The organism is Leptodesmis sp. (genome assembly GCF_052746595.1).
The window spans coordinates 1-55,787 of the sequence record NZ_JBRAGO010000013.1 but is presented as its reverse complement, the minus strand read 5'-3'; the positions used below and the strand labels follow the sequence as shown (position 1 = coordinate 55,787).

Here is a 55,787-nt window from a genome sequence, read left to right as displayed (position 1 = left end):
AAAGGAGAACTTCAGAAGATCATTTAATCGGGGATCGGCAAAGTTGGGAATGACTAGAGTAGCCCCTAGCTTGTAAAGCACATCTGGTGGGTGGGTAGATGCAATCCCCACCGTTAGAATTCCAGCCGCAACAGCAGAACGGACTCCTGACGGGGAGTCTTCAAAGGCGATCGCGCCTGCTGCAGGTAGCCCCAATCGCTCCAATGCCACCTGATAAGGCAGGGGATCAGGCTTACCTCGTGCCAATGCTTCTGCCAGAATCACAGTTTCAAACTGGTTCCTGAGTCCTAAAACATCTAGCATAAATTCAGCATTTTCAGCAGGAGCATTAGTGACAACAGCCTGTTTCAAGTGCTGTTCTGTTGCCCAGGTGAGCAGGTCTGACAAACCTGCCATCGGTTTCAGTTCTCCCACTGCTCGTCTGCGAAATTCTGCTTCCTTCTGCCAACTGAGTTGCTCGCCGGCCTCTGGAGATAACTCAGGTAGCAAATCCCCGACGATCACCGCATTTAATCGACCGCTGAAGTGCTGCTCATAGAAGGCACGATCGATGTTCAGGCCGTACTGTTGCAGGATATCTTTCCAGGTGCGGAAATGGATTGGGTCAGTATCAGCCAGCGTGCCATCCAGGTCAAATAACAGTGCAGTCAGCATGACATCTTCCAGGTACGTTTGAGTCCACTTTAGCAGGGAGCATGAAGAAATGTAACTATCCTTTTACGCCACTGCTTGCTTCAGTCGGTACTACATACCGCTGCATGAGCACGAAAAACAACAGGATGGGGGCGATCGAAATCACCGATCCTGCTGCGATCAACCGCCAGTCCAGGGAGAAGGTGCCCGCTAAGGTAGCGACTCCTAAGGGTAAGGTGTAGTATTCAGGCCGATCCAGAATAATTAGAGGCCAGAGAAAATCGCTCCAGGAGCCAATAAAGACGAAGATGGCTAAGGTTACGAGTGCCGGACGAATGGAAGGAAGCATGACATACCACCAGATGCCTAATTCAGTACAGCCATCAATTCGGGCGGCTTCTTCCAACTCTTTGGGAACTCCCTGAAACGCCTGTCGTAATAGGAAGATCCCAAAGGCAGACGCGATCGCGGGGAAAATCAGCCCCAGATAGGTATTCCGCAATCCCAGTTGTACTGCCAGGATGTAGAGCGGAATCATGACAATCTGAAACGGAATCATGATTGTCGCCACAATCGCTGTAAAGATCGCATCTTTACCCTTGAAATCTAATCGGGCCAGCGGATAGGCGGCCAGGGAACAGAACAGCAGATTCAGCACAACGGTCAATACAGACACAATCACACTGTTCACCAGATAACGCCCAAAGGGATGCGTCTTCCAAACCGTGGCAAAGTTCTGCAGTGTGGGCTGACTAGGCAGGAACTGGGGCGGAAACTGAAAAATGTCTTCCGCTGGCGATTTCAGCGAGGTGCTGATCAGCCAGACTAGCGGAATGAGCATCGCAACAGCGATCGCTCCCAGCAGGGCATAGGTCCACACTTTACGCCAGACGGGGGACAGGGATTTGTGCTGCATAGAACAAGGCAATACAGATGCTAGGATTCTTGCATATTTCTTAATCTCGATCGCCTCGCCTGTAATATTTTAGACGGCGTTTTAAAAGTATCTGGCGGTTGTTAAAACCGCGACTACACTCACCAAATCTGCCGACGCAGACTCAGTAAAATCAAGCTTTTCAGTAACCTGCGTCGGCAGGTTTTCTCCGGATAGCCGCGACTGCGGTCGCCAGGGTGATTAGAAACCCTGGTAATACAAGCTTACCAAACTGAGAAAATTTCCAGGCTGAAGTGGGGCCTATTCTGGGACTACCCTCTTGCTGTCCCTGGCTTGTTTCAGCAAATCATTATTCCCGTGGCTAAGGTGATGGAAGAGCGATAAATTGAGAACAAACAACCACGGCTGGATTTATGAAATCCTCTGCTATTCCCACATTGACTCAACGGGTTACTCAACCTGTTCAGGAAACGCCTGCCCTGACTTTATCTCTGACGGCTGAAGAGCGGACACGATCACGCCATCGGTTTGAAACTGCCGAGGGGCAACCTGTTTACCTGCATCTGCCCCGGGGAACGGTATTGCAGAACGGGGATTGGTTGCGTCGGACGATGGAATAACTGTGCGGGTCGTGGCTAAACCTGAACCTGTGTTGACCGTTACGGCTGACTCCCCACTCGCCCTACTACAAGCGGCTTATCATCTCGGTAATCGCCACGTTTCCCTGGAGATTGCATCTACCTATTTGCGGCTTGCTCACGATCCCGTCTTACAGCATTTGTTAGAACATCGCGGCTTGCAGGTGATTGCAGAAATTCAGCCATTTCAGCCCGAAATCGGAGCCTATGGACATTCTCATTAAAAGTTGTTGGTCATTCATTGATGGAGGTCTGAGATTATCTCAACCAACTACCTGTTCATCCTCTCTCTTGTAAAGGATGCATAGTGGATGACAAATGACGAATGACCCACTTCCCTTCATCCCATGACCAATCCTTCAGCACTCCTCCACCTGTTACAACTAGCCAGTCCAGCTTTACCTGTAGGAGCTTATAGCTATTCAGAGGGGTTGGAATCACTAGTAGACAGGGGGCAGGTCAACAATCTGGCAGCTTTAGAGCACTGGCTGATCCAGGAATTGAGATGTGGAGCGATTCGCTTGGAAGCGGCTGTGATGGTACGGGCATATCAGACTGTAACAACCCAAGATCGGGCTGCTTTAAGAACCTGGAACCAATGGCTATCAGCCGTACGAGAGACTGAAGAGTTACGTCTGCAAAGTTGGCAAATGGGCCGATCGCTGCTGCGTTTGCTTTGCGATTTAGAGCCATCTCTTCAATTTGATCCCGACTACCAGCGATTGCTACAAGAGGAGGGCTGCAATTTTGCGATCGCCTATGCGATCGGGGCGGCCACCTGGCAAATTGATATGCAGTCCGCCTTACTGGGTTATCTCCACAGTTGGGCCAGTAATTTAGTCAGTGCCGGAGTGAAGCTCATTCCATTAGGGCAAACGGCTGGGCAACAGCTGCTGTTGACTTTACAAGTTCCCTTACAAGCGGCGATCGACGACATTTTACGGCTGCCAGATGATGAATTAGACTCGTGTGGTTGGGGTTTGGCGCTGGCTAGTATGGCGCATGAATGCCAATACAGTCGCCTATTCCGGAGCTAGCATAGAACTGTTTAAGAAAACTAATCTGTTTGATTAGCTAAGATTAACGAAAGAAAAAGTTAAGAAAATCTAACTTGCCTTTACATTGCTTTACCTTGTGAAAGTGGATTTTGTCATTGGGCTAATAGGTAACGCTCTGGCTGTAACTAAACAGTACTGAAAACTATTGACAGTAACCGTAGATTACTGTCAGTCTTTTGTAAATTCCTTTTTAAGATTAAAACTGAATACCTATAAATTTGTCAGGATGCAGAGATTAAGTCCGGAAGAAATTATTAGTCAATATCAAGCAGGAAAACGGGATTTTAGAGGGGTAGACCTGAGTGGCGGGTATTTATTTGAAGCCAATCTGGCCCAGGCGGATTTAGCGAATAGCGATCTATCCAATAGCCACTTACCCTACGCCAATTTAAGTCAGGTCGATTTTCAATCCGCTATCTTACACAATGCTGAATTGAGTGATTGTGAGTTATATCAGGTGAATTTATCCAAAGCGGATCTTCAAGGAGCAAATCTATCCAGGGCAAACTTACGCTTTGCCAATCTTTCGGGGGCTGACCTGACCAATGCTAATTTGCAAGGCGCAGATCTGTGTTATGCCAACCTTGCCTGTTGCGATCTACACCGTGCCAACCTGAACAGAGCGAATTTGGAAGGAGCGAATTTAGCCGAAGCTGAATTAGAGGGAGCAAGCTTTTTTCGAGCGCAGAATGTTAACCTCACAGGGGCTCGAGTCAGCCAGACAACAGTTCTTCCAGACGGATATCGCCACGACGGTGAGCAACCCTAAAACCCTAAAACTTATACCTATTTTTCTTCGTCTCTATAAAATCTGACTTATCGTAATGGATATGAGGTATTAGTTCTATCAAGGCCAATGAGTCTTGTCTGAAGTGCTCTTACCGAACTGAAACCCAAACTATCTTGAATATGAACAGGAGGGGGGAGCCATGAAAACTGCGAATCCCACGGTCAAGAACCTGATCAAAATCTTGATCGGAGCAGCCTGGATTGATGGCAAGATTCAACCGGAGGAACGAGAGTATTTACACCGGATTGCGAAAGGAAAAGGGGTAGACCAGGAACCAGATATTTATCCCTTGCTGTATGAATTGAAAGGGGTTTCCCAAGCCGAATGCTATGCCTGGTTAAAAGATTATTTGGGCGATCGGCCTACATCTGAAGCCTGTCAGCAGCTATTGGAAGCCATCAGTGCCTTAATTTATAGCGATGGCTGCGTAGACAGCGAGGAAGCTAAACTGTTGCAAACCCTGCAGATGATCGATCCTGCTAACAAAAACCCTGAACAGGCCAGTAACACGATGATCACAGCCATTCGCAATCTCTACCAGCGCTGGGTTTCTAAACTGGAATAGCCTGATCAGGCCATCACCTTAAAACCCCTCCCCGTTTCGGAGAGGGGATCTCATCGAAGCCTGTTTGCCTACCAGTGCAGGGAGGCGGGGAAGGGCTGATCTCACATCCAGGAAACTACCCCAATGACCAGGGACAGCCCCATCCAAGGGTTACTGTTACCGATTGACTTCCCTATACACCAGGATTCTTTCCATCCACCTCTGGAATGAAGTCGGGGCGTTTTTTATCTTCCCAACCTACAGGCCGTTTGGAGTTGTACCAGGCGATCGAGCCGATACTGACCGCTGCAATAAAGCCGATCACATAAACTGCCGTAAATGCATAGGGAAAATGGGGGCCTGTAGATTCAGTCACTGCCATGAGTAGGTTCATTACGCAACTCCTTCAAATATTTAACTTTTTGACGAATAATGAACAGGATAGAGGGTTGAGCCAGGTGATTTCATCCGCAACGAGATGGAACCCCGACTCCTCCACCCGGAAGATAATCATCCTTTAACATCTAAACTTTCTTCAACCTATGGCCTCAACATACTCTTTTGACATTGTGAGCGATTTCGATCGTCAGGAACTGGTGAACGCTTTAGACCAGGCTCAACGGGAAATTCAAAGCCGATACGACCTGAAAGATACCAAAACCACTGTGGAATTGGGTGATAAAAGCATCATTATCAACACTGATAGTGAATTTACTTTGGATGCCGTCAATTGCCTGATTCAAACCAAGGCGGTTAAGCGCAACCTGTCCCTCAAAATTTTTGATTATGGAAAGGTAGAAACGGCCAGCGGCAACCGGGTACGTCAGGAAATTACATTACGGAAGGGAATCAGCCAGGAACTAGCCAAACAAATTACGAAGCTGATTCGAGATGAATTTAAAAAAGTGCAGGGGTCGATTCAGGGAGATGCAGTGCGGGTGACGGCAAAATCGAAAGATGATCTGCAAGCAGTGATTCAGCGTTTGAAGCAGGAAGATTATCCAGCCGCTCTGCAATTTACAAATTATCGCTGATCGGAGCGATCGCTAGAGGCAGGGGGTAGTTAGATTTCATGCCATTAGAGAAAGTCTCTTGCGATCGCAGGTTTAACAAAACTTTATTGGGGTATTGCAGGTGTCGTATACTACCCGTTGTGGTTAGCAGGAGTAAGAAATCGATGGCGGTGGCAGGGAGATCCCTGACGGCTTCAAAAGAATTGATGCGTCCTCCGGAGGAGTTTTTTAATCCCACATTGCTCATGTTTTTGGCAGCAGTGGCGATCGCAACTATCTCTACCGTCGGCTTTTTTCGCTGGCATTGGGTTGACTGGTGCTGCTTCATCATGAATGTGATTGCCCTCCACATGGTGGGGACGGTGATTCACGATGCCTGCCACAATGCGGCCCACCGCAACCGTATTATTAATGCCCTGTTGGGGCATGGTAGCGCTTTGATGTTGGGCTTCTCCTTTCCCGTCTTTACACGGGTGCATATGCAACACCATGCCAATGTTAATGATCCCAAAAACGATCCGGATCATGTGGTATCTACCTTAGGTCCGCTCTGGCTGATTAATGCCCGCTTTTTCTATCACGAAATTTTCTTTTTTCAGCGGCGTCTCTGGCGCAAATTTGAGCTGCTAGAGTGGCTTATTGGACGGGCGATCGTTGGCCTGATTGTGTATCTAGGGGCGCAGTACGGCTTTCTGGGGTATGTGTTTAACTTCTGGTTTGTGCCCCTAGCGATTGTTGGGCTGATGCTGGGCCTGTTTTTTGATTACCTGCCACATCGTCCGTTTCAGGAACGCGATCGCTGGCTCAATGCCCGCGTTTATCCCAGTCGCATCCTTAACCTGCTGATCGGTGGCCAAAATTATCACCTGATCCATCACCTGTGGCCCTCCATTCCCTGGTACAAGTACCAGGAGGCTTATTATCAGGTAAAACCCTTGCTAGATGAAAAAGGCTCCCATCAGTCCCTCGGTATTCTGAAAAGCCCAAAAGATTTTTTCGGCTTTCTCTACGATATCCTGATTGGTATTCGTTTCTCTCGCACTCAAGATTCAGAGCGCTTGTCAAAAACTGAAGAAGCTGCAGAAGCCAATCCTGGCTCTGTGGTAGGGGGGCAGTCCTCTGAAGTCATTTCCACTCAAGTTGAGTCTGACCCTTCAGAGGAGACTCTCGCTGCTTAGGAACAGGAATGCTCAAGGAATGCGTCCGTTCTCCCTGGTAAAATAGGACGGTTGTGTTGGGCGACACGAACGTTGATTGAGCGGTATACCCTGCCCGAAATGGGCGAATTGTGGACGGATACTTACAAATTGAAGACCTGGCTGCAAGTTGAAATTGCAGTCTGTGAAGCACAGGCCGAATTAGGTTATATTCCTGCTGAGGCAGTGGCAGAAATTAAGGCCAAGGCGAACTTTGACCCGCAACGGGTGCTGGAAATTGAGAAAGAAGTTAAGCACGATGTCATTGCCTTTCTCACCAATGTGAATGAATACGTGGGAGATGCGGGTCGCTATATCCATCTGGGAATGACCAGTTCAGATATGTTAGATACAGCTCTGGCGCTGCAAATGGTAGCCAGTCTGGATGTCATCATGAGTCAATTGGAAGCGCTGATTCAGGCTATTCGCTACCAGGCCCAGCAGCATCGCAATACAGTGATGATTGGCCGATCGCATGGCATTCATGCAGAACCAATTACCTTTGGCTTCAAGTTAGCAGGGTGGTTGGCGGAGGTGTTGCGGCACCGCGATCGCCTGTGTTACCTGCAACAAGAAATTGCGGTGGGCAAAATTTCTGGTGCAGTAGGAACTTACGCCAATATTGATCCTCAGATTGAGGCGATTGCCTGTCAAAAATTGGGCTTGCAGCCAGATTGTGCCTCGACTCAGGTGATTTCCCGCGATCGTCACGCCAACTTCTTTAATGGGCTGGCCCTACTGACGGCTTCGATTGAACGGTTCGCTGTCGAAATTCGCAATCTGCAACGTACCGATGTCCTGGAGGTAGAGGAATTCTTTTCTAAAGGGCAAAAAGGCTCCTCTGCCATGCCCCACAAACGCAATCCGATTCGCTCCGAGCGGTTAACTGGAATGGCCCGTCTGGTGCGAGGCTATGCCGTATCAGGAGTTGAAAACGTAGCTCTCTGGCACGAGCGTGATATTTCCCACAGTTCTGTCGAACGAGTTGCTCTGCCCGATGCCTGTATTCTTACCCACTTCATGCTGGTAGAGATTACGGATTTAGTGAAGCATCTACTGGTCTATCCCGACAATATGGCCCGCAATATGAATGTGTATGGTGGTGTGATATTCAGTCAACGAGTGATGCTAGCTCTGGTGGAAAAGGGACTGAAGCGGGAGGAGGCGTATGAGATCGTCCAATCCTGTGCTCATGCTGCCTGGAATAAAGACGATGGCAATTTCCGATCTCTGATTGAACGTGATCCTCGCGTGACTGCAAAACTCTCCCCTGAAGAAATTGCCATCTGCTTTGATCCCCAACTCCACCTGCGAAACCTCGATCAAATCTATCAACGCTTAGGGATTTAGCTGCAATGCGCTACGCAATTGTCATGGAACAGGGAAAGACGAGCTATGGTGCTTACAGTTTGTAGCCATATTAAAGCATCTTGAAGTTCTGACCATAAACTAAAACCGGGTGGACACTTAACGAAAAGTCTCCACCCTTATCACAGAGGTAGCCATTGATTCGGGATTATGCACTAAACAACACCGGAAAAGCGATCGAGTTGTTAAAATTCATAATCCTAGTGGTAACGGCAACCTTTAAGTTTTTTAAAGAATTAAGTTTAGCTATAGCGTCTCTTACGCCGAGCGACGACGGCTTTCCGTTTGCGCTTTTCCAGTGGAGTCTCAAAATGACGATGAGACCTCACATCTGCCAGGATTCCAGCTTTGGAAACCTGCCGCTTAAATCTCCGAAGGGCTGAATCAATTCCCTCGTTTTCGCCAAGAACTACCTGGGTCATCCGAAATGTTCTCTCCAATGAACTAATGGTGTTTCACTAATTTATCATTTCACTCCTGACCCCGGACAGGGGATCTGATCCTTTTGACCTTACCACTGACTGATAAATGAGAGATCAAGGGTACTAAAGTTGGTGCTTAAAGCTAAGTTTAGATGTTCCATGGCATAAATCAGCCATTGCACCGCTTCGCGCTTATAAGATTCGTAATGATTGAAGAGAATCGAGAAGCGTTTTTCTAAATGAGGCTTTACTTTACGACAAATCAGAATAATCTTCAGCAGTAGGCCAGTGGTTAAAGTTGGCCCAAGATTCGCCAGCAGATCAATAAACACGAAGTGGCTGGGTTGCTGAGAACTTTCAACGACCAAGAAGTTTAATAACTGGCTACAGGTTCTCACGAGTAAAAAATCATTCAGCTTTTGGGAGTTGCTTTCGGGTAGGGTATTTTTTAGCTGAGTATAGAGTTGATTGTTAAACTGGCGTTTTCCGTACTCTGGATCAACCGAAGCCGTGATGTATTGGTAGAGATCGTCCTTGAAGGATTGGAAAGAGGGGGTTTGAGCGCTATGAGTTAAGAAACACCTCGCTAGATCCCGATAGGTGTAAGAGCCTTGAGATTTACCTGCAAAGTGTTTCAGTGCTTTACAAAGTTCCTGATCGCTGAGGAGCGTGGGATTTTTGGCTGGTTGTAAGATGCGACTGGCAGTATCTAGAAGGTTACTCTGGGAGAGTTGCGATCGCCGCACCTGATACGTTACAAACTGCGACAGATCAATTTCGTACTTGCGTTGCGCTCGTGACTTCAGTTGCCGAATGGTTTGTTGTTGTTCATAGGTACTTCCTTCCGCCAGCAGGCAATGATCGTACAGGTAGGGATATCTGGGGATTAAGCTACTGAGCGGCTCCGTTCCGGCAGGACGATCGTTATCATGGGCTGCACTAATCACCTGTGCCAGTCGCCTCAAGGTGATGTACTGTTCAGTTTCAACAAAATCTTTGACAAGCTCTCGCAATCGTCGGGCGGACTTAGAACGGGCCAGATCCTTTACCGACCGAAAAGACGGCGTACTCTCAAATAGTTGAATCAATACTGGAATATAAGCCTGATACTGAGGACGGGCCTGCCAGCGGTTGATCAAGATATGACAACAGCGATTGAGGACAAAGCGGAACTCCTGATTGGCGGTCTTAAGCAGGACGATCGCATCAAGCGCCGCTGCAATCTCCTCATCTGGATATTCATTTCCTTCAATAAAGAGTAATCGAAAGCGATCTACCAACTGGCTGGGGGATTCAGATTGCACAAGCTGCAGCCAGTGATCGTATAGTTGCTGCTCCTCTTGTTCGATGTGTCTAGCGTAATGGGTTGTCCAAGTACTCACGGTGGTAGAAAATCCCAAAATTCAGGAATAGTAATTTTTGATACTTTGAACCTCCTGGATGTTGACCGTAAATAGCCCGGTTCCAATTCTAATAGGAAGTCAAACAATTATGAAGTGACGATGGGAGGCCTTATTTAAACTAAGGAGTGGCACTAGAAGTGCTTGAGAACTCGTACCACAAGGTAAAAATGATACTAATCAAAATCATAGTTGGCCAGGTGTGATTTTGGTCACTTACAAAAGTTGCTTTGCCGAATTTTTACTTTATTGGTTTACTGTAGAATGTATTTTTTCAGCGCCTATGTGCTTCTTCAAGGGAACCAAGATGCTTCCAGGTAATTTTCGGCTGCTTCACCAGGAAAACACATTGAAACCCTACTTGGATGACTTCACTTAACAGAAAATTTGCAGTGTTTTCCAGGACACCTTCAGTTGCCCTGCTTGTGATGCAGTTCAGGCTTGGAGAGTAATCAAACCCCTCAACCCTCAGTTTTTATAATTTCGTTGTGTCTGATAGATAATTTTTGCGATCATTTATTTTCGTTTTTTGGAGAAAAAAGGCTATTTTCAAGTTTAATATTATTACTGGATTTATTTATTGTCCTCGGTTTGAATCAAGCGACGTAAGTTGAGCACATCACTTAATTTTTTAATTTGAGTAAAGGTTCGTTCCAACTGAGCGTGATCTCGAATATCAATGCCAAGATCGATCACGGCGGTCTGATCGGGGAAGGTTCTTACTTGAGCATTGCGGATGTTGATGTTGTTGTCTGTCAGGCGGGAAAGAATATCTTTGAGAACCCCCACCCGATCGATCACTTCAATCTGAATATCAACAGGATAGGTTTGGGGACGACCCCCATCCTGAGTTTGCGGATTCCAACTGACGGGCACCAGCCGATCTCCAGGAATCTGCTCTACATTGGGGCAGCCCTGCCGATGAATGGAAATGCCGCGATTGCCTTTCGTGACTACGCCGATAATTGCTTCTCCCGGCACTGGGGTACAACAGCCGGCCAGATGGTAAAGCAACCCTTCAACTCCAGCGATCGGAGATTTGTTCGCTGGAGGTGCCAGTAACGCTTTGGCAGGGGTGGGTGGAGGAAGCAGCACTTGCGGATCGGGCGCGATCGGCTGCTGGGCTTTGACGGCTTCTCGTAGGCGGTTGACAGTAAGATTCAGCGTTACCTCGCCATATCCCAAAGCGGCCAACAAATCTTCCACGCTATGGTAATTACAGCGCTCTACTGTAGCCTGCATAGGAGCAGACTTCAGTAAGGCTTCAAACCCATTCTTGCCTAACTCTCGCTCCAGCATTTCCCGTCCGCGAGCAATATTTTCTTCTCGACACGATCGCTTATACCATTGGCGAATTCGGTTGCGGGCACCATTTGTAACTGTAAAGTTCAGCCAGTCCAAGCTGGGATGGGAGTTTTTCTGCGTCAGAATTTCAACAATGTCGCCATTCTTTAAGGGAGTGTCGAGAGTTACCATGCGGCCATTCACGCGAGCACCCGCACAGTGATTACCCACTTCAGTATGAATCCGGTAAGCAAAATCAACAGGGGTTGATCCGCGGCCTAAGGACACAACATCACCTTGAGGCGTAAAGACGTAAACCTCGCCATCAAACAGGTCATCTTTGATGCTTTCCAGGTACTCCTGAGCATCTTTCAGATCACTTTGCCAGTCCAGCAACTGCCGTAACCAGGTGAATTTTTCGTCTGTTTTGGTCAAGGGAGTGGCGGAATTTCCCGCTTCCTTATATTTCCAGTGGGCGGCAATCCCATATTCGGCAACGTGGTGCATTTCCAGGGTGCGAATTTGCACTTCCAGGGGTCTGCCCGTATTACCAAAGACGACGGTATGTAAAGACTGATAGCGGTTCGGTTTTGGCAGACCAATGTAATCTTTGAAGCGACCGGGAATGGGGCGGAACATATCATGCACGATCGCCAGCGCCCGATAACATTCCTCATTGGTCTGTACAATGATCCGGATGGCGGCGACATCATAGATTTCCTCGTACCCTTTCTGCTGCCGCTGCATTTTTTGGTAGATACCATAGAGATGCTTGGGGCGACCACTAATGTCGTTGACCTGAATCCCGACCTGTTCTAAGCGCTCCCGCATGGTGGCGACGGTGTTTTCTAACCGGGCTTCCCGATCGGCCCGTTTTTCCGCCACCAGGTCTTGAATCTCGCGGTAACTTTCCGGCTCCAGGTATTTGAAGGCAAGGTCTTCCAGTTCCCACTTAAAGCGACCAATCCCCAGACGGTTGGCCAGGGGTGCAAAAATTTCTCGAGTTTCCAGAGCAATCTGACGGCGCTTGGCATCAGGTAAATGCTCCAGGGTGCGCATATTATGCAGGCGATCGGCCAGCTTAACAACAATCACGCGAATATCCTGGGCCATTGCTAGGAACATGCGTCGGAAATTTTCGGCCTGTCGTTCTGTCTTGCTGGAAAAATTGAACTTGGAGAGTTTGGTCACCCCTTCCACCAGCAAGCGTACTTCCTTACCAAATCGCTCCTCTAATTCTTCTGGGGTAACTTCTGTGTCTTCCACCACGTCATGTAGGAGGCCTGCCGCAATCATGGCACTGCTACCGCCCAGATCTCGTAATAAGCCAGCAACGGCAACCGGATGAATAATGTAAGGTTCACCAGAAGCCCGGTATTGGCCTTGGTGAAGCTGATAAGCAAAGTCAAAGGCGCGGCAGATTAGATCTGCGTCCGCACGGAAATTTTCCGACTCACTACAGTCTGGAGATCCCAATCGGCTAGTCTGGCACTCTTGTAGCCAATCGGGGACAACAAATTCAGGAGTGGATACAGGAGCCGTGAGGTTCATGGTATTGAACGAAAAAGAAGGTGGAGGCTCTATTCGTATTATCTATTCGTATTAAAAGTATTGAAAGGTATTGGCTGATTTTACCTGTCAGGTGCTGATTTTTGATGAAGAAAATGAATATAAAGCCTGGTTAAGAAGGCGCTTACCCTGAGAAAACCGAGCTGCTAGTGTTAATTAATCTACATGGAGCCGCAAATTTGTAGCTTTGACAGTAAATTGACGTTCTCGAATCAGGCTGAATTATCCGAGAATTTCGCGAATTAACTTTTATTCGGATATCTTAGCAATACGGGCAAGCATTGCTACACCCGGCCAGGTCAATTTGGCGGTCTTATTCAATCAGGCCAGCAGGTGGAGTGATTTCAATCCGGTGCTGGGATAAGTCCACCACGGGTACGATCGCTTTGACAAAAGGAATCAAGACAGTCCTGGTTGATACTGTATCAGAGGTCTGATCCAGATTGCGTTGTACTTCCAGCAAATCATTACCTGCCGAAAGCACGTTGATCACGGTTCCAATCAGCATTTGAGAAGCCTGATCAAAGACTTCCAGGCCAATCAGATCCAGAATATAAAACTCGTCTTCTTCGAGTAAGGGGCGATCCTGTTCCGATACCAGAACTACACTGTTTCGTAATGCTTCTGCCTGATTGCGATCAGTGATGCCAGCAATCTGTACGACATACAGTCCTTTACCCTCTAGGTACCGCCCTTTCACCAGTTCGATCAGTTGGGGATCGGTAGCCCCCGGTGGTAATAGCCAGCGTTGTCCCGGTTCTAAAAAGCGCTCTGGAAAATCGGAACTGGAGTAAACTCGCACCTCCCCAGTTAATCCCTGAGCGCCGACAATTTTGCCAATTTCAATAAAGCCCGCCATCATGGTACCGTGATGTAAACTTGCTTGAGCAGGTCAGCAAGCCGTTGCATTCCGGTTTCAATCTCATTATCACTTCCGGTGAGGCTGATGCGGAGGCACTGCTGTTTGTGTGGCCAGTCTTCCCGTAATCCGGGGAAGAAGGTACTGCCCGGAACTACAATCACGCCCACCTGCTTCAGTTGCTGATACAACTCCCAATCCGGCAGGGGTAATTGATCCAGCCAGAGCCAGCAAAAGATCGATCCTTCTCCTCGATGCAAGAACCAGGGAATGTCCTTCGGCATGGCTTGATCCAACACTGACTCCACAAGTTGTACTTTCTTTTGATAGAAGGGACGAATCACGGTTTCAGCGATTTGGGCCAGGGCACCCGACGCGATCGCACGAGCTGCGATCGCCTGTCCGTAGCGGGGGGAGTGAATACAAAGGTTAGTCTGGAAGCATTCTAAAGTTTGAATCAGTTGCTCATCACCGATCGCAATCCCAATCCGTTCTCCTGGCAATCCGGCTTTGGAGAGGCTCATGCAGTGCAGAATATTGCCCCCAAACAACGGCTCCATGTCTACAAAATTGAGGGCCGGGAAGGGAGGCGCATAGGCGGAGTCAATCAATACCGGGATATCAAAGGGAGCCGCCAGATCAGCAATCTTTCTCACTTCGTCCTGGGTCAGTACATTCCCGGTTGGGTTGCAGGGACGCGAGAAGATGATACATCCCGTTTGTTCGTTAAGGTCTAGTTGACTGAAGTCGGGACGATATTTGAATCGATGAGCCGCTGCATCGATATCCAGAGTTGGCTGATAGGCAATCAAGGCCTCCGGAGTCAGGGTCACGCCACCGTAGCCTGTGTAGTCGGGACTGAGGGGCAACACAATTTTCTTTAAGTCGCCACTGGGGGTATAGCCTCCAAAGGCATTAGCGGCGTAGAAATAGAGGCTCTGGCTACCGGGAGTAATTAGGATGTTGCGATCGCTCAACTGTAACCCGTACCGCTGGTTAAAATCCTTGACGACAGCTTCAATCAGCGGTTGATAACCCTGGCTGGCTCCATAGCGGCAGACCACCTCGCTGTACTCCGGACTAGCTAACAAATTAGCCGTACAGTCTCGCCAAAGCTGCTCTACCTCTGGCAGAATCAAAGGATTACCTGCACTCAAATTGATAAAGGTTTTTCCCTGTCCTGCCCGTAAAGTTTCAATAATGTCTTTCATAATTGCCCGAACACCAGTCAGGCTAGACATATCACGGCCAATTTGACTTAGGGCAGGCTGCATAGTGTGGGGAGGATGGACTACTTCTCTAGAATGCCAAGCTTATCACGTCATCGTCTACTTGTTTGGGATCAAGGGAGGCGCATTGCAAAAGTTCTGTCCAGTAAGAACTTTTTTCATCCCTAAAGTCGCTTCAATTGAGGGCAGAGTAATTTCCTGTCCGAGCATTACAGTGATTAACTGAGCACACAGCAAGCTACACAAGCAACCTTTCAAGCAATATTTCTTTCAAGCAATATTTATGGTGAATTCCCTTTCTGCAACCCCCGCAATCCAACTGAGCAATAAGCTGCTCAGATCCTTAAAACGGTTGGTGGATCTGGCCTTTAACTATTGGTGGTGTTGGAATGCTGATCAGTCCCTGTTTGAACTGATCAATGCCGACGAGTGGCAACGCTGTGGCCATAATCCAGTGGCGCTTCTGGAAGCCGTTTCCTACGAGCGATTGACTCAGCTTGCCATCGATCCCTTCTATCTCAAACGTTTGCATCAAGTGGTGGAAGCCTTCGATCGCTACCAGGCTGGCAAAAATACCTGGGCCAGCCGTGTGGCTCCCCAACTCTCGCAAGACCAGCCCGTAGCCTACTTCTGTGCTGAATTTGGACTGCATGAATCTTTGCCTATTTACTCCGGGGGCTGGGCATTTTGGCGGGCGATCACCTTAAGTCTGCTTCTGATCTGGGTGTGCCGATGGTCGGGGTGGGGCTTTTGTATCGGCAAGGATATTTTCACCAGCGGCTCAACCGGGATGGCTGGCAGGAAGATTTTTACATCGATAATCCCTTTGAGCAGATGCCCCTGGAATTGATGAAAAATGAACAGGGTGAGCCGATCGTCATTGAAATTCTGGTCAGGCAGCGCACAGTCAAGGTGCAAATTTGGAAAGTGCAGATAGGGCGAGTGGATCTTTACCTGCTGGACACTGATCGATACGACAACGATCCTATCGATCGCTGGCTCATGGGCCACTTGTATGGCGGCAATCAGGAAACCCGGATTGCTCAAGAGGTGGTGTGCTGAGGATCGTTGGAGTACGGGCATTACAGGCATTAGGCATCGAACCCGGACTGTATCACTTAAATGAAGGTCGTGCCGCTTTTTGTTTGCTAGAAGTGGCTCGATTAGAAATTCAGAAAACGGGCCAGTCTTTCTACGACATTGAGGCTACCGTTCGCGATCGTTGCGTCTTCACCACTCACACTCCTGTCCCGGCAGGCCATGATGTCTTTTCTGCCGACTTAATGGATTCCTTCTTTGCCCACTATTGAAGACTACGATATGTACACCGCTCGTAAACTGGTGCAAGGCGTTGACATCTGGTTAAACAATCCTCGTCGTCCCCTGGAAGCGTCTGGCACCAGTGGGCAAAAGGTTTGCTTTAATGGTGGGATTAACTGCAGTGTCTTGGATGGCTGGTGGTGCGAAGGCTATCAAACGGATGCTCAGGGGAAAGGGATCAATGGCTAGGCGATCGGAGAAGATGCCCATACCAGCAATCAGGAATTGCAAGATAAAATCGATTCCAACTCTCTGTATCAACTTCTGGAAGAGGAAATTGTTCCGCTGTATTACGATCAGGACAGTGAAGGGATGCCTCACCGCTGGATCGCCATGATGAAAGCCTCGATCAAAACTAATGCTCCAGCTTTCAATACTCACCGGATGATTGCAGATTACGTCACTCGCATCTATGCGCCCGGTAGCAAGCTGGATGTTGGACGTAGTTTTGCCCAAGTACCCCTGTAAGAGGACGGGGATGGTAGATAGTGGATAGTAGATAGTTTTCTCTGTCCACTGTTCACTATCTACGATCACTCTGATGGTTGTTTGGGAAGCTGATTTTTATCGCCGTCCACTTAAGGATGAATCGGGCTATCCTTTATGGGAACTGGTGATTTGCGATGCAACGGATACTTTTCGATATTCCGCGTTTTGCCCTCAAGCTGAGGCTAGTGCTGACTGGTTGGCAGATCAATTGGGGCAACTGTTTGTCACAGGACAGCCTCAACCAACTTGTATCAAAACTTTCCGCCCAGCAACGTTGAGCTTGCTAGAAGCTGCCAGCCAGCCCTTGGGAATCTCAGTGGAAGGCACCCGATCAACTCCCACACTCAAACAGTATTTAAAGGAATTAGCTGAACAATATCCTGCCTTACCGGGTTATACCGGGCAATCCTATAACCCGATTGCCCTCGATCGCCCACCTCCACTGCCCCTCACTGAAACGTTATTGGGCCAACAATGGCGCTTTGCCTCTCTCCCTGCTGCCGATCTGGTGGATACCTTTACTGATCGCATGATTCCAGTCCTAAACATGCCTGAACCACTGTTACCCCTCAACCTAGGACTGGCTTCCACAACCCTAATTCCCGGAGTGGTAATCGATGGTGGCAGAAAATCATTGCCCCTTGCTCGCTGGATTCAAGAGGTACATCCCGTTTCCCTGAATTATGTGGCCGGCGCACCGGATGGCTTGATTTTGGAAGCGGGACTCGTCGATCGCTGGATTATCGCCACCTTTGAGGATCCGGAGGTTGCCACTGCCGCTGTTGAGTATGAGCGTCGCAAACAAGCGAGTCAAGGGCTGCACTTTCTCCTCATTCAACCCGATGATTCAGGTATGACCTACACTGGTTTCTGGCTACTAAGAAATGAAGGTGGCGTAACGGGATGATAACTGGTTAAGTGTTGAGTTTTAAGGTTTAAGTGTTGAGTTAACCCTGAACTACGAACTCAACACTTAAACCAACTCCAGCTAGAGAACGGTCGTTTTCCGATCAGAGAAACTCCGGCTCTGAACCTGGGCAAGGTTTAAAACTCGCAACTTCAAGCTTTCCCCTAGTTCGTCCGCGACTTTTGTGCAGACTGGAAGAGAATGTCTGGTTCTTCCAGGGAAGCGTAGTCCATGAAAGTGTCGGTGCAAGATCGGGAAGTGGTGAAGCGAGTCAGCACCTCCGGATGAATCGGGCTAATAGTACGAGTAATGGCGCTAGTGAAAAAGCTGAATTCGAGACTGCCCATCCGCAGGCGATCGCCATCTTTCAAGCGCTGGCGTTGGCGAATCCGGATTCCATTTACAAACGTGCCATTCATGCTGTTGAGATCGATGAGATAAAATCCTTCTTTGGGGGCATAAAGAACGACTGCATGGCGACGGGAGAGAGCACGATCGCGCAAAGGTAAGGCCGCTTCCCGGCTACGGCCGATTGTCCATACCCGTTGTGATTGAAATAAAGCTTGAGATTCTCGACCTAGCAAATTGGTAATGATATAGACTAGCCCACCCTGGATTACGCCCTGAATATAATAGTTCGGGCGGTAATCAACCCCTTGGCGTGGAGGGGAATCTAGAGTCTTGGCTTCTTCCTCTATAACGACTGTGGATGCTTTAGCTAGAGCAGCTTCTTCGCTGTCGTCGGTACTTGCAGACCGGCGATCGGGCTGAATCATGCCTCTTGCGACTGGAGAGCCATTGATCGATGATTGACCAGTCAATGGTATGAAAACCTGATCGGAACTTGATTCTGAGTGCATCCTGGTAACTCCCAGGACGTTCACGGGTGCGTCTAAGTCTCAAGCGTACCCCGTTGCCACCATCTATAAACGGGGCTTGTGGCACCATTTAAACCTGCAACCAGGATCTTTTAGACAAGGAAAAAGCCTTCGCTCAGCCCTCAACCCATTCTCCCAAATCCGAACTTCACAATGGCCTCTCTCACCCCTTCCCCACCTCCCCCGTCTCAATGGGATGTGATTATCATTGGCAGCGGCATCGGTGGCCTCATCGCTGGGGCTTTGCTGGCTCGCTATGGAAAACGGGTAATAGTCTGCGAAAGTCACAGCATTCCTGGAGGAGCCGCCCATAGCTTTACTCGCCAGGGATTCCATTTCGATTCTGGCCCCTCGTTCTATTGCGGATTGAGCGATCCAACCTCCTTAAATCCCCTACGGCAGGTGCTGGATGTGCTGGAAGAAAGCGTTCCTGCCATTCCCTACGACCCGCTTGGTCACTATCACTTCCCTGAAGCCACAATTCCCATCTACGGCAACTTAGAACGCTATCGATCGGCTGTGGCTCAACTGACACCCCAAGGAGCCACTGAATTAAAACGGTTAGAACAACGGCTACTGGGACTGTATGACGCATTAAAGGAAATTCCCCCGATCGCCTTGCGAGCCGACCTCTCGTTAATTCCTCTGCTGCTGACCCGCCACTTCCCAGCCCTGCTCAAACTGCTACCCCAACTTCCCAAAATTCAATCCTCGGTGGGTGATTTGATGCGAGATATGCAGGATCCCTGGATCCGGAAGCTCGTGGATCTGGAATGCTTCCTGCTTTCTGGGTTGAAGGCCGATGGCACCATTGCTCCAGAAATGGCTTTTATGTTGGGTGAACGATCGCGATCCGTAATTGATTATCCCGTGGGAGGGAGTGGTGCGATCGTGCAAGCATTGGTTCGAGGTTTAAAGAAATGGGGTGGTACCCTGCGGTTGAATGCCCATGTGGAGCAAATCCTGGTGGAATCTGGAACTGTTGCGGGAGTCCGCTTTCGCAATGGTGAGATGCTGCGTGCCCCGATCGTCATTTCCAATGCTACGGTCTGGGATACTTATACCCAGTTACTCAAACCATCCGATTTACCCGCCGCCTATCGATCGATAGCCTTACAAACTCCTGCTGTAGACAGCTTCATGCATCTTCATCTGGGAATTCGAGCCGACGGATTGGCGGGACTGACCGGGCATCATGTGGTTGTCCATGATTCTGAGCAGGACATCACTGCACCGGGTAATACCTGTATGATTTCCATTCCCTCTGTTTGGGATGCCAATCTGGCTCCGGCCAATCATCACGTTGTCCATGCTTATACTCTGGAACCGTTTACAGGTTGGCAACGGGATAATACCTACGAGACTCGCAAACGGCAAAAAGCAGAGCCGCTATTCCGGGCTTTAGAACGAGTGATTCCTGATATCCGCGATCGCTTAGTTCTAGAACTGATTGGCACTCCTCTCACCCATGCCTACTATCTACGTCGTTATCAGGGCACTTATGGGCCTGCGATCGCCGCTGGCAAAGGGATGTTTCCCAGTTGTCACACTCCCATTTCCGGTCTGTACCGAGTAGGTGACAGTACCCTGCCCGGAATTGGTGTTCCTGCAGTTGCGGCTTCTAGCATTCTGTGTGCGAATTCCTTGCGAGATAGGGAGTAGGGAATGGTTAACTTCTTAACAGACTACCCTGGTGAACTAGCTGCTCTGAGTGCCGCGTTGATCTGGGCTATTGCTTCCGTAATCTACACGGGAGTGGGACGGCAGTTGTCGCCACTGGTGTTGAATCTGGTCAAAGGATTGATTGCGATCGGCTTGCTCATTGCCACCTTGCTGCTGACGGGCAATCTGCTTCCGACTGTGAATCCTCGTTCCCTCGCCCTGCTGCTGCTCAGTGGTACCGTTGGCATTGGCTTTGGAGACACGGCTTACTTTGGAGCACTCAACTGCATTGGCCCGCGACGAACTCTGGTGCTTGAATCTTTGTCTCCACCGTTGGCTGCTGTCTTAGCCTTGATTTTTCTGCAAGAACAACTGCCGTCTGCCGGTTGGGTGGGAATTGTACTGACTGTGTTGGGTGTAACCTGGGTGGTGTTAGAGCGATCGCGAGAAGCCACAACCCCTGCCGTTCTTACTTTGCGGGGAATTGTGCTGGGATTGCTGGCCGCTGGAGGACAGGCTGGGGGGGCTGTAATGTCGAGAGCGGCTCTGGCAGGAACGGACATTAATCCCCTATGGAGTACGTTCATTCGATTAGTGGGCGGGGTTGTGATTCTGCTGCTCTGGCTGGGGGTACAGCGCCAGTCCATCCGAGTTTTGCAGCCGTTACGATCGCGACAACTGTTTGTGGTGGTGGCTGGAACTGCCTTCATTAGCACCTATTTGGGCATCTGGTTACAGCAACTGTCCCTCAAGTACGCTCCGGCAGGGGTAGCCCAATCTCTGAGTGCTACCAGTCCGTTATTTGTGATTCCCATTGCGGTGATTTTTGCTAGGGACAAAGTGAGTGTGCGGGCGGTATTGGGTGTGCTGGTGGCGATCGTGGGAGTCTGGCTACTATTCACTCGATAAGCGGTCGCACGAATTATGAAGATATGATGTAGTTTATCTCCCCTAAGCTGGTATTGAACTGGTCTAAACCTGCTCTTAATGTCGGCGTTGGCTTCTGATAAAGCAGTAATTTTACAGATTCCAGTATGAAAAATTTATTCACTTGGTTGCCCACATTAGCAGGGTCGCTAGCTATTACAACCTTCAGTTTACTGGGGAATACCACGGCTGCTGTTGCAGTTTCCTTTGTTAACTCGATCACAATTCCCGGCAATAGTACAGATCTGTTTCCGCTGGATAGCGCGAGCACCAATGCTAACCTGAACCGTTTGGGCGGGTTTGGCTCTGACCTCTACTACGATCGCGTCAACAATGTGTTTTATGGATTGGCTGACCGGGGGCCAGGCGGTGGTGTCATTGCCTATAACACGCGAGTACAGAAATTTTCTCTAAATGTGGATCCGTACACTGGCGCAATTAGCAACTTTACTCTGCTCTCCACTATTTTATTTACTGATGCAGAAGGCAGGAACTTTGATGGTTTGGATCCAGCGAAACTCAATGGTAGCCCTACCCTTCTAGGTCGCAGCCTGGATCCCGAAGGACTTGCGATCGCGCCTAACGGCAACTTTTATGTGTCAGATGAATATGGCCCATCTGTGAAAGAATTTACTCCCCATGGCACACTTGTTCGTACCTTCACTACGCCGCAAAACTTGCTGCCTGTAGATAACAAAGGCAATGTCAATTACACCACTACGGATGATACGGTGAGGTTAGTAGCCGGTCGCCAGGGAAACCGGGGTTTTGAAGGACTAACCATCAGCCCGGACGGTAGCAAACTATTTGCTCTGTTGCAAGATCCCCTGACGGAAGAAGGTTCTCCGAATGGGCGATCAAGTCGTAATATCCGCCTGGTAGTGTTTGATACCAAGACTGGAGACAGTATTGCCCAATATATCTATCCCTTAGAAAGCATTACCGACATCAACGATCGCATTCCTGGCACCAGTAACGACTTCACTAGTACTCGACAAGGGCGTAATATTGGCATCAGCGCAATCACTGCCCTAAATGACACTGAACTGCTAGTACTGGAACGGGATAATCGGGGTGTAGGTGTGGATGATCCTCTTGGCAAAAATCCAGTGGGCAGCAAACGCATCTTCAAAATTGATCTGACTGGAGCCACTGATATCAGTGATATCAGTTTGGCAAGCACCAATAACCTACCTGCTGGCGTGGCTGCCGTGAGCAAATCTCTCTACTTTGACATTGCCACCCTGTTGCAAGCTGCCGAAGTGCTAATTCCAGAAAAGATGGAAGGCTTGGCGATCGGTCCCCAACTGGCTGATGGCTCCTATGCCATTCTGGTTGCAACCGACAACGACTTTAGTGTCACCCAAAATGCTATGAATCTCCAGTTCGATGTTTGCTCAAATGGCAGCCAGGTGCCTCTGGGCGCCACTTGTCCCAGTGGTGCAACCCTCCTACCTTCCTACCTGTTTGCCTTCAAAGCCACTGCCGAGGAACTCCAGGGGTTTATCCCGCAGGAATCCGTCGCTGTTCCTGAACCCACGACAATGGCTGGTTTAGCCTTAGCAGGATTGGGGGGCGTGGGGCTGAAACGGCGCCGGGAGCGATCGGGGCGATAAGGGCGTGGGGTAGGGTGGATATTTATCCACCTACCCCATTCTCACTGTCGAATTGATTCACAGACAATCGCGATCGCCATCACGTCCAGTACTAGCAGACCAATCCGCACAATCCAGATCCATGAGTTCCGGATCAGTACCATTACCATCTCAAGCTCACCAAACGCAGTGGATAAGATACAGAACAATGTGAAGCCAAACAAGGCCAGTAAGAAATACTTCAACAGGCGGCACGCCCAGCGGAACAGGAGGCTGTAGTAGTTATTCACTCTCATTGTCACTCCCCTTCAAGGCAAATTGAAGTTTACGGGTGGTACAGGCCGCATGGGCTGAGGTGGTTTTGGTTCTGGCCTAAAAGGCTGCTCGCTGGCACGTACCACAAAAATCATGATGGCAACAGCCAGGATAAACCAGATTAAACTACGAAAACTATGACCGGACATGGGTTCAGCACCAATGTGGTCAATGTAATCCCATTTTCGGCAAACCTGACAGTATTCAATGTTGGGGCGATCAGGATGAGTCACAATTGTGCAGCGGGGCATCAAGCTGTCTTTATACAGGCAGTTCATTGGTGACTCCTAAGAAATTGCTCAATAGTCTCTAAGCCCACTCCTCAAATCAAGAACGAACCATTTGAGTAGCCAGTAGCCGGGGGTGTAAGACCCCAGGAGGGAGTTAGCTACAATTCTTTTTCTAGATTGTACAGCTAAATCTTGAAAATGTATATCTAATGTATTACAAAAGTAGGCAAAAAGATTGATAGATTTTGTACTTTTATATACAGAAAATATCCGATGATGAGGGTGTATATTAGTTATTATCTCTTAACAAATTTAAAGGGAAATCAGCTTTTGCCGTTAAATTGATGATTTTTTGGAATTTGCTGTCCTCTTGTTCCGGTCTGGATTCAGGTTGAGCAGTGTATTGCTATGGCTGATAAAGACATCATAAATCTGAACTACGTTATATATACATTGTTCCCTAGTAGGACTATGATCGTCAGTTATGAGACTGTACCGTCAGTCAGATGTACATCTAGTAAGAAGTCTGAAGCCGACATGGACAAGAAGAGCAAAAAGCTAGTGAGCTTCCGATTGTCAGAGGAACTCCTGCAAGCCTTGAAAGACCGCGCCGATGAGGATGGTGTAACTGTAACGGAACTAGTCACAAGGCTACTCAAGCATGGATTACAGACCAGCGAGGATGATCGCATCGCTGTTTTAGAAGCAGAAATTAAAGAACTCCGGCAATTTAAACAAGTTAATTTCAGTGGTCTTTCTTCAGTTCCGGTGTATCACCAGCCCTATTTCCCTCAAAATGCGGTTCCCTACAACTGTGATATCGAGACGAAGCACTATATTGAAAATTTAGTCAAAACGGAGGTAGAAGACGGCATTGCAGAATTGAAAGCCTTAGTCAAGGAGGTACTGGCTGGCAAAGAAGCGAATAAATAGTAGGCGCAAAATTTAAGCTTCTCATTATGAGACAATTAACTCAATTGATGAATCGCGCAGATCCCTGTTTTTGGCTTAGAGCCCTGCAAATCGATGAATTGCCCCTCAGATTTGCAGGTGTTCGATCAGTAGTCGTGTGATGAGTGGGCCGCTCCAGTAAGGTTTGTTTCAGGTTCGCCTCATGCTTTGAAGGGGTTTATGCATACTGCCCTTGTGACTGCAAACGTTTTTCAGAATGCTTTAGCCAATCGGGATGCATGCTGGCCCTACTATGCTGAACTGCTGCGTAGACTTGCGGCCCAGCCGATCATGTGGTACATGACAAGCTTTGACTATGCCCTGGCCATTACCTTTTGGAGCATTTCCAAACTGGGATCTCGATTGGCAGGGGATCCTGCTTGTCAGGAAGCATATCAGGATATGCTAAGACGGGTCAGGGTATGTCCTATTGACGAAGATATTGTGGAAGGTGCCAACAAGTACCACATCAACTTTTGTGATGCTTTGAGAGTGGCCTGTGCCCGCGATCGCGTTGTCGATTGTATTGTCACCTGGGAACCACACCAGTTTGCCCGCTCTAGGGAAGAACATAATCAGGTGCAATTGAACGAATGCTTTACCTTTCCCATTCGAGTGGAAGATGGGGAATCCGGGGAAATGATTTACCTGGAAATAGACATCTTCTCCGTCAGAGCCTTTTTGCTCAACTTACAACAGAATGAATTGCAGGAACGGCGACGCTGGCGATCGCGGCGATCGCAGCGGTTCTATTTAGAAGACTTTTCCTTGCACACGGGCACCACTCATGAAGCCGCTATTACCCTGCGTGATTTAACGGGTCGAAGTTTGCAGGGCAACGCCACTGGCAACACCCCGATTGATGCCCTGCAAAAAACGATCGATCAGGCCGTCGATCAGCAAGTAGAAATTCCCACCCGTTACCTGAGCCGTTGGTTTGTCCCTCCAGCCACCCTATTTGGTGCAGATGCTCCCATAGAGGTGGTGATTGGTGTTGAGTGTGCCGGATCCAGTTATGAGGCAGGAGCTAGTCACAGCAATGTGCTTCAGGCTGCGGCTGAGGCTTATATCCAGGTCATTAACCGCATCTGTTCCGATTTTTCCCACTTTCCCGATGTCTCGTAATTTTTAGCACTTCTAAACCCAACTCAGCAACTGATTGATCATGCGGTTGGCTTGCGAAGCATATCCGCCGCCGAACAGATTGAAGTGGTTGAGGATGTGATACAGGTTGTAGAGTATTTTCCGGCGTTCATATCCGGCATCTACGGGAAAGACTTCGTTATATCCCCGATAAAACTCTGAAGGAAATCCGCCAAAGAGTTCGGTCATAGCCAGATCCACTTCCCGATCGCCATAATAAGTGGCTGGATCAAAAATGACAGGTTCTCCTGCTTTCGTGACGGCCGCATTGCCTGACCACAAATCGCCATGTACCAGAGAAGGTTGAGGATGATGCCCTGCCAACAGTTGGGGAATGGCCTCTAGCAAGCGATCGCCGCTGGGAAAATGACCGCCCCGACGACTCGCCAGTTGTAACTGGTAGCCAATCCGGTGCTTCACCCAGAATTCTGTCCAATTTTGAGTCCAGGGATTGACTTGCGGGGTGGAGCCGATAGTATTGTTCCGGTGCCAGCCAAACGCAAGCACTCCTACCCCCTGACTTTGGGATAGCGAGGGGATCCACTGATGCATTGCGGCCAGTTTGCGCCCCATTTCACCCCAGGCAGAACTCCCCCCTTGCCCTAAGTCCAGCCATTCCTGAACCAGATAGGCGGATCCGTTGACAGTGCCCCAGCAGATGGGTTGGGGGACTCGAATCGTGTGGGAGGCTGCCATTTCCTCTAACCCTGCCGCCTCAGCCTCAAACATGGTCACTTGAGCCGCCTGATTTAGCTTCACGAAGTAGGACTGTTGCCCATTCGTCAGGAGATAGCCAGAGTTAATGCATCCCCCACCCACGGAACGGGGAGTTACGGCAGAGAATGATTTTCCCGTCACTTGGCGAATGTGTGACGAAATTTGCTCCCACATCAGCGATTTATCCAGCGACTACCACATGCCATGTACACCGCTGCCTGTGGCAACACAGTTGGTGAATAATCGATTATCTCCTATTTCCACAAATGCTGCATCTCCCTTTGTGTAGAGGGTTACGCTGCCATTGCTGTAGCGTGCTCCGGAGGCCGCTTCCACCTGATTCAGCATGATCACCTTACTACCAAAGGTTGCTTCTGCTGTATTGTCATTTCTATAGACTACAGAAAAGCCCTTGCCCTCATCACACTTGTAAGTTGCCCGGGCCGTGACTTTTGCTTGCGCGGTGGATTGCATTTGGGCAGTCTGTTGAGTGCTTTGCTTTTGAGTGTGCTGAGTAGTTTGTTGAGCCAGAATGGGCATGGTAGCTGCTGTAAGCCCAACAAATGTGACTACGCCGACAGACGAAGCGATAAACCCTTTCATAGTGAACATCCTTTGATAAAGAGTTGAGTTTGTCTGCCAGGGTAACAGGTATTCAGGAACTTGAAGTTTAAGGTTTGTGTGGGAGTTTAACGGCCCGGTTGAATGGTAACGATACCATAGGCTTCTGGACTGAGATAACGTTGGGCAGAGGCCTGCAATTCTTCCGCATCACACGCCTGGATGTAATCGGGATAGTGGATTGCTGGATCCAGATCGCCTAACAGAGTGTGGTAGTAGCCGTACAGTCCGGATCGATCGCTGGGCGTTTCATTGCCAAAAATAAAATGATTGGCCGTTCGAGTTCGCACCCGGGCAATTTCTGCCCCGCTAATCAATTCGTCCTGCAACTTGCGAATGTGCTGGGCGATCGCCGCTTCCGCCTGCTTCAGATTCTCACTGGGAAGATGGGCCGAGATGTAGAACACGCCCTGATGCAGGTAGGTCATATTGCTGGCTGAGATACTGGAGACTAGCCCCCGTTCTTCTCGTAAGTCGCGCACCAGCCGAGAAGTACGTCCCCGGCCCAGCACTGAGGCCAACACATCCAGGCCGTAGGTTTCCTGTAACTGATTCATTCCTGGCACTCGCCAGGTCATCACTAAGCGAGCCTGTTGCAACGTGTCATCAATGACTTCCCGCCGGACGATTTGAGTGAAGGGAGATTCGGGGAGGAGATGGCTGGGAGTTGGGGATTGGGAAAAGAGTTTTGGGTTTTGAGTTTTGAGTTTTGAGTTTTGAACTGCTCCTGCGCCCTGATCTCTGATCCCTGATCTCCCGAAGCTGTCTTCTACGATCTGAATCAGTTTCTCTACAGGAAGATTACCTACGACAGCAGCGGTGATGGCCTGGGGGTGATACCAGTAAGCATGAAAGTCCCGCATTTGTTGAGGGGTGAGGGTTTCGATCACGGTAGCAGGGCCGAGTACCTGGCGGCGGTAGGGCAGACGCTCAAAGGCCAACTCGGTGGCATGTTGGAAGGTGCGACGACGAGGATTGTCGTGCGATCGCCGAATTTCTTCCAGGACAACATGTCGTTCGCGCTCAAACCCATCATCGGGAATGCGGGCATTCATCACCGCATCAACCTGTAAGGGAGCCAGGTCAGCAAAGTCTTTGGGAGCTGTGGTGATGTAGTAGTGGGTGTAATCCTGACTGGTGGCGGCATTTGTGACTGCGCCCCGCTGTTCAATCTGTTGCTCAAACTCGCCACTCTGCAAGCGATCGGTGCCCTTGAACACCATATGTTCTAGAAAGTGGGCCATGCCATTAATGGCATCAGCCTCCATAGCAGAGCCGACTTTCAACCAGATATTTAAATTCACCGCGTCAATGGGCATCTGTTCTGCAATGATAGTTAGCCCGTTGGATAGCCGATGCACAGTGGGCGCAATCAACAGAGGGGTAACAGAAGAAGACTTAAGAAGGGTTGCCGTCATGGAATGCCCTGGTAATGGGTGTTCTTTCCCCTATCTTAAGCGTTATGACCCAGGCTTTGGTAAGTGCAGATACTTAGGAAGGTGGAGAAGCGAGGAAGGCTTGAGGGGATGAAGTAATAACTAAACTAGGGGTAAGGCTATAAAGGCTGCTAGCTATGGCGCTACAAGTCAAACCGGTTACTGATTGCTGGGTTGCGGCTCCCTGGGAAGCATATGTTCGGCAGATTCAAGTCCTGGTTATGACTACCTTATTGGATGATTTGGGAACAAAGCGATCGCTCTACGAAGAAATGGGGGTTGCTGAATACTGGGTGGTCGATGTTCACAATGCCCAAGTTATTGCCTATGTAGCTTGATCAGGAACGAAGATGTTGGGTTTCATGCTGCAAGCCAACCTACGAAGGTACTACTGCTCTCTGCCTTCGACCTTCTGCCTGCTTTCTAATCTGTAGTTCATCTAAAGTTCCCTGCGGATCTCAGAATCCCTCCCTAAGATAGGAGGTGAAACGTCAGCGGCAAATTAAAAATTAATAGTTAAAAGTTAAGAGTTAGACATCTGGAAGTCGTACCTTGCTATCGCCCTTCCATTCGCTTTTGACTTTTTTAAGACTATGGTTTGTATTGTGAATGGCGCTGCTTATTGCAGAGAGGAGGTGAATCAATGGTTGATTCCTACCAACCACTTGACCATGAACTGGCGCTCGATCGAGATTGCACAACCCTTTCTCGTCATGTTTTCCAGCAGTTGCAAAATTTTGGACCGGATGCTCAAGATTTGAGTGCATTGATGAACCGAATCGCGCTGGCCGGAAAACTGGTGGCTCGGCGTTTGAGTCGGGCGGGGTTGATGGAAGGTGTGCTGGGCTTTACGGGTGAGGTGAATGTCCAGGGCGAAACCGTCAAAAAAATGGATGTGTATGCCAATGAGGTGTTCATCTCTGTCTTTAAGCAAAGCGGTTTAGTCTGCCGACTGGCCTCTGAGGAGATGGAGAAGCCTTACTATATCCCGGAGAACTGCCCGATCGGACGCTATACGCTGGTGTATGACCCAATCGATGGTTCCTCTAACATCGACATTAATATTAATGTGGGATCGATCTTTGCCATCCGCCAACAGCAAAGCGAAGACCTGGATGGTTCGGCCAGCGATCTGCTCCAAAGTGGACGGCAACAGATTGCTGCAGGCTATATCCTGTATGGCCCCAGTACGATGCTGGTGTATTCCATTGGCAAAGGGGTTCACGCTTTTACATTGGATCCCAGTTTGGGTGAATTCATTCTATCTAACGAGAATATTCAAACTCCTGAACATGGCCCGATTTATAGTGTCAATGAAGGGAACTTCTGGCAATGGGATGAAGGCATCCGCGATTATATCCGCTATATGCACCGTCACGAAGGCTATACGGCTCGCTACAGTGGCGCACTGGTGGGAGATTTTCATCGCATCCTATTTCAGGGAGGAGTGTTTCTGTATCCGGGAACGGTGAAAAAGCCGGAAGGTAAGCTGCGGTTGCTGTATGAGTCTGCACCTTTAGCCTTCCTGGCTGAACAAGCAGGAGGGCGTGCCAGCACTGGAACTCACGACATTCTGGACGTGATCCCCGAAAAACTGCACCAACGCACACCCCTGATCGTGGGCAGTCGCGAGGACGTAGCGCTGGTGGAATCGTTTATTCAGGAACGATCTCGGGAACAAGCGTCTGTAGCCGTTAAAGCGTAGCGGTAGTTTAGTTTTAAGGTTTAAGTTTTGAGTTTTGAATTGTGAGGAATTTACTAAACCGTAACAACACAAGTCTTAAACCTTAGAACTTAAAACTCAAAACTTAAATTTTTTTGGAGTGGTAGACAATGACAGGAACGAACCATTTATTTGAGATTGAAGAACTGGGTCAGAGTATTTGGATGGATAACCTGACCCGCGATTTGATTGAGTCTGGGGAATTGAAGGAGATGATTGTTTCCCGTGGCTTACGGGGAATCACATCTAACCCAGCGATTTTTGAGAAGGCGATCGCGGGCAACAAAATGTATGATGCCGACCTTGAAGCCGGGATCAAGGCGAAAAAGCCACTGATGGAGATTTACGAATCCCTGGTTTTTACTGACATTCGCAAAGCCTGTGATATCTTCCGTCCGGTCTATGAATCTTCCGGTGGGCTGGATGGTTACATTAGCCTGGAAGTGCCACCCACGCTGGCCCGCGACACCGAAAAAACCATTGAAGAAGCCCGCCGCTATTACCGGGAAATTGGTCGCGAGAATCTGATGATCAAAATTCCGGGAACGGAAGAAGGGCTGCCTGCCATTGAGCAAGTGATCAGCGAAGGGATCAACGTCAACGTGACGCTGCTGTTCTCAGTCCAGAGCTACGTGAATACGGCCTGGTCGTACATTCGGGGATTAGAAAAGCGGGTGGCTGAGGGGCAGGATGTCAGCAAAATTGCCTCGGTGGCCAGCTTCTTCTTGAGCCGGATTGATAGCAAGATCGACGATCGTATTGATGCCCGGCTGAAAGCAGGGGTTCCTGATATGGCAGTTCGCCAAAAACTGGAAGCCATTAAAGGAAAAGTAGCGATCGCTAATGCAAAAATCGCTTACCAGGAGTATAAGAAGATCATTCAAAGCGATCGCTGGCAAGCGCTGGCCGCCAAAGGAGCCAAGGTGCAACGGCTGCTCTGGGCCAGCACCAGCACCAAAAATCCCAATTACAGTGATGTTATGTACGTGGATGAATTGATCGGCCCCGATACCGTCAACACCCTACCCCCCGCCACGCTCGAAGCCTGTGCCGATCACTGCCAGGTCAGCGATCGCATCGAGTCCAACGTCGAAGCAGCGTATCGGCTGATCGACAGTCTCAAAGACCCCGACATCAACATCGACCTGGATGCCGTCATGGACGAGCTTCTGGTCGAAGGCATCGACAAATTCATCCAACCCTTCCAGTCCTTAATGAGCTCCCTTGAGGAAAAAGTCAATCGACTCGCAACAGTGGGGTAAGGAGCTTACCCCCGCTCCTCCCCCACCCTATTCACTATCCACTATCCACTTTCCCCCGCGCCTATGGTTGCTCTCCAAGAAAATCCCCTCCGCGTTGGTTTACAGCAAGATCGCGTTCCAGAACCTCAAATTTTGATCATCTTTGGTGCCTCTGGTGATTTGACGCAGCGCAAACTCATACCTGCCCTGTACCAGATGAAACGGGAACGGCGCCTGCCGCCTGAATTCGCGATCGTCGGTGTGGCTCGTCGCGAGTGGAGCCACGACTTCTTCCGGGAACACATGCGGGAAGGTGTGGAAGAATTCGGCAGTGGCCTGGGTTCCGAGTTGCTCTGGGAGGAATTTGCCAGGGGGTTGTTCTACTGTCCTGGTGATATTGACAACCCAGATAGTTACCAGAAGTTGAAAGCCTTTTTGTCTGAACTGGATCAGCAACGAGGAACCAGAGGTAATCGTGTTTTCTATCTGTCGGTTGCACCCAAGTTCTTTGCCGAAGCGATCGAGCAACTGGGCAAGGCAGACATGCTCCCTGACCCTCGTAAACAACGCCTGGTGATTGAGAAACCCTTCGGACGCGATCTCAGCTCTGCTCAAGCCCTCAACAAAGTGGTGCGAAACATCTGTGATGAACGGCAGGTTTACCGGATCGACCACTACCTAGGTAAAGAAACTGTGCAGAACCTGATGGTCTTTCGGTTTGCCAATGCCATTTTTGAGCCGCTGTGGAATCGCCAATTTGTCGATCATGTGCAAATCACCGTGGCTGAAACCGTGGGGCTAGAAGGTCGGGCAGGTTACTATGAATTCTCCGGTGCGTTGCGGGACATGGTGCAGAATCACCTGATGCAATTATTCTGCTTAACGGCGATGGAGCCACCCAACTCCCTGGATGCCGACAGCATTCGTAATGAAAAAGTCAAAGTGTTACAGGCTACCCACTTGGCAGATCTAAATGATATAAGCTTATCTGCTGTTCGGGGGCAATACACTAATGGTTGGATGAAAGGAGAACCTGTTCCGGCTTATCGGGCTGAAGAAGGAGCCTCTCCCCAATCAACAACCCCGACTTATGCCGCTTTGAAACTGTACATCGACAACTGGCGCTGGAAAGGGGTGCCCTTCTATATGCGGACGGGCAAGCGGATGCCGAAAAAGGTATCTGAAATTGCCATCCAGTTTAAGGAGGTGCCCTTCCTGATGTTCCAATCTGCCACCAGACAGGCGAATCCCAACGTATTGGCTATGCGAATTCAGCCGAATGAAGGAATTTCCCTCCGATTTGAAGTGAAAACTCCTGGCAACTCACTGCGTACCCGGACAGTAGACATGGATTTCCGCTACGACACCGCCTTTGGCCAACCCAACACCGATGCTTACAGCCGCTTGCTGGTGGATTGTATGCTGGGCGATCAAACCCTATTTACCAGAGGCGATGAAGTGGAAGCTTCCTGGCGCTTGCTCACTCCCTTGCTGGAAGTATGGGATGCTCCTGCTCCACCGGAAGTGATTCCCCTCTATGAAGCCGGAACCTGGGGACCTGTTGAAGCTGAATTGTTGCTCAACCGGGACGGACGGAACTGGCGACGACTTTGAAAATGGCTAAAAGTTGAGAGCTAAGAATGGACAATTGAGAATTGAAAGTTAAGAACGAACAGCAGTCAAAATTGGTTAATTTCTCACCCTGAATTCTTCACTTTCAACTCTTCACTTTTAACTTTCAACTATCCCCTACCTACTTCTACTCACTTATGACGACTCCACTTGTTGCTCTGCAGAAACCCAAGGGAATTTCGCTGGATGATATTGAGGCGGAACTAGATGCGATCTGGCATAGTCAGAGCGGTGTGAATTCAGTGGCGACACGAGCCTCAACGTTTAGTATGGTGGTCTATGAACCGGAGGAATTTCAGCAATTGCTGGCCGTGCTGGGATTTTATAAGGGGCCGATCGATGGTGTATTTGGGCCACAAACGAATGAGGCGATCGTGCTGGCTCAACGTGCATTCCGCATCAAGGAAACCGGACGCTTAGATAAGGAAACCTTCGCACGGTTGCGTGAGGAAGTTGCTCAACTGCCACCAGGGAAAGTGAAATTAACTAATGCTGATTTGCGAGGGTTGAGCATCAGTGAAGCGATCGCGGCTCAAAACCCCTGCCGCATCATTACCCTATGTCCCACCCTGGGTGCCGAGGATGCAGTCACGGCTCAAGTATCGGCCTATTGTCCGGTTCACAAAACGGGTAGCAACTTAATTTGTAGCGAGTACATCACCCTGCGTGGCACCAAAGCAGCCTTGAACCAGGTTGGCAGTATGGTGCGATCGCTGATGATTCCCGATTTGCCTAAGTTTCTCTGGTGGAAAGCAACTCCCAACCCAGAACAGGAGTTATTCCGACAACTGGTGGAAGAAGCGAATTGTGTGGTCATGGATTCGTCCTATTTCGGTGATGTAGAGGCGGAATTCCTCAAAATTCAGACGCTTATTGACTCTGGCACCTATGTCGCAGATCTGAACTGGCACCGTCTGGCTCCCTGGCAGGAACTGACGGCAGGGGCTTTTGATCCCCCCGAACGGCGAGCCTCCCTCGGTGAAATCGACCAGATTACGATCGATTATGAAAAAGGTAATGCGGCTCAGGCCTTGATGTTCTTAAGCTGGTTTGCCAGCCGGCTGGGATGGCAACCGATCGCCTACACGCAAGATCAGGATGATTTCTACGAGATCAAGCGCATTACCTTTGTTAGCCCCAATGAGAAAGAAATCAAGGCAGAAGTGGCCGCCATTCCGATCAGCGATCCGGGTGAAATTGTCGGAGATCTGGTGGGCCTGCGGCTGGCATCCAGCAATCCCAAAGCCAACTGTGCCACAATTATTTGCTCCGAGACGGCAGGCTGCATGCGGATGGAATCGGGAGGGGGCGCTCAGGCCGCTCTGCATACGGAACAGGTTACCTCGGCTAGCGATCAGAAAGCAGAACTCCTACTTACCCAGCAACTCCAGCGTTGGGGACGGGATGTGTTGTACGAGGAAAGCCTTGCCCTTGCCGTGCAGTTGGTGCATCTGCGGGGACGTTAGGCTATTGATAGCTATCGATAGTCTGATTAGGGAGATGATGGGCTGATGAGTAGGTGGGGGGGGTGAGAGAACCTCATCTATCCACCTGCCCATCAGCTCACCCACCCATTATTTCCTTGCCCTGCATGCTTCAGGCTCTCCACCCAGTGCTCTGTAGCCTGGGGCGATCGCAATCTGATCACCTTGAGATGGGCATATTCCGGTTGTTGAAACAGCAGTGGGTATTTCTGTCGGTTCTCGCCGTAGGTTCGCAGCAACCACAGTAAGATTGAATCTTTGCTGCAGAAGGAAAGCCAGAGGGATTCACGATTGCCATTGCAAACAGGTTCTTGTATGATGGCTCGGTAGATAGTGCGCCGGAGCAGACGGCCAAAGGTGATAGGAAAGGAATAATCTAACCAGATCATCGTAGTGGCTCGCGGCCACAGTAAGTCTCGTACCACACTGTAGTTGCCGTCTGTGATCCAGGAGTCGGGCGCGATCGCAGCTGCCACCTGTTCCCGAAAAATCTCATGGGGCACTTCAGTCCAGTTAGTTTCCCAGTGCAGGGCATCTAGTTCGATATGAGGGATGGCCAAATTTTGAGCAATCTGTTTTGCCAGAGTGGTTTTGCCAGATCCGGTAGTCCCCACAATGGCAATCCGGAAAGGGTGGGTCAGGAAGGTGTGATTCACAAGATTCACAAACTGATCTGACAGCATTGGTTTCGCTTCGTTAACCCACCCTAACAAATAATTAAAAGCATTAAAAGTAAAAGCATTAAAAGCCACAAATAGTTTTTGCCTTCTGCTGCGAAGGTGTCTCACCCGGTAACGATTTTACAGAGGGGCACCATTGGGCGATCGCCGTTCTGGCCTGAGCGTAGAGTTGGGGATTGTCTTGAGGCACCTTATCTGCCGCGAGAATGGCGATATCTATCTGCTGCTGGCTGGCCCGTCGTTGGGCAATGTCAAAAATGGTCTGACTCCATTCCTGGATCGCCGCCTTTGTTTCTGGATAAACCGCATCCCCCGGCGGGACGTTTCTGGCTTCGTCGATCGCATCCCGGTAAGGGGTAGCCTGATCACTCTGCACCATCTTTCTCGCTCGATCAAGAATTACCTGCCCTGACAACGGCTTTGCCTCTGGTGGGCTAAAGTCCAAAGTTCCAGGGGGAGACAGGGCGGTACCGGGCACCGGAGCAGGAAAACCAGAATCTTCTGCGGAAGATGGACTGGCTGCTATAGAGGGTTGACCATTTGGTGCTGTCTTGGGAGGTAGGGAAGTCGTTTCAGGGGGGGCTTGGGTGGGAGCAACCGGAGAGTTGGGAATCGGAGTTGAGGGGATGCCAGTACCAATGGAGTTACCCGTAGAAGCCATTAATTGAGAAGCAGTCCCCAAGGAAGTCCAATTTCGTCCCAGTACGCCCGCCGCCAGTAACAGAGAAATCAGGCTGCCCCACATCCACACCGATCGCCACTGTTTGGGATTACTTTCCTCAAGAGGTTTCTCTGGCTCTGACACTCGCGCAACAGGATCGGATTTTTGCGGTTGGCTGGCTGCCTCGACAGGTAGACGGGTGGGAGCAAGGGAGTCTGAAGCCGGATGAAAATCATGTAACGGATTAGTCGGTGTTGTCGCAGCTTGCAGAACTGTAGGCTGACCGGATAAGGGAACGGCTCCTGCTGGAGTAGAGGGAGGAGGGCTGGCAGTTAGACGCTTAAAAGCAGCAGAGTGAGCCGTAGGGGGAGCCATAGTGGCGATCTTAGGAGCCGCTGTGGCGCGATCGTCCTGCGTACTAGCTGCAGGGTAAGTTACAGGGAGCGGAGATCCGGCATGGTTGGCTGCATCCTGATTCCCAAGTGCTACAGGTATCAGGGGCTGGTGCAACTTTTCTACAGGACAGATGAGCAGCGGTTTTTGGATCGGTTGCCAGTAATGCTGGCTCAATTCCGGCAGGCGATCGCCCAAAAATTGGGTCAGGGCTGCGATCGAGGTACCGAGTTGATAGTGCCATGCTTCCAGCAAGGCTATCGTAAATAATCCCTGTCCTAGACCAGACACCTCATGGGAGAACTGACCCGGTTGACAAGACAGCAAGGTTGGTACACCTAACTGATGGGCCACTTGCGCCGTTTGCAAACCCACACCCTGGCAAGAGGAAATACTTTGTTGGCTGCGACTCATATCCAGAAAAAACAGCAAGGAACCATTAGATACAACTGCCTTGATCTGATTCAGGATGGTGGAAATGGCAAGGCAGGTTGAGGGAATGTCTGCCGGATTACCGTCCCCAGGTACCAGATAATCCTGCCCTTCATGCACGGCTCCATGTCCACTGAAAAAGAACCAGACTAAGTCATCGGGATGCAGGTAGTGTTTAGTGAGTAGCTCAAGCCAGCTCAAGAGGTTCACCCGGGTCGGTTGGGTGGGTTTACCCCAGACTGGGAGTGATGTATCAATGAGTAGCAAGCAGTTTTCCGCCTGAAAACCCAGTTCATGAGTCAGGTAATGGTGAACGCTTTGTGCATCTTGTTGAGCACAGCTTAATGGCTGAAAGTGTTGATAATGATTCAGCCCAACAACAATTGCCCACTGTCTCATCACAGATGCCCCAAGCCTTTCTCACTAACATACCCGCAGTCCATTCCGACTCAACAGCAACTTTTATTCAATGGTTTACTAAATCAGATGCAAAATAGACAGGGAACTGAATTGGCGGCTGTCAAGATGTGCAATAACCCTGTTACTACTATACGCGCTAAAACCACTCCCCACCCTATCTCTCACTTGACCACCCTGGGTCTGGTGGCTGTCCTGGGACTGACCAGCGTTGGAGTGATGGCCGATGCGATCGTACCTCCAGCCGCCCATGCCTATGTTTCCAGAATTAATGTGGTGCTGGATGTGCAACCTGGGGAGACATTTGAGGCGTTTCTGAGTCGGGCTGAAGGAGTGGCCAGGGCCGCCGTGCAACGCAGTTTCAACCGGGATATTTTGATCACGGAGGTGTATGTGATCATGGTGGGGCAACAGAATGGCGGCAGCGTACAGGTACTCTCCATGCAAGTAAGCCGTAACCAATGGCGCAGTTTTCCCGATCCTCGCCGTTGGGCCACCTATTACCAGAACGCTAAGTTTTTACTGGGATTTGGGCGATCGCCTGCCGCCCGTTAAGATCAAAACACCATCTGTGGGGAAAGGACGACGATGCCCCAAGCTCAGGCAAAATTCACCAGCTTTGAAGACTATCTGTCCTACAGCAATGACATGGACATGGAAGGATTCTACGAATTAATTGATGGAGAGCTAGTTGAATTGCCGCCAGAGTCAGAAGAAAATAATTGGCTTGCCTTAAATCTGCGCGATTACCTGATTCGAGTGGTGCGCCGTCGCCTGGTGCGGGTTCATGCTTGCGAGGTACAGGTGCCAGTTTTACAACCGGGAGACGCTGCTAACCGCTTTCCTGATTTGGTAGTGCTGCGCCAGGAGCATCTAGAACTCACCCAACGACGACTGACCATCACTCTGGGTATGCCGCCACCCCGCCTGGTTGCGGAAGTGGTCAGTCCCGGTGAGACCAATTGTGATAGAGACTATATTCACAAACGGGCACAATATGCGGCGATCGGCGTGCCCGAATATTGGCTGCTCGATCCAGTCGCTCAAACCGTGATGGTGCTGACGCTGGAGGGAGAAGCTTACCGGGAGGTCGGTGTATTTGGTAAACAGGAGGCGATCGCCTCCATCGAATTTCCAGAACTGGAGCTAACGGTGGAGCAGATTTTTGAAGCCGACCGTTAAGGCAAAGTCTATCAGGTTCTGAGTCCGTAAAGCACAGGCGATCGCAGCCGTTGCACCAGCCCCGAAAGGCTCCTTCGTGAATCCGTCGCACTCCCACATTGCTGAATGCTGCCCAATGAAGCGGATGGACAAAATCGCGACCGCCCAAATGAGAGAGAATCAGGGGCTTGTTAAAGATAATCGACGGTGCTGTTGGGAATTTTGTGGGTTCAGTAGTTTGTGCATGGGTGAGGCCGTCACCCTTTAGAGAACCACTGCCTGCTGGCTGAAAACCTTATCTAGCAACGGAGAGGGGGGGATTCGAACCCCCGTTGGGTTGCCCCAAACTTGATTTCGAGTCAAGCGCATTCAACCGCTCTGCCACCTCTCCAGGAGGAAATTAGCCCTAGCCCACCAGCCTCATACCAAGCCCGATAGCCAATGTATTCTTCAGGGTAGCATTGGTCAGCGTAGCATTGGAAGCTACCCAAAACCAAACCTGCCGATAATGAGAATACTTGAAGTTTGGCGGGAGGTCGGGAGATGGCTGTTACGTCTCAGAAGATGACCTTTGATGAGTCCTGGCTTATGACGATGGGACAGATGCCTGGTATGAGCTAGAGAATGGGGAATTGATTGCTAGGCTTGTTGAGAGCGAAATGAACCGCCGGATAGCCATTTTTCTGGTGGCGCCCTGACTCAAACTCGGCATCTCGTGCGATCGCCTGTCGCTGAAAACGGAAATTGCCGTGAGCAGTACCAGAGTATCAGTACGGGTTTCTGATCTGGTGGTGTTTTCTGAGGAAGGAGTGGCCGCATTAGAGGGAGCCAGTCGATCGCTGGTATTGCTGGATATGCCACCCCCCTGTTAGTGGTTGAAATCGTGAGTCCGGGTCAGGAGAATCGAGATTATCGCTACAAGCGATCCGAGTATGCCGCGCGTGGGATTGCTGAATACTGGATTATTGACCCAATGCAGCAAAAAGTGACGGTGCTGGAATGGGTGGAAGCAGGGCTATGTCATTCTAATCGCATGACCATATCAGTCATGCGATTCTCCATCCAGTCCACCTGTTAGATGTCTGAACTTGCCATTGTTGAAGCCTTTGCCGACTTACCCGATAGTCGTCGCACTGCCGGACAGCGCCATCACCAAGTCCTGTCCTTAGCCTTGTTCAACCTAGCCGTTGTGGCGGGCAATCGTGGTTTTCTCGCAATCGGGGATTGATTGAGAGACGATCACGATGAATTGTTGCCTTCTTTGCGCCTTCTAAAGGAGGCTTACCGTCCTACAGCACGATTCGACGTATCTTATTGAGAATCGAGTATCCGGTGTCGATACAGCACAAGCCTTCGCTGAGCGCATTCGTGGGTATTGGGGTGTAGAAAACAAGGTGCATTATGTCCGAGATGTGACTCAGAGAGAAGATGCTTCATGCATTCGAACATCGCCTCTAATTCTAATTTGGGATCTAGTACGTAACTTTGCCCTCAATTTGTATCGTGATCAGGGCTTTCAAAATATGGCTCAAGCCCAACGTCGGGCTGGGTTCACCTAACACACTGAGTACCCTGTTTAGAATGAAATAACCCTGCTGTTTCAACGTCTCGGGCAGGCATCAGGTTTTAGAGGATGTTTGAGAAGTCGCGATCGCCCTGTGTAGGGGCGTGGCATTCGGCCAAGGATCCCTAAAAACTACCGCAAAACTGTTACCCGAATGCTACGCCCCTACAGATCAAGGGTATAAACCGGGGCTTTTAAAACATCCCCTTAGAGCCCGCGCCGTATTGAACAATAGTGTCCACAGCAGTCTGAAATCCTCGTTCCTTTGTCCATTGGATAGCGCCGTCTCGCCCGGTGTAGTAGAGCGTGATGCCAGCCTGTTGAAGTTGGCTCAGGGTGTCAGAGTCAAGGGTGGAAGCTGTAGCGATCGCCACTTGAGGCTGAATCTGGCTGACCAACTCCGGGTTGAGGGTTTTGCCGTTCCACCACACCACCTGTGCCTGAGGTAGTAAACCGGATTTGCTGAGCGTTGCTTGCTCCGTTGCGGAGAGGGAACTGAGCCACAGCCAGGTTTGATGGTGAATCGTTAACTGGGCGACAGTGGGCTGGTCACGAAGGAGGGTGGCCTGGATGGCACCATACTTCACCGGTTGATTCAGGGGTAAGGTTGTGGGACTTTTAACAGAAAGCTGTTGGGATAGGGTCTGCCAACCCTCGCCAGGCGATTGGGAATTGGGGGCGATCGCCCAATGAATCTGGTTAATTCCTGATTGTTGCAGAAAGGGCAGTAGGGTGAATTGGGCTGTTTTGGCATCACCGCCATTGATCACAGTAATCCGTCCGCGATCGCGAATTACCATCACAGGTTCTCGTGCCGCCAACACGGTCACTTGCGTCAGGTTTGCTCCGGCCCAGAGCGGAATCAGGATGACCACTAGGGCGATCGCCAGAGCAATTTGCCAGCGCCGTTGCCAGAACGGATGAAATGTGACCAGCAGCAACAGTCCATATAAACCAATCACCGTCAGTGCAGAAATCGTGCCTACCGCATAGCTATTTCCGGGTAAGCGGGAAAAGCCATCCACGATCGCAATTAATCCCTGGGTGGGATACTTCAAACACCAGGCCAACGCACTTCCAGCAGGACTCCAGATTAACGCCGCTAGCGCACTCGCCATGCCCCCTAAACTGATCAGGGAAATAAAGGGAGTGGTGATTAAATTGGCTGGAATGCTGTAAGGAGACAACACGCCAAAGGCACCCAGTTGCAGGGGTAACGTCCACAGATAGGCGGCGATCGGCACGGCGATGAAGGGGATCAGGCTACCGGGAAGCCAATCCAGTTGTTTGCTGAGGGCGGGTACCGTGACTAACAGCCCCATTGTGGCCAGAAAGCTCAATTGAAAGCCCAGGTCCCAAATCCACAAAGGATTGACGAGCAGCAGCAGGGTGGCTGTCAGCAGCAGGGAATTCAAAGGTTTAACTTTGCGATTCAGCACCAGAGCCACCAGACCACCGAAGCCCATAATTGCGGCTCGCAAAACGGCAGGTTGCAATCCGGCCAGTCCGACAAATCCTAATAAGGAGAGGGTGCCAGCCAGAAATTGCACCCGCTCAGAAAAGCGGCGAGTCAGTACCAGTACTACTCCTAAGATGAGGCTGGTTTGAAAGCCGGAAGCCGCCAGCGCATGCGCCAATCCGACTCGTACAAAGGCATCTTTCACAGTAAAGGGCAGATCAACCGCCTTACTGCCCAACACCATCGCACTCACCAGCGGCCCTTCGGGAGTTCCCAATCCCTGCTGTTGCGATCGTACAATTTGCTGTTGTACTTTCCACAATCCCCAGGCTGAGGATGGTTGCAGTAAGGTCACCTGTTCCCCGCTCAATCCAGCAAAACTACCATCCTGCTGTAAATACTTCTGAAAATCGAAACTACCAGGGTTTGTAGCTGCTTTGGGTAGGTACAGCGATCCTGACACCCTTACCTGTTGACCAGGATGCAAATCACGCCCCTGCTGCCAGGGAACTGTGACGTAAACTCTGCCTGTGACGGGCTGATTGTCGCCAATGGGGGCAATCCGCTGGGCTTCCAACCAGAATTGCGCTTTTTCGCTACGGGTCATACGGGGCAAACTGGTCACTTTCCCTTCTACCAATACATCTGCAGAGGTTGTGTTGGCTTGAGTTAACAGTTGGCTGACATCCTGCGATCGCGGTTGCGGCATTCGCATCTGGAAGTAGAGACTGGCTAGCAAGCCAACTATTCCAGCCAGCAACCAGATTCGGGAACTGGGAGCCGCTCTCCGGATCCAACGTCTGGCGATCGCGGCACCCATTCCCAGAGTCAAAATCATCCAGCCACCCCAGGGAATTGCTGTAGCCAGCAATCCCAAGATATAGGCAAGGCATAAAACAACCGCCCCCACAGGCCCCATAATGCACTCCAGACTGTTCAATAGATGCTTCCAGTAGAGTGCCCATAGGTGGAAGGGAGTTTTGAGTTTTAAGTTTTGAATTAGGAAGGAGCTTAATCTAACTCAAAACTCAAAACTTAAAACTGAGAACTTAGATCGACAGTCCCAGTTTCAGGCCAAAGACACCGTGAACCAGGAGCAGTAGAAAGGCAAGGGATCCCAGATAGGCATGGGCCATCCGGAGGGATGCTTTATTGCCCCAGAAACCTGCTTTGGAAAGTAGGCTGTTGAGAAACAGCAAAACCAGGACGATCGAACCTGTCCAAAAGTGAGGACTTTGCAGGATCGGTTGCTTTTGCATCACCAGGGACAGCACACCCCCGGTATATCCCAGGGCAATGAAGCCAGTCATCAGGGGGGCGAGTTTGCGGTGGTCGGCCCGTTTAGCGATCGCCACATCTTTATCGGTGACCAAGCGTCCCTGCCATCCGGCATAGGCGACGTAGCTGCCCAGTACTAAGACAACGATGCCCATCATGACCGGGTGCCCCCAATGAACAATCGGTTCAGGCACATTCAAACTGCGAAACCAGGCCGCGATCGGCTCCAGGGATTGACTCAAACTTGTACTCAAACGTTCCATCAGTTGCACATCCATTTTTAGAAATCAGGAAAGGGATTAGTTTTATGCTACGAGGCTGAGGTGACAGGCGATCGTTATAGAAGCAACAGAATGATTGATAGAGACAACGGCATGATCACCTCTGTATCTGCCAATACAGAACGCTTGCATATCATTCAGCCAATTTAGTCTGCTCACAGAACTAGCCCCATTCCGCAGAGTGGCTAAGGTCAGCGGTTGCCCACTGCCTCGAATACTGCAGCGATCGCTTACCAATCCAATTTGCTCAACAGCAAATCCTGGTCAGAGATGGCAAAGAGAGCAAGAGTCATGTGAGGTGTTTCCATCTGGGCGACTCATTTGTTAGAAGTTGTCCACACAATTGCGGATGCTGCAGTCAATCTAGTATTCTCACAAAAACGGATCCTTGTTATGGAGAGAAATGCATCTTGCGAAAACTGTGGAACCGCCTGAGACACGCCTGGCAGGACGAGAACTTTCTGCATTCCCTGAAGAATGTTGAGGTACTCGTTTCCAAAGTGCTGTCGATCGCGATGCTGATCGTGATTCTGGTTGCCATTTATGACCTGGGTGTGTTTCTTGTCCGAGACTTTCTGATAGCAGAAGGGTTAGCTCCGGGGCCTGGCTCATTTATTAACAGACTGTTTACTATTTTCGGCCTCTTTTTAAACGTTCTGATCGCGCTGGAAATCCTGGAGAATATCTCTGCTTATCTAAAAAAGCATATGATCCAGGTAGAATTAGTGATTGCGACGTCCCTGGTGGCCGTCGCCCGGAAGATTGTTATTTTAGATTTAGAGAAAAAGACGGCTATGGACGTAATTGCTCTGGCCGTCGCCATTTTTGCCCTCTCGGTGAGCTACTGGATTGTGCGCAACATAGCCAGTAAGCAGAATTCTTAGATCCGGATGTTCATTTTCTCCCTAAAACGAGCCAGGAATGCTTTGGCTTCTCCCGGTTTGAGTGTCCCACTGAGCCGATGATTGAAGTTGGTAGCGACAAATTCTACTGACTCCAGCGCTTTACCGGATTGTAACGATTTGAGTTGTTCCGCTGCGATCGCTTGCCACACCTGGCCCAGGGGGTGGTTGATCAAGTCATCCTGGCGAGACTGCTCGGGAAAAAGATAAAAAAACTGAGCATCGGTAAGATCATTCGCAGCCCGACTGCTGAGATTCAGTTGATCCAGCACGGCCTGTCGATCGCGCAGGTCAGCTTCCGAGTATTGCCCCAGCCGTGATCGCACAGCGGGCTGCAGAGATTGCAGGCGATCGGCCACTTGCAGCGCAATCTGATCCCACTTGGCCCGCAAATTCTCATCAGCGGCTCCTGTTCCCAAGGTTTGTCCATTGAGTTCGGGATGTCTGGCGTAAAACAGTTCATTCACCAGCACGATCACGAAGTTATCTGCAACTCCCAGCTTTTGCAGGCGTTGGGCCAGTTTTTGCTTCCGCGCCTGTTCTGCTTTCGAGAATGCCGAATCCTGGGGCGTGGGAACTGTTAAGGGATTTAAGTTATTCGTCTGGGGCGGTTTCATCGAATGCGTAATTTCAGGCAGTTTGTCTTTCAACGCTGGCCCTAACCACTTCACACCAACCCACCAACCACCGGCAATCATGCCACCCACGATCAGCCATTTCACCAGAGTCGCAAGTTCCCTCCATGGCAGCGGTTGAGCAGAGGCTGCTGGTTGGGGAGTGGCTTGAGCCGCTGGCGCTTTTGCTCTAGAACGGCCAACGGCAATGGTTTTGCCCATCAATGTGGCTGACTGAACAAGATTTGGGATGGGAGCAGGAACAGATACTTTGGGCACCAGAGCCGATCGCGGAGACTTCGCCTGGGTTGCGCCCGGTTGGGTCAGGGCCTGCAACACCTCTTGAGCCGACTGATACCGTTTGTTAGGATACGGGTCAAGCATCCGATCTAACGTTTTCGTCAGGGTTGGGGTGAGGGAAACGGCTGGCTGCCATCCCCGTCGATTCAGACTACCGTTGCTAAAAAATAGGTCTTGAGGTTCCTTGCCCGTCAGCAACACCAGTACGGTTACGGCCAGGGCATAGAGGTCACTATGGGGGGAAACTGTTCCCTGCTCTAGTTGTTCTGGTGGCGCATACCCCAGCTTGCCTATGCGAGTCATGGTAGCGATACGACCATTGGTCTGGGGAGAACTTTCAGAAATGGCTCTGGCGGCAACCTGCTTCACGCCACCAAAATCGATCAGGACAGGCAAGCCATCTGCCGATCGCCGAATTAAGTTATCTGGAGAAATATCCCGATGAATCACACCCGCTTTGTGGATGTAGTCCAATACAGGCAATAGCTGGAACAGGAGTTCTGTCACTTCCGCTTCCGTAAAGGTTGCGCCCTGCTGCTGGCGATCGTGCAACAGATCCTGATAGGTCTGCCCGTCCACAAAATCCTGCACCAGAAATAATCGCTCTCGTCCCTGCCAGCCTGCCCGGAATAATTCTCGAAATTCGGGGATTTGGGGATGCTGCAACTGGTAGAGAATTCCCGCTTCCCTGGCAAACAGTTCTTCGGCTTTGCGCAACGCTTCCTGACCCTGAACCTGGGGTGCAAACTCCTTCAAGACACAGGGTTCATCAAAGCGATGGGTATCCTGCACCAGATAAGTACGGCCAAATCCGCCCTGGGCCAACTCGGAAAGGATGCGATAGCGCCACCCCAGAAGCTGTCCTGCCACAGCCTGGGGGCTTCCCCCCATTAGCGATTCTCCACAGAGCCGACAAAAGCGGCTATCAACGGAGTTTAAGTGTCCCTGGCTGCAGTGTTGCGGTTTCATTCCTTCGGATTTTCAGGATCTTGATGAGTGGACGGGAGCGGGTCTGGGTTCAGTGCTGGGGATTCCGGAGGTGCTGCGGCTACCATGTCTGGGTTTAGCGTTTCTACATCGATGCTGGTTTCAGAATCGGTAGATGCGGTGGTACCCGCGATCGCGTCAGAGTGAATGGTTGCTGCGGAATCAGTGATGGGTTCGGAATCAGTAGTTGCTTCAGACTCGGCACTTGGTTCGGAGTCAGGAGTAGATGCGCTGGTAATCGATGCTTCAGAATCCGCGATTGGAGCATAACTGGAAGGGTCTACAGGATCGATAGGTTCCTCAGAATCGGCGATCGTGGCAGAATTGTCAACGGCTTCAGATGGGATAGGAGTTGCAGCATGGCTGATAGTTTCAGTTTCAGAAGCAACCACCACTTCGGCAGCGGCAGGGGCTTCAGCATCGACGATCGCCTCCACCGGAGTTAGATCCTCTGGTTGGACAATCGCTTCTGAAGAACCAGACTCTACCCTATCGGCAATGGCTTCAGGCTGGCTTATAGGTTCATTGGCAATGTCCTTAAGCGCAGTGACCTGTTCAGCGTGGATCATTGCTTCAGAACTGACAGGTTCCTCCAGATCGACAACGGGTTCAGACTCGCTACTGGCTTCAGAGGCGATCGCAGGTTCCTCATCCCAGAGATCAACCTCCTGATCCTCTTCTGGTGTAGTGGGTTCTGTAGAGGTGTCGTCAGCCTTCCGTTCCAGTTCTGTATCTGGAATAGGTGTTGCCATTTCTGATTCTGTAAACTCTTCTTCCGCAGCCTCAGCCTCACTTTTTTCTGCAACAATTTCGGCTGTGGTTTGCGAAACTGGACACTCGGTTGCTGCCGGAGTAGGGACTCCCAGACTGGCCTCTGCAGCCACTGGTTCAGGTGTGGGGGCGGCAATTACGGGCGGCAGAATTTGATTGACGGGAATCCCCAATACTGTAAAGTCTGAGCGAATTGGTTCCAGCGGATAGGGAGCCGTTGCGGCAAAGGTCGATTCTCCAGTGAGCATGACGCTGAAAACGCTGACTGGCACCTGCAGAAATAGATTGACTCCCAAAAAGGCGATCGCAGCGACCAGTAGCCCTAACCACCGGGCCTCTGCCGCAAACGGTGTGACAGGGGTAGCGATCGGAGCCAGGTAGTACAACTGACGCAGGGCGAAAAAGGTGATGATGGCAGGTGCGATTGCCAACCAGCGGTTTCGCTGGGACTTAAATAGTGTTAACAGCCGTCGTTGATCTTCGGTTAATTGGGCTGGCTTCAGGGCCACCCCGATCAAACTAAAAATATAAAAAGGTCGCTGCCATTGCATCCAGAAGATGGGCACAATGCCGATCGCAGCGACTAATGATAACTCCAACCAGAAGGGCAAGACGGGATCTCCCGCCGCCAGCCCCAGCCAGCAAAGCTCCAACCAGAGGGGTAAACTTGCCAAACCAGCCAGGTGAATCCACAAATAAGGATCAGACCAAAAAGATCGCATACCGCACCACGGATAAAACCCATGCCCAAGTATAAAACCTGGCTGACCTTCCTTGGGCTTTAGTGCCAGCAATCCAAAAGAGGAAATCCTAGAGCTAAGCAGAGCTACATTAGCTTGTACGGTTCTTAAACCAAAACTGGATCACGCTGGGCTGCTTTTTGTTGCTGAATCGCCTTCAGTTGCTGCAGTAGCGAATCAGTTTCAGCCTGGAGGTGCAAAAATTTTTCTTGCTGATCTGCCCGGTATTGAGCTTTCATGGCTTCCATTAAACGCGCCCGACGACGAGCCTCAGCTTCATCTACTGCTGGTAGGTTAATCTTGGAAGTCTGTTCGGACAAATTCGCAGAACGATCAGTAGTTGCCATGTCAACCAATTAGTTATTTGTACTCACTACACCACTGCTATATCTTAACCTAAACTTTACAAAAAGATACCATTGTCTTGTGGCAATTTCGCAATTGACTCAGGCCATTCTAGAACGGAATGGCGCTGGGAGGGTTCAAAAATCAGGGTACACTAAGAGTCTACGTTCACCTTATTGCGATCGCGCCTTAACCTGTGACTTCAAGTTTGTCTGCCAGTTCCCCAATTTCCTCCCCCTCCTCCCACCCTGAAGTTCCTTCTTACCTTGGTGGTTGGCGGGGACTCATTGAAACGTATCGGTCTTTGCTTCCTGTCACCGAGCAAACTCCTGTAGTAACGCTCCTAGAAGGCAATACTCCATTGATCCCGGTGCCTGCGATCGCGCAACAGATTGGTCGCGGGGTGAAAGTTTGGGTGAAATATGATGGCCTCAACCCTACGGGCAGCTTCAAAGACCGGGGGATGACGATGGCCATTTCCAAGGCCAAGGAAGCGGGAGCTACGGCAGTCATCTGTGCCAGTACGGGCAATACCTCGGCAGCAGCGGCGGCCTATGCCCGTCGGGGAGGGTTACGAGCCTTTGTGCTGATCCCCGATGGCTATGTGGCTTTGGGCAAACTGGCTCAGGCTCTGGTGTATGGAGCCGAAGTTCTGGCCATTCAGGGCAACTTTGACCAGGCCCTCAAGATTGTCCGGGAGATGTCCACCAGTTATCCCGTTACCCTGGTCAACTCTGTCAATCCCTACCGACTGGAAGGACAGAAGACGGCGGCGTTTGAAATTGTTGATGTTCTGGGCGATGCTCCCGATTGGCTGTGTATTCCGGTTGGCAATGCAGGCAACATCACCGCCTATTGGATGGGCTTCTGTCAATACCATCAAGCCCAACAGTGTACCAAACTCCCCCGCATGATGGGATTCCAGGCCACAGGAGCTGCGCCCCTGATTAGCGGTCATGCCATTGAGCATCCAGAAACTCTCGCCACGGCCATTCGAATTGGTAATCCTGCTAACTGGGAACGGGCAATCGCCGTGAAAGAAGCCAGTCAGGGGGAATTTAACGCCGTCACCGATGCGGAAATTCTGGCCGCCTATCGACTGCTGGCTTCCCAGGAAGGGATTTTCTGCGAACCCGCCAGCGCCGCCTCAGTCGCCGGATTGTTAAAGGTCAAAGATCAGGTACCTACGGGAGCCACGATCGTTTGTGTGCTTACTGGCAATGGCTTGAAAGACCCCGATGCTGCCATCCAACACTGTAACAACCCTCTCAAGCAAGGCATTCAACCAACTCTGGAATCAGTGGCAAAGGCAATGGGATTTTAGTGAAATGTTTTTTCATAAGGATCCGCAACTGGAGACATTGGGCGACCGCATTTTGGAGAAAATTTGGGTTGCATTTCCAGGGTTAGCTCGAAATCAGTTAGCTCTGACCTGGCTAGTTTATGATCCTCCGGCTCCGATCAATATCGGGGGAGCACTGCATCCTGAAGAGTTCTGGAACTACTCGCCCCGGGGCTTCAGTTATCGGGGTGTGGAATTGACTTACCCGGCTAGTGTCGTCAAGCTGTTTTATCTGGTAGCGATTCATGAGTGGCTGGAACGGGGCATGGTACAGCCTTCTGTGGAACTCGATCGAGCCATCCGGGATATGATTGTAGACTCCAGCAATGATGCAACGGGGCTGATTGTGGATGTGGTCACTGGCACTACCAGCGGCCCTGAATTAGCTCCCGGCCCCTTTGCAGCCTGGAAACAACAGCGCCAGATTGTCAATCGCTATTTTCAGTCCTTAGGCTGGGATGAATTGAAGACCATCAATGTCTGCCAGAAGACCTGGTGCGATGGCCCTTATGGACGGGAACGAGCTTTTTATGGCGAGTTGATGGAGAATCGCAATATGCTCACCACGATCGCCACGGCTCGCTTGCTGCACAGCATTGTGGGAGGAGTCGCGGTATCTGCTTCGCGATCGCAAGCCATGATGAATCTGTTACGGCGATCGCTGAACCCTGATGATTTATTGGCCAATCCCGAAAATCAGGTGACGGGCTTTCTAGGATCGGGATTGCCGTTAAATGCCAGCCTCTGGTCAAAAGCGGGCTTGATGAGTCGGGTGCGCCATGATGCCGCTTATATTGAACTGCCCGGTTGTTATCCTTACTTGCTGGTCGTGTTTACGGAAGGAGCCAACCAGGCAAAAAATGAATCCATCCTGCCCTTCATCTCGCAACAAATTGCTGAAGCCGTGCGATCGCTCTCTGCACCTGCCAACAAAGGTTGACCCCGCAGCAGATCTCTTATGGTGAACGTATAGTAGGTCTTAAACCTTATCTACTGGGCATAACCTGATCGACGGTCTTAAGTTTGCCGTCGCTTTCGACTCTCCAGACATCGTAAACGCCAACGATATCCCCGTTCTCATCGACATCCACATTGCCGCTGGCACCCTGATAGTTAATCTTCTTCCCTTCCTTCAACAGTTTCAAGCCTTCGCACACATCCGAAACTTCCGTTCCAGGGCCATTGGCCACTTCCCGCAACTTACTTTGGATCGCCTCGCCTGTGTTGGCTCCAGCCGCCTGAGCCGCAAGCACGAGCAAGGCCGCCGCATCCCAAGCTTGGGGAGCATAGATTGGCGGTTGCTGCTTGAACTTCTGTTCCCAGAGTTTAGAGAGTTGCGCCAGAGCCTGACCATCGGCACCAGGAACTGTTCCCAAGGCTCCGGTCAGAATATACTGACCATCACTGGTTTTGCCGACCTGTTGAGGAAATTGATCTGATTTAGAACCGTCAGTTAAGAGAATCTGTACCCCCTTGCTGAGTCCCTGCTCGTAGGCGGTCTTTAAAAGCAGGGCACCCGTTTCAGCATAGGCGATCGCCGCCACCGCTTCAGGTTTCCCACCGAAAGCCGCCTGGACTTCCGTTGCAAAGGTTGTGGCCTTGGGGTCATAGCGAGTGGGCTTAGCTTCATTCGTCACGGTGCCACCCAATTTCTTGAACGCCTGCACAAACTCTCTTTCAAAGCCCACCCCGTAATCGTTATTGATTACGATCGTTGCTACGGTCTTAAACCCTTTATCATGAGCCAGTTTAGCCAGCGCTTGAGCCTGATAGGTGTCCGGTGGTGCGGTACGTGCCCAATAGCCCTGAAAATCTCCTTTCTGGGCTCGTTCCGTAAATACGGGACTGGTGCTGCCCGGAGAAATTAACATGACCTTGTTACGAACGGCGATCGGAGCCGCTGCCGACGACACACTACTGGCAAAGGAGCCAACCACTCCCGCCACCTTATCCACTTCCGCCAGTTTTGTCATCCCATCGGCCCCTGCAGTGGGATCCGTCTGATCATCCGTGTTTGGCACCAGGGTTACAGGTTGTCCGTTTACTCCGCCACACTGGTTAACTGTTTCTACCAGCAGGGGCACAGCCGCTAACATCGGTTGTCCTACCGAGGCCAGATCTCCGGTTGCGGGCAGCAATGAGCCAATCTTCAGTCCCGTCCCGCTCGCCGCAGGAGAAGTCGCCTCAGGGGAACCTGTTTGAGTCGCGGAGGGGGGAGTTCCCTGTTCCTGACAGGCAGCAGTCAGGAAACCAACACCTAACACTGAAGCGGCTAACATGATGGCTCGAAAGGGGGTGAAGCGATGATTGATGGCCAGTTTACTCATTGGACTACGACACTCCTAAACAGCACCCCTGCACAAGTAAGGGGATCCAAAGATCTCCTGATTATAAGAAGCAGAAGCCCCTTTGTTAGTACCAGGCAAGAAATTGCGATCAGTTTAATAATGTTAAAGTGGCATTACAAGGTGACATGAAAATGGCAAGTGAAAATGCTTCAGGGGATCTCATTTCCCTGCAGCGTTAACTACTGCACCTGGCAGCAATTATGCCAGCAGTACAGCTTCAACTATTCCCTAAAAGCTGGGTTGACTTAAATTCTGGCTTATATGTTAGCCAGCCCAGGCTTGGATCAACCCTGCTAGGGTATGATCAGGCGTGTTGACAGCTTTATGTTCGTCAAGCTGGTTAAAGACACCCCACGCCGATGCACAGAAACACTCAGGGAGATCGGAATGGACATTAGCTAGAAACAAAACGGAGAGAGAGGGATTCGAACCCTCGGTACGGCCTTTCGATCCGTACAACAGATTAGCAATCTGCCGCTTTCGACCACTCAGCCATCTCTCCATATGCTGGAAGACCATCATACCAGATTTAGCTCACCATACAACCTAAATCCTGAATGTTTACGAAGGCATACTACCAGAACGCCTCTACGTCCACCGGCTCAGTTCTGGACGATACCGGATATGGAGAAACCATCCAGCCAATGATCCAGAGCCCAACTCCAGCACTATAGGTGCTTCTTCCAGCCTCTCACCTTCACCCACTGGACTTGCCTCATTTGGGTGGGGTATATTCCTGAGCTAACAGCATCAGAAGACTGCCAGCGTCAGTAGAGTTAATAGACCCGCCAGAATGTAAAATACCGCGACGATGCGGGTTTCTGACCAGCCGGATAACTCCAGATGGTTGTGGTAGGGCGACATCTTGAACAGCCGTTTGCCAATTCCGTCCGGGCCTTTGGTGGCTTTGTAATAACCGACTTGTGCCATCACCGATAATGTTTCTACCAGAAATAAACCGCTCAGAACCAGTAATGCCAATAAGCTATTGGTGAGGATAGCTACCGCTGCTAAGGCTCCGCCCAGGGCTAAGGATCCGGTATCACCCATAAATATACGGGCCGGATTCCGGTTGTGAACCAGGAAGCCGAGGCAGCTACCGCTGAGAGCTGCACAAAAAACCATCAGGTCGGGAGCGGTGGGAGCCACCAGGGCGCCTAATCCTAACAGGGCGATCGCACTGGTGCCAGCGGCTAATCCATCCAATCCGTCTGTCAGGTTGGTGGCATTACTTTCAGCGACCAGGGAGAACCAGGCGATCGGAAAAAATAGCATACCCAAGGGCAAAACAGCCCCAAAGGGAAGGGCGAGAGTGGTAATGCTAACGGGCTGGGTCAGCACCGCCCACAGGCAAAACAACCCCCCAAAGGCAATTTGCAGAGTCAGTTTCAGCCGTGGAGAAATGCCTTTATTGGATTTACGACGAATGATCTGCCAATCATCCAGCCAGCCGATCGCAGCATAAGCGAGAGTCAGCCCCGAAATACCCAGAACTGTAGGAGCAAATCCAGACCACGAGATCGCTACCACTAGGGCTACCGGAATGAAAAAGATGCCTCCCATGGTGGGAGTTCCGGCCTTTCTCAGGTGGGATTGTGGCCCATCTTCGCGAATAGTCTGCCCTGCTTTCAACGCTTGCAGGGTGGGAACGGCCCAAAAGCCTAAAACTGCCGTAGTAAGCGCACACACCCACAGTGGCAGTACTAGAGATTGAATTTGAATGGGCGATCGACCAGCTAACCAGTCCAGGTAAAAGGCGACCAGACTTAAGCCAATGGTTAATGCACCAAACAGTAACGCCCCTGAAAGCTTAAACGTACTACGGTAGAAAAGTTTTGCATCCACAAGCGTTTTACTCCACTCCACACACTACACACGAAATCCTAGCTGCTTAACTACAGTCAATTGTTCACAGAGTCAGCAGGCGATTATCAGTCACACACCACAACAATAAGGCTTAACAGGACTTTCCTTACCCCTTATCGGTAGACCAAAATGATCTAACCCTTGTCCTAGTCCAGAACCGTAGTTTCTCTAGTAAGAAAACGACTGTTTTCTAGTTGGACTTGGTTTAGTCATCTAGATCCAGATCATCATCGTCTTCATCTAGATCAAACGAGCTGTCATCGCCTGCCATCAACTCGTTGATCTCTTCTTCATCATCTAGGTAGTCAAAATCGGAACTATCCCGCGCCAATAAACGCCCACTGCTTTCCAGCCAATCCAGGATGGAAGAGTCGCGTTTTTGAGGTAGAACGGTGGCTCGTTGATTTCGGGGTTCTTCGCGCAAAGAAGGGTTGTAAGTCATAAAGATGGAATTCTCAAAGAAAAGCTGGTCAGTATACTAAAGATCTTAGCCTCGAATTGTTCAGGATCTATCCCTCTACCTAACGATTTGGACGACGAAACACCCAGAGTGTACCACCCTTCAGTTAAATTGCAAGATTTTTCTGTAAAGCCTTGCCTAAGTTCAGACCGTAGCCTCTTTAGGGATGCAGAGAGCAGAAGGCGGATGGCGTGAGGGATCTATTTGTCTGGCTTTTCATCGCCTGCAGAGGAAATTCCTAAACAAGGACTGAATGAGAATGAGTATGTTGGGTAAGGCTGAATTACTGGAAGCGATCGCTGGAAAAAATCGTGGAATCCTGGCCTCTAATGCTGATAAAAAAGCAATTTTGTCTGCGATCGCCCAGTTAGAAGACCGTAATCCTACTTCTCGGCCTGTGGAAGCCAGTGATTTATTAGATGGGGATTGGCGGTTGCTCTACACCACCAGTCGGGGCATTTTAGGCATTGACCAATTTCCGCTATTGAAATTGGGAGAGGTCTACCAATGTATCCGCACGGCTGGCTCAAAGGTGTACAACATTGCCGAAGTGTATGGCCTACCGGGATTAGAAGGACTGGTCAGCGTGGCCGCCAGTTTCAAACCTGTATCAGAACGTCGGCTGAATGTCACCTTTGAACGCTCCATCCTGGGATTGCGTCGCTTGATCGGCTACCAAACTCCCAGGGATTTTATTGAAAAGATTGAATTGGGGCAGAAGTTGATCGCGATCGATTTTCCGATTAATCGACAGGATCAGAAAGGTTGGTTGGATATTACCTATCTCGATCGGGACTTAAGAATAGGCCGGGGAAACGAGGGGAGTGTGTTTGTGTTAACAAAAGGGTAATGAGAGGCAGGGAAGCAAGAAGATGGGGAATGGGATGATGAGTCAGGGTAGGCAGGAGATGGGGGAGATAGGGAAGAGCAAGAAGATGGGAGAGATTCAGGATCCCTCGTTATATTCTTTATATTCTTTCCCCTCCCCATCCTCCTCCCCTCCCCCACCCTCCCCATTTCTCTATCCGCCCCGCCCCTCCCCCCCTCCACTGCGCCTCTCCCAGGGGCATCTCACCCTGCTTTCCACCTGCCCCCGTAAGTTTCAGTATGTGATTGTGGAGCAACTTGGTTCGCCTAATCCCCCAGAAGAACAGGAAAAACTGAACCAGGGCAGCCGATTTCATCTCTTGTTGCAGCAATGGCAGCTTGATCTCCCAGTGGAATCCTTTGTCCAGGAAGATCCCCAACTGAATGGCTGGTTTCAGGGATTTCTGCAGGCAGTTCCACAAATTCTGACCCTTAACTCTAACCATCAGACTGGCGAACACAATGAGTTGTATCAGTCTGAACATCAGCGCGCGCTGGAATTCCAGGGCTATCTGCTTACGGTTGTCTATGACTTGTTAATTTCTAACCCTCACCAGGCCAGGATTCTGGATTGGAAAACTTACCCTCGTCCTCGCAATGTTCAATGGCTAAAGCAGAACTGGCAGACTCGGCTTTATCCGTTTGTGTTAGCCGAAACCAGTCCTTACGCACCGGAACAAATTTCGATGGTGTACTGGTTCTTCCAGTCTCAGAGCAATGATTCCTCACCTCAAAGCCTCCTGTTCCAGTACGATCGCGCCCAACACGAACAAACCCGGCAAGATCTCACCCATCTCCTGACCCAACTGACTCACTGGCTAGAGCGCTATTACACCGGAGAACCCTTTCCTCAAACATCCATTGATGCTCTAGCCTGCCAAGAATGTAGTTTTGCAGTGCGCTGCGATCGAATTTCTCCTCAGCGAAAGAATTTCACCACTGCCAGCAATACTTCCGAGGCTGCTTCCCACCCAGAACTACCCCTTCCTCTTACCCTCCCTGCCCTGGCTGACATCGAGGAAATCCCCCTATAACCCACCCACTCACCCACTCACCCTCCTCCACCCCTCCCTCCCCCTTCCCATGATCGATTCTCCTAAAACCGATGAACCCCTGACCATCACTATTCGCGATATGGATATTGATGACATTGCCCCGGTCTATCACCTGGGCGAAACCCTGTTCACCAGCGATTTGTATCCTTATATCTACCGCACCTGGGATCAGTGGGAGGTGATTGGGCTATACAACACAGATCCAGAGTACTGTCTGGTGGCCGAAGTCCAGGAGCAACTGGCGGGATTTATTCTAGGAACCATCATCAATAAATCAACCTGGGTGTACGGCTACATTATCTGGTTAGGGGTGAATCCGGCCTTTCATCGACGGGGAATTGCCGATCGCCTGGTGGATAAGCTGGTGGAACGGATGATTGATGACGGTGCCCGCTTCATGATGGTGGATACGGATCCAGAAAATACACCTGCTGTAAAGTTCTTTACTCGTAAAGGCTTTGGCAATGCTCGCAAGCATGTATTTCTGTCTATGAACCTGAGTAAACACGAGTACTATGGCAAACTGATTGCCTACGAACGGGAAAAAGCCGAACGCCAGGTCTGGAAACGCCCTCGTCGTCGCCCTACCCAATCCTGATCCAGAACAGACAACATGGCATGATGATTAACGGTGCTTTAATCAGTGGAAAGGGAAGAACTTCATGCGGTGTGCGGTTGTCAGTCGGGCAGGACAG

General features: G+C 50.3%; 59 protein-coding genes, 2 tRNA genes and 1 pseudogene (1 of these 62 running past the window's edge). 35 read left to right on the top strand and 27 right to left on the bottom strand.

The window, feature by feature from the left end; translation table 11 throughout:
- Both ACUVQO_RS04770 and ACUVQO_RS04765 read right to left on the bottom strand, forming a co-directional pair.
- On the bottom strand, window positions 1–654 hold the 5' portion of the coding sequence (locus ACUVQO_RS04770) for an HAD family hydrolase (RefSeq protein WP_445924747.1). It extends 33 nt beyond the left edge of the window; only the first 654 of its 687 coding nucleotides appear in the window; its start codon is at window positions 652–654; its stop codon lies off the left edge, out of view.
- Window positions 655–709: 55 nt separating this feature from the next.
- Window positions 710–1,549 carry a carbohydrate ABC transporter permease gene (locus tag ACUVQO_RS04765; protein ID WP_445924746.1) on the bottom strand — a complete coding sequence of 280 codons (840 nt, stop codon included), beginning with the start codon at window positions 1,547–1,549 and terminating at the stop codon, window positions 710–712.
- A gap of 392 nt (window positions 1,550–1,941) precedes the next feature.
- Between ACUVQO_RS04765 and ACUVQO_RS04760 the strand changes: the two genes are divergently transcribed.
- From ACUVQO_RS04760 to ACUVQO_RS04740, 5 genes are all read left to right on the top strand, one after another.
- Complete coding sequence (locus ACUVQO_RS04760) at window positions 1,942–2,148, top strand: urease accessory protein UreE (protein ID WP_445924745.1); 207 nt, start codon at window positions 1,942–1,944, stop codon at window positions 2,146–2,148.
- A 2-nt stretch (window positions 2,149–2,150) separates the two neighbouring features.
- Window positions 2,151–2,390 carry a hypothetical protein gene (locus tag ACUVQO_RS04755; RefSeq protein ID WP_445924744.1) on the top strand — a complete coding sequence of 80 codons (240 nt, stop codon included), beginning with the start codon at window positions 2,151–2,153 and terminating at the stop codon, window positions 2,388–2,390.
- A gap of 123 nt (window positions 2,391–2,513) precedes the next feature.
- Window positions 2,514–3,203: an urease accessory protein UreF gene (locus ACUVQO_RS04750; protein WP_445924743.1), complete on the top strand. Its 690-nt coding sequence runs from the start codon at window positions 2,514–2,516 to the stop codon at window positions 3,201–3,203.
- A gap of 247 nt (window positions 3,204–3,450) precedes the next feature.
- Complete coding sequence (locus tag ACUVQO_RS04745) at window positions 3,451–3,993, top strand: pentapeptide repeat-containing protein (protein WP_445924742.1); 543 nt, start codon at window positions 3,451–3,453, stop codon at window positions 3,991–3,993.
- Window positions 3,994–4,153: 160 nt separating this feature from the next.
- Window positions 4,154–4,579, top strand: coding sequence for a tellurite resistance TerB family protein (locus tag ACUVQO_RS04740; RefSeq protein WP_445924741.1), 426 nt, complete (start codon window positions 4,154–4,156; stop codon window positions 4,577–4,579).
- 172 nt (window positions 4,580–4,751) lie between these two features.
- Here ACUVQO_RS04740 and psb35 read toward each other — a convergent pair whose 3' ends face one another.
- A complete protein-coding gene (gene psb35, locus ACUVQO_RS04735) occupies window positions 4,752–4,952 on the bottom strand; it encodes a photosystem II assembly protein Psb35 (protein WP_445924740.1) in 201 nt (66 codons plus the stop codon).
- Window positions 4,953–5,100: 148 nt separating this feature from the next.
- Here psb35 and ACUVQO_RS04730 point away from each other — a divergent pair, with 148 nt between their 5' ends.
- From ACUVQO_RS04730 to purB, 3 genes are all read left to right on the top strand, one after another.
- A complete protein-coding gene (locus ACUVQO_RS04730; RefSeq protein ID WP_445924739.1) occupies window positions 5,101–5,592 on the top strand; it encodes a YajQ family cyclic di-GMP-binding protein in 492 nt (163 codons plus the stop codon).
- 143 nt (window positions 5,593–5,735) lie between these two features.
- Window positions 5,736–6,749: a beta-carotene hydroxylase gene (gene crtR, locus ACUVQO_RS04725; protein ID WP_445924738.1), complete on the top strand. Its 1,014-nt coding sequence runs from the start codon at window positions 5,736–5,738 to the stop codon at window positions 6,747–6,749.
- A 72-nt stretch (window positions 6,750–6,821) separates the two neighbouring features.
- On the top strand, window positions 6,822–8,117 hold the full coding sequence (gene purB / locus ACUVQO_RS04720; protein WP_445924737.1) for an adenylosuccinate lyase: 1,296 nt from the start codon (window positions 6,822–6,824) through the stop codon (window positions 8,115–8,117).
- A gap of 260 nt (window positions 8,118–8,377) precedes the next feature.
- Here the strand turns inward: purB and rpsU are convergent, their stop codons facing one another.
- The 5 genes from rpsU to ACUVQO_RS04695 all read right to left on the bottom strand — a co-directional run bounded on the left by rpsU (window position 8,378) and on the right by ACUVQO_RS04695 (window position 14,943).
- On the bottom strand, window positions 8,378–8,557 hold the full coding sequence (gene rpsU, locus ACUVQO_RS04715; protein ID WP_233744072.1) for a 30S ribosomal protein S21: 180 nt from the start codon (window positions 8,555–8,557) through the stop codon (window positions 8,378–8,380).
- Between the two features lie 89 nt (window positions 8,558–8,646).
- The gene (locus tag ACUVQO_RS04710; protein WP_445924736.1) at window positions 8,647–9,939 is read right to left on the bottom strand and encodes a hypothetical protein; all 1,293 of its coding nucleotides are present in this window, start codon (window positions 9,937–9,939) and stop codon (window positions 8,647–8,649) included.
- 591 nt (window positions 9,940–10,530) lie between these two features.
- Entirely contained in the window at window positions 10,531–12,792 is a 2,262-nt protein-coding gene (locus ACUVQO_RS04705; RefSeq protein ID WP_445924735.1) for a RelA/SpoT family protein, read from the bottom strand.
- 331 nt (window positions 12,793–13,123) lie between these two features.
- Window positions 13,124–13,672, bottom strand: a complete 549-nt coding sequence (gene rimM, locus ACUVQO_RS04700) for a ribosome maturation factor RimM (protein WP_445924734.1) — start codon at window positions 13,670–13,672, stop codon at window positions 13,124–13,126.
- Entirely contained in the window at window positions 13,669–14,943 is a 1,275-nt protein-coding gene (locus tag ACUVQO_RS04695) for a valine--pyruvate transaminase (RefSeq protein ID WP_445924733.1), read from the bottom strand. Before ACUVQO_RS04695 ends, rimM begins: the two co-directional genes overlap by 4 nt.
- 238 nt (window positions 14,944–15,181) lie before the next feature.
- Here ACUVQO_RS04695 and ACUVQO_RS04690 point away from each other — a divergent pair.
- From ACUVQO_RS04690 to ACUVQO_RS04665, 6 genes and pseudogenes are all read left to right on the top strand, one after another.
- Window positions 15,182–15,499: pseudogene (locus ACUVQO_RS04690) on the top strand (DUF3417 domain-containing protein); the annotation flags it as partial.
- Between the two features lie 86 nt (window positions 15,500–15,585).
- A complete protein-coding gene (locus tag ACUVQO_RS04685; RefSeq protein WP_445924749.1) occupies window positions 15,586–15,960 on the top strand; it encodes a hypothetical protein in 375 nt (124 codons plus the stop codon).
- A complete protein-coding gene (locus ACUVQO_RS04680; RefSeq protein ID WP_445924732.1) occupies window positions 15,954–16,208 on the top strand; it encodes a hypothetical protein in 255 nt (84 codons plus the stop codon). Before ACUVQO_RS04685 ends, ACUVQO_RS04680 begins: the two co-directional genes overlap by 7 nt.
- Entirely contained in the window at window positions 16,195–16,407 is a 213-nt protein-coding gene (locus ACUVQO_RS04675) for a hypothetical protein (protein WP_445924731.1), read from the top strand. The genes ACUVQO_RS04680 and ACUVQO_RS04675 overlap by 14 nt, the downstream gene beginning before the upstream one ends.
- A 36-nt stretch (window positions 16,408–16,443) precedes the next feature.
- Complete coding sequence (locus ACUVQO_RS04670; protein ID WP_445924730.1) at window positions 16,444–16,686, top strand: hypothetical protein; 243 nt, start codon at window positions 16,444–16,446, stop codon at window positions 16,684–16,686.
- Window positions 16,687–16,759: 73 nt separating this feature from the next.
- On the top strand, window positions 16,760–17,614 hold the full coding sequence (locus tag ACUVQO_RS04665; protein WP_445924729.1) for a Tab2/Atab2 family RNA-binding protein: 855 nt from the start codon (window positions 16,760–16,762) through the stop codon (window positions 17,612–17,614).
- 164 nt (window positions 17,615–17,778) lie between these two features.
- On the opposite strand, the gene ACUVQO_RS04660 is transcribed toward ACUVQO_RS04665, so the two are convergent.
- On the bottom strand, window positions 17,779–18,435 hold the full coding sequence (locus ACUVQO_RS04660) for an FHA domain-containing protein (RefSeq protein ID WP_445924728.1): 657 nt from the start codon (window positions 18,433–18,435) through the stop codon (window positions 17,779–17,781).
- A gap of 210 nt (window positions 18,436–18,645) precedes the next feature.
- Between ACUVQO_RS04660 and ACUVQO_RS04655 the strand changes: the two genes are divergently transcribed.
- From ACUVQO_RS04655 to ACUVQO_RS04645, 3 genes are all read left to right on the top strand, one after another.
- Window positions 18,646–20,154 (top strand): phytoene desaturase family protein, encoded by a 1,509-nt coding sequence (locus ACUVQO_RS04655; RefSeq protein ID WP_445924727.1) that lies wholly within the window; start codon window positions 18,646–18,648, stop codon window positions 20,152–20,154.
- Between the two features lie 3 nt (window positions 20,155–20,157).
- Window positions 20,158–21,063 (top strand): DMT family transporter, encoded by a 906-nt coding sequence (locus ACUVQO_RS04650; RefSeq protein WP_445924726.1) that lies wholly within the window; start codon window positions 20,158–20,160, stop codon window positions 21,061–21,063.
- A gap of 125 nt (window positions 21,064–21,188) precedes the next feature.
- A complete protein-coding gene (locus ACUVQO_RS04645) occupies window positions 21,189–22,697 on the top strand; it encodes an esterase-like activity of phytase family protein (protein ID WP_445924725.1) in 1,509 nt (502 codons plus the stop codon).
- A gap of 41 nt (window positions 22,698–22,738) precedes the next feature.
- Here the strand turns inward: ACUVQO_RS04645 and ACUVQO_RS04640 are convergent, their stop codons facing one another.
- Both ACUVQO_RS04640 and ACUVQO_RS04635 read right to left on the bottom strand, forming a co-directional pair.
- Window positions 22,739–22,972, bottom strand: coding sequence for a hypothetical protein (locus ACUVQO_RS04640; protein ID WP_445924724.1), 234 nt, complete (start codon window positions 22,970–22,972; stop codon window positions 22,739–22,741).
- Between the two features lie 12 nt (window positions 22,973–22,984).
- The gene (locus tag ACUVQO_RS04635; protein WP_445924723.1) at window positions 22,985–23,269 is read right to left on the bottom strand and encodes a hypothetical protein; all 285 of its coding nucleotides are present in this window, start codon (window positions 23,267–23,269) and stop codon (window positions 22,985–22,987) included.
- Window positions 23,270–23,758: 489 nt separating this feature from the next.
- On the opposite strand from ACUVQO_RS04635, the gene ACUVQO_RS04630 reads away from it, so the two are divergent.
- Together ACUVQO_RS04630 and ACUVQO_RS04625 are read left to right on the top strand one after the other, a co-directional pair.
- Complete coding sequence (locus ACUVQO_RS04630) at window positions 23,759–24,154, top strand: hypothetical protein (protein WP_445924722.1); 396 nt, start codon at window positions 23,759–23,761, stop codon at window positions 24,152–24,154.
- 198 nt (window positions 24,155–24,352) lie between these two features.
- A complete protein-coding gene (locus ACUVQO_RS04625; protein WP_445924721.1) occupies window positions 24,353–25,297 on the top strand; it encodes an alpha-isopropylmalate synthase regulatory domain-containing protein in 945 nt (314 codons plus the stop codon).
- 12 nt (window positions 25,298–25,309) lie between these two features.
- Here the strand turns inward: ACUVQO_RS04625 and ACUVQO_RS04620 are convergent, their stop codons facing one another.
- From ACUVQO_RS04620 to ACUVQO_RS04610, 3 genes are all read right to left on the bottom strand, one after another.
- The gene (locus ACUVQO_RS04620; protein WP_445924720.1) at window positions 25,310–26,206 is read right to left on the bottom strand and encodes a fructosamine kinase family protein; all 897 of its coding nucleotides are present in this window, start codon (window positions 26,204–26,206) and stop codon (window positions 25,310–25,312) included.
- Between the two features lie 18 nt (window positions 26,207–26,224).
- A complete protein-coding gene (locus ACUVQO_RS04615; protein WP_445924719.1) occupies window positions 26,225–26,635 on the bottom strand; it encodes an MliC family protein in 411 nt (136 codons plus the stop codon).
- Between the two features lie 86 nt (window positions 26,636–26,721).
- Window positions 26,722–28,071, bottom strand: a complete 1,350-nt coding sequence (locus ACUVQO_RS04610) for a M16 family metallopeptidase (protein WP_445924718.1) — start codon at window positions 28,069–28,071, stop codon at window positions 26,722–26,724.
- Between the two features lie 155 nt (window positions 28,072–28,226).
- Here ACUVQO_RS04610 and ACUVQO_RS04605 point away from each other — a divergent pair, with 155 nt between their 5' ends.
- From ACUVQO_RS04605 to opcA, 5 genes are all read left to right on the top strand, one after another.
- A complete protein-coding gene (locus tag ACUVQO_RS04605) occupies window positions 28,227–28,427 on the top strand; it encodes a Uma2 family endonuclease (protein WP_445924717.1) in 201 nt (66 codons plus the stop codon).
- A gap of 305 nt (window positions 28,428–28,732) precedes the next feature.
- Complete coding sequence (gene fbp, locus ACUVQO_RS04600; protein WP_445924716.1) at window positions 28,733–29,794, top strand: class 1 fructose-bisphosphatase; 1,062 nt, start codon at window positions 28,733–28,735, stop codon at window positions 29,792–29,794.
- Between the two features lie 128 nt (window positions 29,795–29,922).
- Window positions 29,923–31,074, top strand: coding sequence for a transaldolase (gene tal, locus ACUVQO_RS04595; protein ID WP_445924715.1), 1,152 nt, complete (start codon window positions 29,923–29,925; stop codon window positions 31,072–31,074).
- A gap of 63 nt (window positions 31,075–31,137) precedes the next feature.
- On the top strand, window positions 31,138–32,667 hold the full coding sequence (gene zwf, locus ACUVQO_RS04590) for a glucose-6-phosphate dehydrogenase (RefSeq protein WP_445924714.1): 1,530 nt from the start codon (window positions 31,138–31,140) through the stop codon (window positions 32,665–32,667).
- Window positions 32,668–32,822: 155 nt separating this feature from the next.
- Window positions 32,823–34,151, top strand: coding sequence for a glucose-6-phosphate dehydrogenase assembly protein OpcA (opcA, locus tag ACUVQO_RS04585; protein ID WP_445924713.1), 1,329 nt, complete (start codon window positions 32,823–32,825; stop codon window positions 34,149–34,151).
- A 92-nt stretch (window positions 34,152–34,243) separates the two neighbouring features.
- On the opposite strand, the gene ACUVQO_RS04580 is transcribed toward opcA, so the two are convergent.
- Entirely contained in the window at window positions 34,244–34,825 is a 582-nt protein-coding gene (locus ACUVQO_RS04580; protein WP_445924712.1) for a shikimate kinase, read from the bottom strand.
- A gap of 85 nt (window positions 34,826–34,910) precedes the next feature.
- Complete coding sequence (locus ACUVQO_RS04575; RefSeq protein WP_445924711.1) at window positions 34,911–36,734, bottom strand: caspase family protein; 1,824 nt, start codon at window positions 36,732–36,734, stop codon at window positions 34,911–34,913.
- 87 nt (window positions 36,735–36,821) lie between these two features.
- Here ACUVQO_RS04575 and ACUVQO_RS04570 point away from each other — a divergent pair, with 87 nt between their 5' ends.
- Window positions 36,822–37,307: a hypothetical protein gene (locus tag ACUVQO_RS04570; RefSeq protein ID WP_445924710.1), complete on the top strand. Its 486-nt coding sequence runs from the start codon at window positions 36,822–36,824 to the stop codon at window positions 37,305–37,307.
- 33 nt (window positions 37,308–37,340) lie between these two features.
- Window positions 37,341–37,934 carry a Uma2 family endonuclease gene (locus ACUVQO_RS04565; RefSeq protein ID WP_445924709.1) on the top strand — a complete coding sequence of 198 codons (594 nt, stop codon included), beginning with the start codon at window positions 37,341–37,343 and terminating at the stop codon, window positions 37,932–37,934.
- On the opposite strand, the gene ACUVQO_RS04560 is transcribed toward ACUVQO_RS04565, so the two are convergent.
- Together ACUVQO_RS04560 and ACUVQO_RS04555 are read right to left on the bottom strand one after the other, a co-directional pair.
- A complete protein-coding gene (locus ACUVQO_RS04560; RefSeq protein WP_445924708.1) occupies window positions 37,899–38,033 on the bottom strand; it encodes a hypothetical protein in 135 nt (44 codons plus the stop codon). The genes ACUVQO_RS04565 and ACUVQO_RS04560 overlap by 36 nt on opposite strands.
- A gap of 186 nt (window positions 38,034–38,219) precedes the next feature.
- Window positions 38,220–38,304, bottom strand: a tRNA-Ser gene (locus ACUVQO_RS04555).
- A gap of 358 nt (window positions 38,305–38,662) precedes the next feature.
- On the opposite strand from ACUVQO_RS04555, the gene ACUVQO_RS04550 reads away from it, so the two are divergent.
- The 3 genes from ACUVQO_RS04550 to ACUVQO_RS04540 are packed head-to-tail and all read left to right on the top strand — an operon-like array spanning window position 38,663 to window position 39,141.
- Window positions 38,663–38,785, top strand: a complete 123-nt coding sequence (locus ACUVQO_RS04550; RefSeq protein ID WP_445924707.1) for a hypothetical protein — start codon at window positions 38,663–38,665, stop codon at window positions 38,783–38,785.
- A gap of 11 nt (window positions 38,786–38,796) precedes the next feature.
- Window positions 38,797–38,991 carry a Uma2 family endonuclease gene (locus ACUVQO_RS04545; RefSeq protein WP_445924706.1) on the top strand — a complete coding sequence of 65 codons (195 nt, stop codon included), beginning with the start codon at window positions 38,797–38,799 and terminating at the stop codon, window positions 38,989–38,991.
- Window positions 38,992–39,141, top strand: a complete 150-nt coding sequence (locus tag ACUVQO_RS04540; RefSeq protein ID WP_445924705.1) for a hypothetical protein — start codon at window positions 38,992–38,994, stop codon at window positions 39,139–39,141.
- 530 nt (window positions 39,142–39,671) lie between these two features.
- Here the strand turns inward: ACUVQO_RS04540 and ACUVQO_RS04535 are convergent.
- Together ACUVQO_RS04535 and ACUVQO_RS04530 are read right to left on the bottom strand one after the other, a co-directional pair.
- Window positions 39,672–41,855 (bottom strand): ComEC/Rec2 family competence protein, encoded by a 2,184-nt coding sequence (locus ACUVQO_RS04535; protein WP_445924704.1) that lies wholly within the window; start codon window positions 41,853–41,855, stop codon window positions 39,672–39,674.
- Between the two features lie 130 nt (window positions 41,856–41,985).
- The gene (locus tag ACUVQO_RS04530; RefSeq protein ID WP_445924703.1) at window positions 41,986–42,477 is read right to left on the bottom strand and encodes a DUF4079 domain-containing protein; all 492 of its coding nucleotides are present in this window, start codon (window positions 42,475–42,477) and stop codon (window positions 41,986–41,988) included.
- A gap of 428 nt (window positions 42,478–42,905) precedes the next feature.
- On the opposite strand from ACUVQO_RS04530, the gene ACUVQO_RS04525 reads away from it, so the two are divergent.
- On the top strand, window positions 42,906–43,379 hold the full coding sequence (locus ACUVQO_RS04525; protein WP_445924702.1) for a phosphate-starvation-inducible PsiE family protein: 474 nt from the start codon (window positions 42,906–42,908) through the stop codon (window positions 43,377–43,379).
- Here ACUVQO_RS04525 and ACUVQO_RS04520 read toward each other — a convergent pair.
- From ACUVQO_RS04520 to ACUVQO_RS04510, 3 genes are all read right to left on the bottom strand, one after another.
- Window positions 43,376–45,202 (bottom strand): protein kinase domain-containing protein, encoded by a 1,827-nt coding sequence (locus tag ACUVQO_RS04520; protein ID WP_445924701.1) that lies wholly within the window; start codon window positions 45,200–45,202, stop codon window positions 43,376–43,378. The genes ACUVQO_RS04525 and ACUVQO_RS04520 overlap by 4 nt on opposite strands.
- A gap of 74 nt (window positions 45,203–45,276) precedes the next feature.
- Window positions 45,277–46,791 (bottom strand): low-complexity tail membrane protein, encoded by a 1,515-nt coding sequence (locus ACUVQO_RS04515; protein WP_445924700.1) that lies wholly within the window; start codon window positions 46,789–46,791, stop codon window positions 45,277–45,279.
- A 125-nt stretch (window positions 46,792–46,916) separates the two neighbouring features.
- The gene (locus ACUVQO_RS04510; protein ID WP_445924699.1) at window positions 46,917–47,156 is read right to left on the bottom strand and encodes a hypothetical protein; all 240 of its coding nucleotides are present in this window, start codon (window positions 47,154–47,156) and stop codon (window positions 46,917–46,919) included.
- A gap of 194 nt (window positions 47,157–47,350) precedes the next feature.
- Here ACUVQO_RS04510 and thrC point away from each other — a divergent pair, with 194 nt between their 5' ends.
- Together thrC and ACUVQO_RS04500 are read left to right on the top strand one after the other, a co-directional pair.
- Window positions 47,351–48,478, top strand: coding sequence for a threonine synthase (thrC, locus tag ACUVQO_RS04505; RefSeq protein ID WP_445924698.1), 1,128 nt, complete (start codon window positions 47,351–47,353; stop codon window positions 48,476–48,478).
- A gap of 4 nt (window positions 48,479–48,482) precedes the next feature.
- Entirely contained in the window at window positions 48,483–49,436 is a 954-nt protein-coding gene (locus tag ACUVQO_RS04500) for a serine hydrolase (RefSeq protein WP_445924697.1), read from the top strand.
- Between the two features lie 46 nt (window positions 49,437–49,482).
- Here ACUVQO_RS04500 and ACUVQO_RS04495 read toward each other — a convergent pair whose 3' ends face one another.
- From ACUVQO_RS04495 to ACUVQO_RS04480, 4 genes are all read right to left on the bottom strand, one after another.
- Window positions 49,483–50,823: an ABC transporter substrate-binding protein gene (locus tag ACUVQO_RS04495; protein WP_445924696.1), complete on the bottom strand. Its 1,341-nt coding sequence runs from the start codon at window positions 50,821–50,823 to the stop codon at window positions 49,483–49,485.
- A 431-nt stretch (window positions 50,824–51,254) separates the two neighbouring features.
- Window positions 51,255–51,346, bottom strand: a tRNA-Ser gene (locus ACUVQO_RS04490).
- Between the two features lie 248 nt (window positions 51,347–51,594).
- The gene (mraY, locus tag ACUVQO_RS04485) at window positions 51,595–52,689 is read right to left on the bottom strand and encodes a phospho-N-acetylmuramoyl-pentapeptide-transferase (RefSeq protein ID WP_445924695.1); all 1,095 of its coding nucleotides are present in this window, start codon (window positions 52,687–52,689) and stop codon (window positions 51,595–51,597) included.
- A gap of 226 nt (window positions 52,690–52,915) precedes the next feature.
- Window positions 52,916–53,152 (bottom strand): DUF3134 domain-containing protein, encoded by a 237-nt coding sequence (locus ACUVQO_RS04480; protein ID WP_445924694.1) that lies wholly within the window; start codon window positions 53,150–53,152, stop codon window positions 52,916–52,918.
- Window positions 53,153–53,429: 277 nt separating this feature from the next.
- On the opposite strand from ACUVQO_RS04480, the gene ACUVQO_RS04475 reads away from it, so the two are divergent.
- The 3 genes from ACUVQO_RS04475 (at window position 53,430) to ACUVQO_RS04465 (ending at window position 55,690) form a co-directional block, all read left to right on the top strand.
- Window positions 53,430–54,020, top strand: coding sequence for a PAP/fibrillin family protein (locus tag ACUVQO_RS04475; RefSeq protein WP_445924693.1), 591 nt, complete (start codon window positions 53,430–53,432; stop codon window positions 54,018–54,020).
- 85 nt (window positions 54,021–54,105) lie between these two features.
- On the top strand, window positions 54,106–55,071 hold the full coding sequence (locus tag ACUVQO_RS04470) for a PD-(D/E)XK nuclease family protein (RefSeq protein WP_445924692.1): 966 nt from the start codon (window positions 54,106–54,108) through the stop codon (window positions 55,069–55,071).
- 49 nt (window positions 55,072–55,120) lie between these two features.
- Window positions 55,121–55,690 (top strand): GNAT family N-acetyltransferase, encoded by a 570-nt coding sequence (locus tag ACUVQO_RS04465; protein WP_445924691.1) that lies wholly within the window; start codon window positions 55,121–55,123, stop codon window positions 55,688–55,690.
- The last annotated feature ends 97 nt before the right edge of the window (window positions 55,691–55,787 follow it).

What these genes read in the sequence shown, in the direction of transcription:
- ACUVQO_RS04540 (WP_445924705.1), top strand. Translation starts at nt 38,992, where the DNA reads ATGTCTGAACTTGCCATTGTTGAAGCCTTTGCCGACTTACCCGATAGT.
- crtR (WP_445924738.1), top strand. Translation starts at nt 5,736, where the DNA reads ATGGCGGTGGCAGGGAGATCCCTGACGGCTTCAAAAGAATTGATGCGT.
- ACUVQO_RS04750 (WP_445924743.1), top strand. Translation starts at nt 2,514, where the DNA reads ATGACCAATCCTTCAGCACTCCTCCACCTGTTACAACTAGCCAGTCCA.
- ACUVQO_RS04475 (WP_445924693.1), top strand. Translation starts at nt 53,430, where the DNA reads ATGAGTATGTTGGGTAAGGCTGAATTACTGGAAGCGATCGCTGGAAAA.
- ACUVQO_RS04470 (WP_445924692.1), top strand. Translation starts at nt 54,106, where the DNA reads ATGGGAGAGATTCAGGATCCCTCGTTATATTCTTTATATTCTTTCCCC.
- rpsU (WP_233744072.1), bottom strand. Translation starts at nt 8,557, where the DNA reads ATGACCCAGGTAGTTCTTGGCGAAAACGAGGGAATTGATTCAGCCCTT.
- ACUVQO_RS04565 (WP_445924709.1), top strand. Translation starts at nt 37,341, where the DNA reads ATGCCCCAAGCTCAGGCAAAATTCACCAGCTTTGAAGACTATCTGTCC.
- ACUVQO_RS04515 (WP_445924700.1), bottom strand. Translation starts at nt 46,791, where the DNA reads ATGCGATCTTTTTGGTCTGATCCTTATTTGTGGATTCACCTGGCTGGT.
- ACUVQO_RS04610 (WP_445924718.1), bottom strand. Translation starts at nt 28,071, where the DNA reads ATGACGGCAACCCTTCTTAAGTCTTCTTCTGTTACCCCTCTGTTGATT.
- rimM (WP_445924734.1), bottom strand. Translation starts at nt 13,672, where the DNA reads ATGATGGCGGGCTTTATTGAAATTGGCAAAATTGTCGGCGCTCAGGGA.
- ACUVQO_RS04530 (WP_445924703.1), bottom strand. Translation starts at nt 42,477, where the DNA reads ATGGAACGTTTGAGTACAAGTTTGAGTCAATCCCTGGAGCCGATCGCG.
- ACUVQO_RS04650 (WP_445924726.1), top strand. Translation starts at nt 20,158, where the DNA reads ATGGTTAACTTCTTAACAGACTACCCTGGTGAACTAGCTGCTCTGAGT.
- ACUVQO_RS04740 (WP_445924741.1), top strand. Translation starts at nt 4,154, where the DNA reads ATGAAAACTGCGAATCCCACGGTCAAGAACCTGATCAAAATCTTGATC.
- ACUVQO_RS04500 (WP_445924697.1), top strand. Translation starts at nt 48,483, where the DNA reads ATGTTTTTTCATAAGGATCCGCAACTGGAGACATTGGGCGACCGCATT.
- ACUVQO_RS04635 (WP_445924723.1), bottom strand. Translation starts at nt 23,269, where the DNA reads ATGAACTGCCTGTATAAAGACAGCTTGATGCCCCGCTGCACAATTGTG.
- ACUVQO_RS04730 (WP_445924739.1), top strand. Translation starts at nt 5,101, where the DNA reads ATGGCCTCAACATACTCTTTTGACATTGTGAGCGATTTCGATCGTCAG.
- ACUVQO_RS04560 (WP_445924708.1), bottom strand. Translation starts at nt 38,033, where the DNA reads ATGTGGGAGTGCGACGGATTCACGAAGGAGCCTTTCGGGGCTGGTGCA.
- tal (WP_445924715.1), top strand. Translation starts at nt 29,923, where the DNA reads ATGACAGGAACGAACCATTTATTTGAGATTGAAGAACTGGGTCAGAGT.
- ACUVQO_RS04645 (WP_445924725.1), top strand. Translation starts at nt 21,189, where the DNA reads ATGAAAAATTTATTCACTTGGTTGCCCACATTAGCAGGGTCGCTAGCT.
- ACUVQO_RS04495 (WP_445924696.1), bottom strand. Translation starts at nt 50,823, where the DNA reads ATGAGTAAACTGGCCATCAATCATCGCTTCACCCCCTTTCGAGCCATC.
- ACUVQO_RS04745 (WP_445924742.1), top strand. Translation starts at nt 3,451, where the DNA reads ATGCAGAGATTAAGTCCGGAAGAAATTATTAGTCAATATCAAGCAGGA.
- ACUVQO_RS04655 (WP_445924727.1), top strand. Translation starts at nt 18,646, where the DNA reads ATGGCCTCTCTCACCCCTTCCCCACCTCCCCCGTCTCAATGGGATGTG.
- ACUVQO_RS04575 (WP_445924711.1), bottom strand. Translation starts at nt 36,734, where the DNA reads ATGAGACAGTGGGCAATTGTTGTTGGGCTGAATCATTATCAACACTTT.
- ACUVQO_RS04620 (WP_445924720.1), bottom strand. Translation starts at nt 26,206, where the DNA reads ATGTGGGAGCAAATTTCGTCACACATTCGCCAAGTGACGGGAAAATCA.
- ACUVQO_RS04640 (WP_445924724.1), bottom strand. Translation starts at nt 22,972, where the DNA reads ATGAGAGTGAATAACTACTACAGCCTCCTGTTCCGCTGGGCGTGCCGC.
- ACUVQO_RS04705 (WP_445924735.1), bottom strand. Translation starts at nt 12,792, where the DNA reads ATGAACCTCACGGCTCCTGTATCCACTCCTGAATTTGTTGTCCCCGAT.
- zwf (WP_445924714.1), top strand. Translation starts at nt 31,138, where the DNA reads ATGGTTGCTCTCCAAGAAAATCCCCTCCGCGTTGGTTTACAGCAAGAT.
- ACUVQO_RS04765 (WP_445924746.1), bottom strand. Translation starts at nt 1,549, where the DNA reads ATGCAGCACAAATCCCTGTCCCCCGTCTGGCGTAAAGTGTGGACCTAT.
- ACUVQO_RS04520 (WP_445924701.1), bottom strand. Translation starts at nt 45,202, where the DNA reads ATGGGGGGAAGCCCCCAGGCTGTGGCAGGACAGCTTCTGGGGTGGCGC.
- ACUVQO_RS04570 (WP_445924710.1), top strand. Translation starts at nt 36,822, where the DNA reads ATGCAAAATAGACAGGGAACTGAATTGGCGGCTGTCAAGATGTGCAAT.
- ACUVQO_RS04605 (WP_445924717.1), top strand. Translation starts at nt 28,227, where the DNA reads ATGGCGCTACAAGTCAAACCGGTTACTGATTGCTGGGTTGCGGCTCCC.
- ACUVQO_RS04510 (WP_445924699.1), bottom strand. Translation starts at nt 47,156, where the DNA reads ATGGCAACTACTGATCGTTCTGCGAATTTGTCCGAACAGACTTCCAAG.
- ACUVQO_RS04615 (WP_445924719.1), bottom strand. Translation starts at nt 26,635, where the DNA reads ATGAAAGGGTTTATCGCTTCGTCTGTCGGCGTAGTCACATTTGTTGGG.
- ACUVQO_RS04760 (WP_445924745.1), top strand. Translation starts at nt 1,942, where the DNA reads ATGAAATCCTCTGCTATTCCCACATTGACTCAACGGGTTACTCAACCT.
- opcA (WP_445924713.1), top strand. Translation starts at nt 32,823, where the DNA reads ATGACGACTCCACTTGTTGCTCTGCAGAAACCCAAGGGAATTTCGCTG.
- ACUVQO_RS04625 (WP_445924721.1), top strand. Translation starts at nt 24,353, where the DNA reads ATGCATACTGCCCTTGTGACTGCAAACGTTTTTCAGAATGCTTTAGCC.
- ACUVQO_RS04630 (WP_445924722.1), top strand. Translation starts at nt 23,759, where the DNA reads ATGGACAAGAAGAGCAAAAAGCTAGTGAGCTTCCGATTGTCAGAGGAA.
- ACUVQO_RS04695 (WP_445924733.1), bottom strand. Translation starts at nt 14,943, where the DNA reads ATGCAGCCTGCCCTAAGTCAAATTGGCCGTGATATGTCTAGCCTGACT.
- psb35 (WP_445924740.1), bottom strand. Translation starts at nt 4,952, where the DNA reads ATGAACCTACTCATGGCAGTGACTGAATCTACAGGCCCCCATTTTCCC.
- ACUVQO_RS04665 (WP_445924729.1), top strand. Translation starts at nt 16,760, where the DNA reads ATGGTTGTTTGGGAAGCTGATTTTTATCGCCGTCCACTTAAGGATGAA.
- ACUVQO_RS04480 (WP_445924694.1), bottom strand. Translation starts at nt 53,152, where the DNA reads ATGACTTACAACCCTTCTTTGCGCGAAGAACCCCGAAATCAACGAGCC.
- ACUVQO_RS04535 (WP_445924704.1), bottom strand. Translation starts at nt 41,855, where the DNA reads ATGGGGCCTGTGGGGGCGGTTGTTTTATGCCTTGCCTATATCTTGGGA.
- ACUVQO_RS04465 (WP_445924691.1), top strand. Translation starts at nt 55,121, where the DNA reads ATGATCGATTCTCCTAAAACCGATGAACCCCTGACCATCACTATTCGC.
- fbp (WP_445924716.1), top strand. Translation starts at nt 28,733, where the DNA reads ATGGTTGATTCCTACCAACCACTTGACCATGAACTGGCGCTCGATCGA.